General features: G+C 29.5%; 59 protein-coding genes, 2 pseudogenes and 2 riboswitches (2 of these 63 only partly in view). Of the genes and pseudogenes, 47 read left to right on the forward strand and 14 right to left on the reverse strand.

Annotation, left to right across the window (positions count from 1 at the left end; genetic code table 11):
- The 27 genes and pseudogenes from C661_RS0114295 to C661_RS0114445 form a co-directional block, all read left to right on the forward strand.
- Window positions 1–92, forward strand: partial view of a tetratricopeptide repeat protein gene (locus C661_RS0114295; protein ID WP_017416024.1) — the end only. Its footprint begins 1,981 nt before the window's first position; only the last 92 of its 2,073 coding nucleotides appear in the window; the start codon falls outside the window, past its left edge; the stop codon is at window positions 90–92.
- A 715-nt stretch (window positions 93–807) separates the two neighbouring features.
- The gene (locus C661_RS0114300) at window positions 808–1,401 is read left to right on the forward strand and encodes a hypothetical protein (RefSeq protein WP_017416025.1); all 594 of its coding nucleotides are present in this window, start codon (window positions 808–810) and stop codon (window positions 1,399–1,401) included.
- Between the two features lie 450 nt (window positions 1,402–1,851).
- Window positions 1,852–2,544, forward strand: coding sequence for an iron-sulfur cluster assembly scaffold protein (locus C661_RS0114305; protein WP_017416026.1), 693 nt, complete (start codon window positions 1,852–1,854; stop codon window positions 2,542–2,544).
- 19 nt (window positions 2,545–2,563) lie between these two features.
- Window positions 2,564–3,562 carry a GGGtGRT protein gene (locus tag C661_RS0114310; RefSeq protein WP_017416027.1) on the forward strand — a complete coding sequence of 333 codons (999 nt, stop codon included), beginning with the start codon at window positions 2,564–2,566 and terminating at the stop codon, window positions 3,560–3,562.
- Between the two features lie 99 nt (window positions 3,563–3,661).
- Window positions 3,662–4,603 (forward strand): tyrosine-type recombinase/integrase, encoded by a 942-nt coding sequence (locus C661_RS0114315; protein ID WP_017416028.1) that lies wholly within the window; start codon window positions 3,662–3,664, stop codon window positions 4,601–4,603.
- A 1,567-nt stretch (window positions 4,604–6,170) separates the two neighbouring features.
- Complete coding sequence (locus C661_RS0114330; RefSeq protein WP_017416031.1) at window positions 6,171–6,737, forward strand: hypothetical protein; 567 nt, start codon at window positions 6,171–6,173, stop codon at window positions 6,735–6,737.
- A 41-nt stretch (window positions 6,738–6,778) separates the two neighbouring features.
- Window positions 6,779–7,315, forward strand: coding sequence for a DUF2441 domain-containing protein (locus C661_RS0114335; RefSeq protein ID WP_017416032.1), 537 nt, complete (start codon window positions 6,779–6,781; stop codon window positions 7,313–7,315).
- Window positions 7,316–7,397: 82 nt separating this feature from the next.
- Window positions 7,398–7,745, forward strand: coding sequence for a hypothetical protein (locus C661_RS0114340; RefSeq protein ID WP_157785698.1), 348 nt, complete (start codon window positions 7,398–7,400; stop codon window positions 7,743–7,745).
- A gap of 100 nt (window positions 7,746–7,845) precedes the next feature.
- Window positions 7,846–8,508: a hypothetical protein gene (locus C661_RS0114345; RefSeq protein WP_017416034.1), complete on the forward strand. Its 663-nt coding sequence runs from the start codon at window positions 7,846–7,848 to the stop codon at window positions 8,506–8,508.
- 50 nt (window positions 8,509–8,558) lie between these two features.
- Window positions 8,559–9,152 carry a hypothetical protein gene (locus tag C661_RS0114350; protein WP_017416035.1) on the forward strand — a complete coding sequence of 198 codons (594 nt, stop codon included), beginning with the start codon at window positions 8,559–8,561 and terminating at the stop codon, window positions 9,150–9,152.
- Between the two features lie 128 nt (window positions 9,153–9,280).
- Window positions 9,281–9,403, forward strand: a complete 123-nt coding sequence (locus C661_RS23190; protein WP_017416036.1) for a helix-turn-helix domain-containing protein — start codon at window positions 9,281–9,283, stop codon at window positions 9,401–9,403.
- Between the two features lie 647 nt (window positions 9,404–10,050).
- Window positions 10,051–10,296 (forward strand): recombinase family protein, encoded by a 246-nt coding sequence (locus tag C661_RS22020; protein WP_017416037.1) that lies wholly within the window; start codon window positions 10,051–10,053, stop codon window positions 10,294–10,296.
- A 392-nt stretch (window positions 10,297–10,688) separates the two neighbouring features.
- A complete protein-coding gene (locus tag C661_RS24290; RefSeq protein ID WP_017416038.1) occupies window positions 10,689–11,108 on the forward strand; it encodes a phage portal protein in 420 nt (139 codons plus the stop codon).
- Window positions 11,109–11,174: 66 nt separating this feature from the next.
- The gene (locus tag C661_RS0114370; protein WP_192812669.1) at window positions 11,175–11,363 is read left to right on the forward strand and encodes a hypothetical protein; all 189 of its coding nucleotides are present in this window, start codon (window positions 11,175–11,177) and stop codon (window positions 11,361–11,363) included.
- A gap of 64 nt (window positions 11,364–11,427) precedes the next feature.
- Window positions 11,428–11,625, forward strand: a complete 198-nt coding sequence (locus tag C661_RS0114375) for a hypothetical protein (RefSeq protein WP_017416040.1) — start codon at window positions 11,428–11,430, stop codon at window positions 11,623–11,625.
- A 234-nt stretch (window positions 11,626–11,859) separates the two neighbouring features.
- Complete coding sequence (locus C661_RS24295) at window positions 11,860–12,084, forward strand: P-loop NTPase fold protein (protein WP_278244016.1); 225 nt, start codon at window positions 11,860–11,862, stop codon at window positions 12,082–12,084.
- Between the two features lie 181 nt (window positions 12,085–12,265).
- On the forward strand, window positions 12,266–12,394 hold the full coding sequence (locus C661_RS24430; protein ID WP_278244009.1) for a hypothetical protein: 129 nt from the start codon (window positions 12,266–12,268) through the stop codon (window positions 12,392–12,394).
- 785 nt (window positions 12,395–13,179) lie between these two features.
- Window positions 13,180–13,401: pseudogene (locus C661_RS22030) on the forward strand (IS982 family transposase); the annotation flags it as partial.
- Window positions 13,402–13,725: 324 nt separating this feature from the next.
- Window positions 13,726–14,769: an alpha/beta hydrolase gene (locus tag C661_RS0114400; RefSeq protein WP_017416045.1), complete on the forward strand. Its 1,044-nt coding sequence runs from the start codon at window positions 13,726–13,728 to the stop codon at window positions 14,767–14,769.
- Window positions 14,770–15,437: 668 nt separating this feature from the next.
- Entirely contained in the window at window positions 15,438–15,560 is a 123-nt protein-coding gene (locus C661_RS24435) for a hypothetical protein (RefSeq protein WP_017416046.1), read from the forward strand.
- 31 nt (window positions 15,561–15,591) lie between these two features.
- The gene (locus tag C661_RS0114410; protein ID WP_017416047.1) at window positions 15,592–16,050 is read left to right on the forward strand and encodes a GNAT family N-acetyltransferase; all 459 of its coding nucleotides are present in this window, start codon (window positions 15,592–15,594) and stop codon (window positions 16,048–16,050) included.
- A gap of 126 nt (window positions 16,051–16,176) precedes the next feature.
- Entirely contained in the window at window positions 16,177–16,710 is a 534-nt protein-coding gene (locus tag C661_RS0114415; protein ID WP_017416048.1) for a GNAT family N-acetyltransferase, read from the forward strand.
- Window positions 16,711–17,000: 290 nt separating this feature from the next.
- On the forward strand, window positions 17,001–17,894 hold the full coding sequence (locus tag C661_RS0114420; RefSeq protein ID WP_017416049.1) for a M15 family metallopeptidase: 894 nt from the start codon (window positions 17,001–17,003) through the stop codon (window positions 17,892–17,894).
- 178 nt (window positions 17,895–18,072) lie between these two features.
- The gene (locus C661_RS0114425; protein ID WP_017416050.1) at window positions 18,073–18,798 is read left to right on the forward strand and encodes an EcsC family protein; all 726 of its coding nucleotides are present in this window, start codon (window positions 18,073–18,075) and stop codon (window positions 18,796–18,798) included.
- 216 nt (window positions 18,799–19,014) lie between these two features.
- Complete coding sequence (locus C661_RS0114430) at window positions 19,015–20,241, forward strand: NAD(P)-dependent malic enzyme (protein ID WP_017416051.1); 1,227 nt, start codon at window positions 19,015–19,017, stop codon at window positions 20,239–20,241.
- A gap of 235 nt (window positions 20,242–20,476) precedes the next feature.
- Window positions 20,477–21,316, forward strand: a complete 840-nt coding sequence (locus C661_RS0114435) for a hypothetical protein (RefSeq protein ID WP_017416052.1) — start codon at window positions 20,477–20,479, stop codon at window positions 21,314–21,316.
- Between the two features lie 138 nt (window positions 21,317–21,454).
- Window positions 21,455–21,898, forward strand: coding sequence for a hypothetical protein (locus tag C661_RS0114445; RefSeq protein WP_017416054.1), 444 nt, complete (start codon window positions 21,455–21,457; stop codon window positions 21,896–21,898).
- A gap of 143 nt (window positions 21,899–22,041) precedes the next feature.
- Here the strand turns inward: C661_RS0114445 and C661_RS22035 are convergent, their stop codons facing one another.
- Both C661_RS22035 and C661_RS0114455 read right to left on the reverse strand, forming a co-directional pair.
- A complete protein-coding gene (locus tag C661_RS22035; RefSeq protein WP_017416055.1) occupies window positions 22,042–22,665 on the reverse strand; it encodes a cell wall hydrolase in 624 nt (207 codons plus the stop codon).
- A riboswitch (cyclic di-AMP (ydaO/yuaA leader) is annotated at window positions 22,666–22,791 on the reverse strand.
- Window positions 22,792–22,983: 192 nt separating this feature from the next.
- Window positions 22,984–23,223, reverse strand: coding sequence for a hypothetical protein (locus tag C661_RS0114455; protein ID WP_017416056.1), 240 nt, complete (start codon window positions 23,221–23,223; stop codon window positions 22,984–22,986).
- A gap of 289 nt (window positions 23,224–23,512) precedes the next feature.
- Between C661_RS0114455 and C661_RS0114460 the strand changes: the two genes are divergently transcribed.
- From C661_RS0114460 to C661_RS0114485, 6 genes are all read left to right on the forward strand, one after another.
- On the forward strand, window positions 23,513–23,941 hold the full coding sequence (locus tag C661_RS0114460) for a GNAT family N-acetyltransferase (protein WP_017416057.1): 429 nt from the start codon (window positions 23,513–23,515) through the stop codon (window positions 23,939–23,941).
- A 174-nt stretch (window positions 23,942–24,115) separates the two neighbouring features.
- The gene (locus tag C661_RS0114465; RefSeq protein WP_017416058.1) at window positions 24,116–25,141 is read left to right on the forward strand and encodes a homoserine dehydrogenase; all 1,026 of its coding nucleotides are present in this window, start codon (window positions 24,116–24,118) and stop codon (window positions 25,139–25,141) included.
- A 208-nt stretch (window positions 25,142–25,349) separates the two neighbouring features.
- Window positions 25,350–25,431, forward strand: a riboswitch (NiCo riboswitch).
- A 49-nt stretch (window positions 25,432–25,480) separates the two neighbouring features.
- Window positions 25,481–26,383, forward strand: coding sequence for a cation diffusion facilitator family transporter (locus tag C661_RS0114470; protein WP_017416059.1), 903 nt, complete (start codon window positions 25,481–25,483; stop codon window positions 26,381–26,383).
- A 320-nt stretch (window positions 26,384–26,703) separates the two neighbouring features.
- Window positions 26,704–27,189: a PIN domain-containing protein gene (locus C661_RS22040; protein WP_017416060.1), complete on the forward strand. Its 486-nt coding sequence runs from the start codon at window positions 26,704–26,706 to the stop codon at window positions 27,187–27,189.
- Window positions 27,186–27,890, forward strand: a complete 705-nt coding sequence (locus C661_RS0114480; protein ID WP_017416061.1) for a DUF2971 domain-containing protein — start codon at window positions 27,186–27,188, stop codon at window positions 27,888–27,890. Before C661_RS22040 ends, C661_RS0114480 begins: the two co-directional genes overlap by 4 nt.
- A 142-nt stretch (window positions 27,891–28,032) precedes the next feature.
- Window positions 28,033–28,755 carry a creatininase family protein gene (locus C661_RS0114485; protein ID WP_017416062.1) on the forward strand — a complete coding sequence of 241 codons (723 nt, stop codon included), beginning with the start codon at window positions 28,033–28,035 and terminating at the stop codon, window positions 28,753–28,755.
- A 71-nt stretch (window positions 28,756–28,826) separates the two neighbouring features.
- Here C661_RS0114485 and C661_RS0114490 read toward each other — a convergent pair whose 3' ends face one another.
- The gene (locus C661_RS0114490) at window positions 28,827–29,192 is read right to left on the reverse strand and encodes a zinc ribbon domain-containing protein (protein ID WP_017416063.1); all 366 of its coding nucleotides are present in this window, start codon (window positions 29,190–29,192) and stop codon (window positions 28,827–28,829) included.
- Between the two features lie 147 nt (window positions 29,193–29,339).
- Here C661_RS0114490 and amrA point away from each other — a divergent pair, with 147 nt between their 5' ends.
- From amrA to C661_RS0114520, 7 genes and pseudogenes are all read left to right on the forward strand, one after another.
- Entirely contained in the window at window positions 29,340–30,740 is a 1,401-nt protein-coding gene (gene amrA / locus C661_RS0114495) for an AmmeMemoRadiSam system protein A (RefSeq protein WP_017416064.1), read from the forward strand.
- Between the two features lie 19 nt (window positions 30,741–30,759).
- Window positions 30,760–31,614: an AmmeMemoRadiSam system radical SAM enzyme gene (amrS, locus tag C661_RS0114500; protein WP_017416065.1), complete on the forward strand. Its 855-nt coding sequence runs from the start codon at window positions 30,760–30,762 to the stop codon at window positions 31,612–31,614.
- Between the two features lie 548 nt (window positions 31,615–32,162).
- Complete coding sequence (locus C661_RS0114505) at window positions 32,163–32,651, forward strand: hypothetical protein (protein ID WP_017416066.1); 489 nt, start codon at window positions 32,163–32,165, stop codon at window positions 32,649–32,651.
- A gap of 178 nt (window positions 32,652–32,829) precedes the next feature.
- Complete coding sequence (locus tag C661_RS24005; protein WP_017416067.1) at window positions 32,830–32,973, forward strand: hypothetical protein; 144 nt, start codon at window positions 32,830–32,832, stop codon at window positions 32,971–32,973.
- Window positions 32,939–33,044, forward strand: a pseudogene (locus C661_RS24565) (methyl-accepting chemotaxis protein); the annotation flags it as partial. The gene C661_RS24005 and the pseudogene C661_RS24565, both read left to right, overlap by 35 nt.
- Window positions 33,045–33,165: 121 nt before the next feature.
- On the forward strand, window positions 33,166–33,525 hold the full coding sequence (locus tag C661_RS0114515; RefSeq protein ID WP_017416068.1) for an ArsR/SmtB family transcription factor: 360 nt from the start codon (window positions 33,166–33,168) through the stop codon (window positions 33,523–33,525).
- Between the two features lie 21 nt (window positions 33,526–33,546).
- Entirely contained in the window at window positions 33,547–35,745 is a 2,199-nt protein-coding gene (locus C661_RS0114520) for a heavy metal translocating P-type ATPase (RefSeq protein ID WP_017416069.1), read from the forward strand.
- Window positions 35,746–35,774: 29 nt separating this feature from the next.
- Here the strand turns inward: C661_RS0114520 and C661_RS0114525 are convergent, their stop codons facing one another.
- Entirely contained in the window at window positions 35,775–36,542 is a 768-nt protein-coding gene (locus C661_RS0114525; protein WP_017416070.1) for a YdcF family protein, read from the reverse strand.
- Between the two features lie 135 nt (window positions 36,543–36,677).
- Between C661_RS0114525 and C661_RS0114530 the strand changes: the two genes are divergently transcribed.
- The 3 genes from C661_RS0114530 (at window position 36,678) to thiI (ending at window position 39,412) form a co-directional block, all read left to right on the forward strand.
- The gene (locus C661_RS0114530; protein ID WP_017416071.1) at window positions 36,678–36,986 is read left to right on the forward strand and encodes an HNH endonuclease; all 309 of its coding nucleotides are present in this window, start codon (window positions 36,678–36,680) and stop codon (window positions 36,984–36,986) included.
- 147 nt (window positions 36,987–37,133) lie between these two features.
- Window positions 37,134–38,273 carry a cysteine desulfurase family protein gene (locus C661_RS0114535; RefSeq protein ID WP_017416072.1) on the forward strand — a complete coding sequence of 380 codons (1,140 nt, stop codon included), beginning with the start codon at window positions 37,134–37,136 and terminating at the stop codon, window positions 38,271–38,273.
- On the forward strand, window positions 38,270–39,412 hold the full coding sequence (gene thiI, locus C661_RS0114540; protein WP_017416073.1) for a tRNA uracil 4-sulfurtransferase ThiI: 1,143 nt from the start codon (window positions 38,270–38,272) through the stop codon (window positions 39,410–39,412). The genes C661_RS0114535 and thiI overlap by 4 nt, the downstream gene beginning before the upstream one ends.
- 87 nt (window positions 39,413–39,499) lie before the next feature.
- Here thiI and C661_RS0114545 read toward each other — a convergent pair whose 3' ends face one another.
- The 3 genes from C661_RS0114545 to C661_RS22835 all read right to left on the reverse strand — a co-directional run bounded on the left by C661_RS0114545 (window position 39,500) and on the right by C661_RS22835 (window position 42,538).
- Complete coding sequence (locus C661_RS0114545; protein ID WP_017416074.1) at window positions 39,500–40,414, reverse strand: DMT family transporter; 915 nt, start codon at window positions 40,412–40,414, stop codon at window positions 39,500–39,502.
- A 225-nt stretch (window positions 40,415–40,639) separates the two neighbouring features.
- The gene (locus tag C661_RS0114550) at window positions 40,640–41,098 is read right to left on the reverse strand and encodes a CBS domain-containing protein (protein WP_017416075.1); all 459 of its coding nucleotides are present in this window, start codon (window positions 41,096–41,098) and stop codon (window positions 40,640–40,642) included.
- Window positions 41,099–41,272: 174 nt separating this feature from the next.
- Window positions 41,273–42,538, reverse strand: a complete 1,266-nt coding sequence (locus tag C661_RS22835) for a patatin-like phospholipase family protein (protein ID WP_017416076.1) — start codon at window positions 42,536–42,538, stop codon at window positions 41,273–41,275.
- Window positions 42,539–42,717: 179 nt separating this feature from the next.
- On the opposite strand from C661_RS22835, the gene C661_RS0114560 reads away from it, so the two are divergent.
- Together C661_RS0114560 and C661_RS0114565 are read left to right on the forward strand one after the other, a co-directional pair.
- A complete protein-coding gene (locus C661_RS0114560) occupies window positions 42,718–43,167 on the forward strand; it encodes a hypothetical protein (RefSeq protein WP_017416077.1) in 450 nt (149 codons plus the stop codon).
- A 472-nt stretch (window positions 43,168–43,639) separates the two neighbouring features.
- Entirely contained in the window at window positions 43,640–45,001 is a 1,362-nt protein-coding gene (locus tag C661_RS0114565) for a TIGR00366 family protein (RefSeq protein ID WP_017416078.1), read from the forward strand.
- A gap of 99 nt (window positions 45,002–45,100) precedes the next feature.
- On the opposite strand, the gene nhaC (C661_RS0114570) is transcribed toward C661_RS0114565, so the two are convergent.
- Entirely contained in the window at window positions 45,101–46,510 is a 1,410-nt protein-coding gene (gene nhaC, locus C661_RS0114570) for a Na+/H+ antiporter NhaC (RefSeq protein WP_017416079.1), read from the reverse strand.
- 373 nt (window positions 46,511–46,883) lie between these two features.
- The gene (gene nhaC, locus C661_RS0114575) at window positions 46,884–48,323 is read right to left on the reverse strand and encodes a Na+/H+ antiporter NhaC (RefSeq protein WP_017416080.1); all 1,440 of its coding nucleotides are present in this window, start codon (window positions 48,321–48,323) and stop codon (window positions 46,884–46,886) included.
- A gap of 533 nt (window positions 48,324–48,856) precedes the next feature.
- Here nhaC (C661_RS0114575) and C661_RS22050 point away from each other — a divergent pair.
- The gene (locus C661_RS22050; RefSeq protein ID WP_017416081.1) at window positions 48,857–49,531 is read left to right on the forward strand and encodes a TIGR01906 family membrane protein; all 675 of its coding nucleotides are present in this window, start codon (window positions 48,857–48,859) and stop codon (window positions 49,529–49,531) included.
- A 227-nt stretch (window positions 49,532–49,758) separates the two neighbouring features.
- On the forward strand, window positions 49,759–51,300 hold the full coding sequence (gene murJ / locus C661_RS0114585; protein WP_017416082.1) for a murein biosynthesis integral membrane protein MurJ: 1,542 nt from the start codon (window positions 49,759–49,761) through the stop codon (window positions 51,298–51,300).
- A gap of 49 nt (window positions 51,301–51,349) precedes the next feature.
- Here murJ and C661_RS0114590 read toward each other — a convergent pair whose 3' ends face one another.
- The 5 genes from C661_RS0114590 to C661_RS0114610 all read right to left on the reverse strand — a co-directional run.
- Entirely contained in the window at window positions 51,350–52,525 is a 1,176-nt protein-coding gene (locus C661_RS0114590) for a SpoIIE family protein phosphatase (RefSeq protein WP_017416083.1), read from the reverse strand.
- Window positions 52,522–54,228: a [Fe-Fe] hydrogenase large subunit C-terminal domain-containing protein gene (locus C661_RS0114595; RefSeq protein ID WP_017416084.1), complete on the reverse strand. Its 1,707-nt coding sequence runs from the start codon at window positions 54,226–54,228 to the stop codon at window positions 52,522–52,524. The genes C661_RS0114590 and C661_RS0114595 overlap by 4 nt, the downstream gene beginning before the upstream one ends.
- Entirely contained in the window at window positions 54,228–54,473 is a 246-nt protein-coding gene (locus C661_RS0114600) for a (2Fe-2S) ferredoxin domain-containing protein (RefSeq protein WP_017416085.1), read from the reverse strand. The genes C661_RS0114595 and C661_RS0114600 overlap by 1 nt, the downstream gene beginning before the upstream one ends.
- A gap of 149 nt (window positions 54,474–54,622) precedes the next feature.
- Window positions 54,623–56,410: an ABC transporter ATP-binding protein gene (locus C661_RS0114605; RefSeq protein WP_017416086.1), complete on the reverse strand. Its 1,788-nt coding sequence runs from the start codon at window positions 56,408–56,410 to the stop codon at window positions 54,623–54,625.
- Window positions 56,411–57,671, reverse strand: the 3' portion of a protein-coding gene (locus C661_RS0114610) for an ABC transporter ATP-binding protein (protein ID WP_017416087.1). It continues 479 nt past the right edge of the window; the window shows 1,261 of its 1,740 coding nt (coding positions 480–1,740); the start codon falls outside the window, past its right edge; it ends in the stop codon at window positions 56,411–56,413. It abuts the gene before it with no gap.

Here is a 57,671-nt window from a genome sequence, read left to right on the forward strand (position 1 = left end):
CTATAAAAGCTTGCGATGAGGCATTAAATATTGATGATCATTATGATGAAGCTTATGCTTTAAAGGAAGAAGTTACAAGATGTAAAATTTAGTAAAAGTACAAGGACTTCTCCCTTAAATTCAACCACTTTGCCTAGGGACAAAATTTTTAGTACATATATAAGGTGAATTCATTTTAACTTATATATGTACTTTTTATTTTATATAGCAAAATAAAGGTCTAGGCTGAACGGTAATTGAGACAATACAAAAAACTTTTTTAATTTTCATTATATAAAAATACAATTTCATGCAAGTTAATCTCAAATAAGATATTAACTTGTTTTAAGGTTTTCAAACTAAAATCTTCGTGGTTAAAAATAAAGGTGTATATAAAATTGAAGCAATAGGTGGTATAGATAGTTTACTATTATTGATAATTATTTATCTATATGAAGGAATATTAGTTAACCAATGTAAGGTTTTAACTTTAAAACAAACTACTGTTTTATGTTTTGAAGCTTGTGTTTTAATTCTAACAAAAGAATGTTACCTAATAGGACACTGATATTACAAAATTATAATTACAAGTCTAAAGAAATAAGAATTCTGTTATAGTGCAGATTTTGTTATTATAATACAGTATTGCATTAATCTTGTTGTTAATATAACAACTAATGAAAGATGAAAATAAAAAATTGCAAGAAAATAATTATTAAAATCTTCAATTGTTGGTATACAAGGGTGTGAGAAGTAGCATATAATATTATATGAATAAACATAATATGTAAATTGCAATATTGAAAATAAATATATAGGGGTGGAATAATGAAAACTATTAGTGCAATGAAACGCGATGCTAAGGATTTATTAGAGTGTTTACAGTACGAAGAAGCCTTGAAAATTTACAATATCATTTATGATAAAGAAAAGGATGAATTTACTAGAGATGATTATATTAACTATATTATATGCTTAAGAATGTGCAATAAAAATGAAAGGGCACTAAGTATATGTAAAGACTTTTATATGCATAGAGAATTATACGAAAATGATAAAACCTTTAATCATCATAACCAACTTTTTGCAGCTATACTTTATGATTGCTATATAGTAAATTTTGAAAGTTGGGCAATTAAAGATGAGGATAGATTTTTTAATGCAGTTGATACTATTTTAAGCGTAGTAAGTCAAGAGGAAAGCTATTCTTATGAAAGTGCTGTATTTAGGGCTTTAGAGTATTTATCCAAAAAAGTTATAAGAGATGTAAAAAAGATGTATAATTATTTAAGCAAAGTTAATCCAGAAAAATTAAGTGAGATAACCCCTACTTACTTAGATCAAAAGGGGAGAGTAATTGAAGTTGGTGGAAGTAAAGAAAAGTGGAATATGTATTATGCTATAATCACTGGAGATATTTAAAATATCTCTTTATACAATTAGTGTATAAATCTTATTTTTAGGCTTAAATATATAGAACTATGATTATAAAATAATTAAAAAGCTCACAGTTTAATCCTATAAAATACTTCTTAGACCTTTACTTTATGTGAGGAATAAGAAGTATTTTCTGCTTAAGTTAATAAGCTTTCTCATGTGAATAACTCAGTATAGATATTTAATATTTAAATTTATATAGCCACTATTACATAAATTCAGTGCAATAACATGAACCCTATATAAAATTTATGTGTAGCTATTGTTAAAACTAAATATATTTGGTAAAATGAGTGAGTCGATTTGCTAAATTTACCCACTGTGGGATAATTTTAGTCCCATGTAGTGGTGTTAAATATCATAAGCTTTATAGGATATTAAATATACCCTAAAGATTTATGTATAAGTATTTTGGTAAGAGGAAGGAGACTAATTATGATTTATTCACATGAAGTTCAACAAATGGTATGTGTTGCAAAAGGACCGAACCATGGAGCAGCACCAATACCACAAGAAGGAAAATGGGTACAAGCTAAAGAAGTTAAAGATATCTCAGGATTAACCCATGGAGTAGGTTGGTGTGCACCACAACAAGGAGCTTGCAAACTAACTTTAAATGTAAAAGACGGAATTATTGAAGAAGCATTAGTTGAAACATTAGGATGTTCTGGTATGACTCACTCAGCTGCTATGGCTTCTGAAATATTACCAGGAAAAACAATACTTGAAGCACTTAACACAGACTTAGTTTGTGATGCTATAAATACTGCAATGAGAGAATTATTCTTACAAATAGTTTATGGAAGAACTCAAACTGCGTTCTCAGAAGGTGGACTGCCTATTGGAGCTTCTTTAGAAGACTTAGGTAAAGGATTAAGAAGCCAAGTTGGAACAATGTTTGGAACTAAGGATAAGGGAACTAGATACTTAGAAATGGCTGAGGGTTATGTTAATAAAGTAGCCCTTGATGAAGAGGATCAAGTAATTGGATATGAATTCATTCACCTTGGAAAAATGATGGATATGATTAAAAAGGGAATGGATGCTAATGAAGCAATGAAAAAAGCAACTGGAAGTTACGGAAGATTTTCTGAAGCACATAAAGTAATAGATCCAAGACACGAATAGGAAATGGAGGAAGCTAAACATGGCATTATTTGAAAGTTTTGAAAGAAGAATAAATCAAATTCTACCAGTACTTAATCAGTATGGAATAGAATCTTTAGAAGAGGCAAAAGCAATTTGCGATGAAAAAGGCATAGATGTTTATAATATAGTAAAAGAAATTCAACCTATTGCATTTGAAAATGCTTGCTGGGCATACATAGTTGGCGCTGCAATTGCTATTAAAAAAGGATGTACAAGCGCTGCTGAAGCTGCTGAAGTTTTAGGAGAAGGAATACAAGCATTCTGCATTCCAGGTTCTGTTGCAGATGATAGAAAAGTTGGAATAGGACATGGAAGACTTGCAGCAATGCTTCTTAGAGAAGAAACTAAATGTTTTGCATTCTTAGCAGGACACGAATCTTTTGCAGCTGCAGAAGGTGCTATAGGTCTTGCAAAATCAGCTAACAAAGTAAGAAAAGAGCCATTAAGAGTAATATTAAATGGTCTTGGAAAAGATGCTGCAATGATTATCTCAAGAATTAATGGTTTCACATATGTTCAAACTAAATTTGACTATTACACTGGAAACTTAGAAATAGTTAAAGAAACTGCTTATTCAAAAGGCGAAAGAGCAAAAGTAAGATGCTTTGGTGCTGATGATGTTAGAGAAGGGGTTGCTATAATGCATCATGAAGGCGTTGATGTATCCATAACTGGAAACTCAACTAACCCAACAAGATTCCAACATCCAGTAGCAGGAACGTACAAAAAAGAATGTATTGAAATGGGTAAAAAATACTTCTCAGTAGCATCTGGTGGTGGTACTGGAAGAACACTTCACCCAGATAACATGGCAGCAGGTCCAGCTTCTTATGGTATGACTGATACAATGGGAAGAATGCACTCTGATGCACAATTTGCAGGTTCATCTTCTGTACCAGCTCACGTAGAAATGATGGGACTAATCGGAATGGGTAACAACCCAATGGTTGGTGCATCAGTTGCTGTAGCTGTTGCTATTGAAGAGGCAATGAGATAATAAGGCATTTATAAAATTAGAGGTACACGTCATTATTAGTATAAAGCTAATAGATGTGTATCTCTTTTTTTATTATTTCAAGGTGGTGTATAAGTTAAAATGGCAAGAAAATTAAAGATTAAATCTAATAATAATCTAACATTTAAAGAAGGGTTTGAAGAATTTTTAGATAGCTGTAAAGCTAGAAATTTAAGACCTGCAACTATTAAACATTATGAAGAGTCTTATAAATCCATTATTAGATTTGTAGATGAAGAAATGTTTATAAAAGATATTAGTCATAAAACAATAGACAAATTTGATAGAGATAGCAAAGAAAACTTAGATATTAAATCTCAAACATTGTTCACATACACAAGAGATTTAAAAACGATAATCAATTACTTTATAAAGTTAGATTATTTAAATCAATTCAAAATCAAGTTGCCAGAGGTAGATAAAGCACCAATAGAAACTTATTCAGATGCAGAGTTAAAAGTTTTACTAAAGAAACCTGATTTAAATAAGGTTAGTTTTGCACAGTACAGAGATTGGGTAATCATAAATTTTCTGCTAAGTACAGGTGTAAGACTTAATAGCTTCATAAATATAAAAATTAAAGATTTGGACTTTGAAAATGAAGTTGTATATGTAAATGTAACTAAAAATAGAAAACCATTAATTATTCCTTTGAATTCTACAATCATAAAAATACTTAAAGATTATTTAAAAATCAGACAACACCAAAGTGATGATGAATTTCTATTCTGCACAGTCTTTGGAACTCAGTTATCAAAAAGAACTATAAGCACAAGTCTTTATCAGTACAACAGAGAAAGAGGCATTTTTAAAACAGGTATACACAGATATAGGCATACATTTGCAAAAAAGTTTATTACTATCGGAGGGAATCTAGCTATTCTCCAAAAGATTTTAGGACATAGCAGCCTTCTTATTACTCAGAACTACTTGAATATGCTCATAAGTGATTTAAAGAAAGAAATGAATGAATTTAACATATTAAATGAGTTTAGAAATGAACATATAAAAATAAAAAAATAGAAAAGGTAGGTAGATTAATACGACAACTAAACAAAAAAACTATTCAATTATTACTACAACTTAATGTCAACAGAATTCAGGCAAGAAATATTAAGCTACGAAGATTTTAAAATGGACAATGTGAATTATAGTATAAGAGTAAATTTTAAAAATGGAGACTGGATAAGATTATATCAAAAACTGAACGCACAGGTAGAGTGGTATTAGAATTACTTTAAATGAGGTTAATGGAGGGATAAGAATGAATAAACATGAGGGGATATACAACGTGCTGAATTATATTGAGTTACATGTAAAGTAAGCAAAAAGATTAATTGAAATTGAAGAAATGACAACTAATGAAGAAACGCAATTAAAGTATCACTTAGAGCAGATTCAAAAATTTAAATCAACAACGAAAAAAGGTCAGTAACGGCAATTACTAACCTTTTTACAACTTAATATCGATTATTGAACTCTTAAAATAAGAAAATTCATCAACCAAACACTCTAATTATATTATATTTTAAAAAGTTTCTTATTTCAAGGTTTATTTCTTATACCCTTTTTTAGTGGTTTAGGTTAGTTGTATAAGCACTAGAGCAACTATAAATAAATCTTGTAGGATTAGCCTTGCCGCTGCAAAACAATAGGCTAGGACATGTATTATTACTGTTATCGTAATATTTGTCCTTAAAACGAATGTATCTAGTCGTTTAATAAATTAGATAGGCAGGTATGCTGGTATGCAAATACGGGATTATAGCAGACTTTTAGAGCAGTTTATAAAAGGATGAAGCATAATACAATAGCAGTACAAATAAGAAACTTCAACATTAAACCCAACTTTTTATTTTTCCCCTGTTTTAGGGGGAAACTACGTCTAATTGCTTAACATTTCCCCAACTTTAGAAGTTCCTAACCGAAGTGTCAACTAAAATTAAGAAAATATTTATTATTTTAATAGTGTTTTATAGATAGTATAAAATAGCATTAAAATAATAAGAGAGGAATAGGGATGTTAGACTGGATGAATTTCTAGCCTTTTTTATAACACAAATTATCTTGGATTAAAATATAAAAATACCGCAAAGTTCATTTCTGAATACCGCAGTATTTTATTTGTAAAACTTATTTAATTAATTCAACTGATTACTATAACTTTTATCTTATTACAAAATCATAAAAGCGTCTCAAAGCGTTAATTACTGCATTATGAGATAATTTTCCTAGATTCTCTTTTTCACCACCAATATCATATTGATACAAAATATTTTGTATACTATCAGCCAACTCTTCCCAAGTCATACATTCCCATTCACAAATCTTATCAATTCTTTTGATATAATCATAGACTGTACTAGGGTTGCCAGATGGAGTTTTTTGCTTATACCCTTTATCGATTAAGAAAGAGTTGATAAGAATCAATGATGAGAGTACTCAAAAGATTGTTGCAAAATGTGATGAGATTATAAAGATATGCGATGAAGCAAGAAAAATATGTGGTGAAGTTTTGGAAAAATAGAAGGAATTTATTACCTTTTGTAGAATAATGGAAGTATAGATATTTTTGAGAGGGTGTAAAATAATGAAGTGTAAAAATCTAATTAAGAAAGATTGTACCGTCTTTTTAGAAGACCAAAATGGTAATTTGCTTGATATTGGAAATGATTCTTTAATTCAAAAATATGAAAGAGCCAATAATGTTATTGTTAAGGATATGGTAAATGAATTTTTAACTAAAGAAGATGATGGTTTTGCTGGTATTTTTGAAGATATAGAAAAAATGGTGGAAAAATATCATATTGATTACTTCATGTATGGTGATGGTAAAGAGGTATGCGAAGGAAGTTTAGCCTTAGTATATAATTTAAAAAATAGACATGCATATATGGATTGTAGGTTAAAAATTTTCTATAACTATACATATAGTGCATTAGATAAATTATCTTATATGATAGAGTTTTCTAGTGGTTCAAGTGGTGATATTTATGGCTTTACATTCTATAAACATTTTAATTCAAGTAAATTCTTCTCAATTAAAAATATGTTAGAAGAATACTTTGCGTGTAAAGATAATTTTTCAGATGAAACTAAATTAATTGAAATATGTTCCTCAAATGTTATAAATAGGATTAAGCAATATTACTCTTGATTTTAAATTCATTGATATTTGAAAATAGAGGTAGTAATATAATGAAATTTTATCATTTAGATCGAGGAAATTCACTTAAAGAAGGTCAAGTAGTTGAACTTAAACAAATAGATGATATAGAGTGTACAAATGTTCCTAAATTATCGTCAGAATTACAAAATCATTTTAATGAATTATTTTCTGACGGTGTTACTAGACATGGAGAAATGTATTTCGCATTTGGAGGTCATAATAATAGTAATCCAATAATTGAATTAATATTAGAATATATTAGAAAAGCTAACTTTAATAACAAACCATCAAGAAATAAGTGTTTGTTTGCAGTTGAAAACATTAATGATATTTTTAGATTAGCGACTTTATTAAATGCTAAAAACTTTACTGTATGGGAAGTGGAGTGTGAAAGTTATTTTAAGGCAAATATGAATTTGCTTGGGATAAACACACCTTCTATACTTATTAATTCTTATATTTTTAATGACTACTGGAAAGGAAATCAAGGAATTGATGATAATCCACTTTGGGAATATTTGTTAGTACCACCAGTGAAAATAATTAGAAAAATAGAATTAGATTAGAAAGTACTATTAATTTAAGTACTCTTTTATTATTTATCATTAACCTTCTAAATTTTGAATATATATAATTTGAGAGGTGATAATGATGATTAATAATAATAATGATAAATTTCTATGGGAAAAATTAATAACTCTTTTGGTAGAAACTAATGGTGGATACACAAGTGCGACAGGTCATCATTTTGATTATATACCAAGTACACACTTAGTTACTTGTTATGAGAATAAGCATGGTAGAAAATACTACTTATTTGACTATCTGGACTGTGCTAATAATGGGAAATTTGTTATGGGTTACAATAAAGCTGATTATGATTTATTAAAACAACATATAGAAGTTAGAGATGATATAGAAATATATGCAAAAGATTTATCTGAACCTGATGAAAATTATATGATTATTTCTAATTCTTATAGATATGTAGAATAATTATTGTTAGTAAACACATCTTTACAGGTGTGTTTTTTATTATGTAAAGTTTGACAAAATATTACACTCCTATGTAGAATGTATGTGGGGGTGTTTTTGTTTGAATTTATTTCATAGAAAAAGCAAAAAAGAAAAAAATAACTTTATAAGTGATAAGCAAATTATTAAAGAGTTCGATAGTTATTTTAAATTATATCATGAAGATGATTATAAAAATATTCTTAACTCGTATAACCATATAAAAACTGAATATAAAAGCAAAATGGAAAATAAAGAAATTGATATTACAATTGAAAAAATTAGATTAGAAAAAAATATTGGCAAATTTCAGGGAACATCGACAAAGAATGGAAATACAATAATTACAGCTATGTTTTGCGTATTTGCTCAATTTACTGTAATTGATGGAATTAAGCTAGTTAGTATAAAAAACAGCATAATTATATATTTATTAACTTATTTAGCCCTATTTTTGTTTTTATATTATATGTCTAAAGATATAAATAAAACTAAGCCAAATGACTTAATGATATACATTTCTTTAAAGGCTTTAGAGGATTTAGAAAAAGAATATGATGATGAAAATACTAAAAAGCAAGATATAAAGAACCAACAAGCTATGGTAGAACAGTTAAAAAGTGAAAATATTGATTCTAAAAAAGATGTTTTTATGGATATTGTAGCACCAGCAATATTAGAGGTTGCAGCAAGCGTAGTTCAAAAAAATAGTTTAGTTAAGAAAATATTTAAAAAGAAAAAGTAATTTATTTTAGTATAGGATTAGTTAATAATGATACATCTAAAGGTGATAAAATGAGTAAACAAGTAAAAAAGTGGTATAAACTAGTAAATAAAAAATTTGAAATAAATGCCATGTATAATAAACAAAAAACAAAGCAAGACTTTATTTCAGATTTTAAGGAACATTTAAATAATAGTATTAAAGATAATAAGGTAATTTACGAGGGCAAAGAAAGAGATATTTCTGATATAAAATTAGAATGGGAAAGTAATATTAAAGAGCAGAGCAATTCATCAAAGATTAATAATTACTCTATTATAATTTCAGCAATGACAGTTATGGCGAGTATGTCGAGTGTAGTATTTTTAAGTAATCAGCAAGTGGGTTTTGATGATAGATATTTAACGCTATTAAGCCTTATTGGAGTTTTTTACTCCATATTTTATCTATTTAGTGAAGCAGAAAGATATACTAACACTATGATATTTCATGAATACTCTTTTTATGAGATTTGTTTACTAGTTTTAAATAAGGTTGAGAGCAAACCAAGTACATTATCTACAGCTTTAAGTGAAGTAGTTGCTACAGAAGATGACAGTGGAAAGCTAGATGAAATACTTAAAAATACAGAGGAAATCAAAAGCTTTTTAGGAATTAAAAATTAATATTAGTTATGAACTAGGGAGGAATCTCTAGTTTTTTATTATGTTAAAATAACTTATCAAGGTAAAATACTTGATACAAGTGTTACTTTGTTTAAGTGTAATTTTAAGAAGTGGAGGTGATTGATTTAATGTTATATGAAAGAAAATTAAAAGCTATTGAATGTATTATAAAGTGTGAAAACATAACGGATACAGCTAAGTTAGTTGGTGTGAATAGAAAGAGTATTTATGCTTGGATTGATGATAAATAGTTTAAGGCAGAACTGGACAGACAGATACAATAGATAAAAAAGCAGGGAGAACAAAGAATATTATCTAAATCGCATCAGTTCTTAGAAGAATTAGAAAAGATAGCGTTAACTGGTAAGAGTGAGAAGAATAAATTAGATGCTCTAGAATACTTAATAAATAGAATCTATGGTACTCCAACATCAAAGGTTGCAGATGTAACGAACAAAGAAGATAAAGATAATATAAATACTGAGGACTTAACACAAGAGTTTAATAAGTTTAAAGTGTTAAAGAAAGCAGAATAAAATAGTTGCTTTATAATAGTCTTGAAAAGTATACCTAGTGATACTAATAAAATTTAAACGATATTATGAACTTTATAAAGTATATAAAGCTGTAGTTTGTGTATCAAAAATGTATGTTTATATTTTGATACCATAGGAGCATAATAATATTATGGAAATGAGTTTATGCAAGTAAACTTTAAAGATGAAGGGGGATACCTTCTAAAATTGAAGTGGTCAGAACCACGTTGACCAGTTAGGCGATTTTTATATTACTCCCAGAAAATCAAAGGGTACTTAACTCTAATTGCTATAGTATTAAAAACTAGAGGTATTAATATGTTATATTTTGCTTACCACAGAACGTCTACGAAAAGCAACATTTGGATAGAGGAATATCTGAAATCAATGAATTTATTGCTAAAGAGAAACTTGAATTAGTTAATGATATTTATACCGATCAACAAACAGGAAAAAATTTTAATAGGCCTTCTTATGTTAAAATGCTTCAGGATATAGAGTTAGTAAGGAAAGTTAATCCAAATGAAAAAATAGCTTTAATATTAACAGAGTTAAATAGACTTGGAAGAAATAAGCAACTCATCAATAATCTTAGATGTTATACATGATGTAAAAATGAAAAGTAGTCATAGCGATATATATCCCTATTTAAAACCAGAACTAAAGATTCAGCCTGAAAATATTATTCAGTATATTAATGATAGAATGATTTTGAGACTAACAGTTACTACATCGATGTTTACACTGAAAATTATATTTATCATCTTGATAATGAATTCAATAAGGTAGCTACACCAACTATTAATATTTTTGGTGTAGTTCCAGTAACTGTTGGGGAGCTCACAGAGAAAAAGATAGATGATAGCCTATATAAGGATACTAAAGGGGTATAGGATGCTTTTGAAACAAATCTATCTGATGTTGGTAATGAAATAAGTGATTTTAGGAATGTTTATTTGTTATTTAAAATGCTCAAGTAGATGATAAATATATTCCTAATATGAAGAAGTTAAGGGTTATCCAATTTTCCCAAGCTGGTGGAGATGCTTCCTGGTTAATAAAAAACATTAATGATACATTTATTCAAAATACTTTAGATAGATATGAGGATATCATGTATCAGATTGCTTGCCATATTAACCATAATGAAAAGTTACAGCCTAATTTATCAGGTATAACCTTAAGATCCAGATTAATTCTACTGGAGAATAAGTGTAACCTAGAGATTAAAGCTCGTAAAAATATGGTTAAGAATAGAATTAGATTCTTATTTATTTATCTTAATCTTAAAAAGAATAAAAACTATGACTTTAAAGATGTTAAAGCCATTTATACTCGCAACATACCTAGTGACGATTTGGCAACAGCTCAAATGCTTAGTCAAGTTCCAGAAGGAACTATTTCTATGGTGCGCTTATAATTAGAGGAACTGAAGAGGTTGAAAAACACCTTAATGACTTTGGAGCTGTTGCTGCAAATATTGGGGATGTACTGTTATTTAGAAAAGATGTGTATAAGTGAAGTGTTAGAAGAAACATATCATTTTGAGCAAAACTTAAGGAAGCAAAATGACGATAAGGGTGAGCCATTAAGAAGTATTTTAAATGAAATAGATGCTAAAGAATATCTAATCAATAACTCGAAAAAATATAAAATTCCTAGAAACGAAATATAAATAACAATGAAACAATTAGAGTATTATAAAAATGCATTAAAAGAAGTTATGGAGGGTGAATAGCATGTGTAAAGTAATTTCTGAGTTTAGAGTAAAAAATTATGCTGTGTTAAAGCTAGATGAAGATAAACCATTAAAAAAATATTCCAAGTATTTAATAGATGGATTGGAGTATGAGATTGTGCCAGTATATGATTCTCCAAGATGTATAGCAATAGAATCAAATGACAGTTTCTTAAATAAGGAAATTAAGTTTATTTAGGAAGCACTTACTAAGTAAAAATAGTAGTTGCTTTTATTATGTCTAAAATTAGTATTTTGCTCTCATAAATGTATGAAATGAGAATTAGATCCTGAGTTTAATAATATATTGAAGTGATAATATAATAATCCTTATATAATACTAATTAATTAAAAGTTATTATGGGGGATTATTAATGATGAGCAGGGAAAAAATTTAAATACATTTGAAGAAGATGTATTTAATAGAAAATTTATAGCGAAAAATTTAACTAAAATAATTGAGCCACAGGATGCGTCAATGGTAATGTCATTAGATTCAGAATGGAGAACAGGGAAAACAACATTTGTGAGAATGTGGAAGAATATGCTGGACTCTAATGAATATAATGAAAGGTTTAAAACAGTTTATTTTAATGCTTTGGAAAATGATTTCATTAAAGAGCCATTAGTTCCATTATTTTCAGAATTTATGCTATGATACATTATGTAAAGTAGAAGAAAATTTATTATAATATCTATTAACATTAGAATACTGATATTTTAAAGATTTGTTAGTATACTTTTAAAAGTAAATACAAGTGTATTGTACATAAAAATACTTAGATTACTATAAAAATAGGGTGGTTCATAGAGCTACTTTATTTTTTTATTTTTGTTCTATGAAATTTGTGAAGGATATTTTTAAAACAGTTTGGAGCACTTCCAGCTGTTATGATAGAAGAAAAAAAGAAAAGGAAAAAAGAGGGAAACAGAGAAATAAAATGCAAGATAGTAAGAGTAGATTATAGTTATAATGATTTATCAGTTATATTATAACTTCACAAGAATTATTATAGAATTAAAGCTAGTAAAATAAAGGTTAAAACATGATTTTATTAGTCCTATGTTAAAGGATAGGGAATAGGATAAAGAATGGGATTGAATAAGAACATTTAACAAAGTATAGGCAGTTTAATATAGTACACGCATAATACACAAACAACTATTAAAGCCTTGCAAATATGCTACTCCTGTTGCAATTAAAAAAGCCTTTAGAAAATAAAAAAACTATATACTTAAAATAAGCATCGCCATCTAATAAAAAACTTCCTCAAACTCATAAAAAAGTTCGGGAAGAAATAAATAGATAAATTAGCTCCACGTTTAGCAAATGGCTTTATGCTGGGCTTTTATGTGGGACTTTATTATGATTTTACTTTTGAACCTTAATTCTACTCTGTGTATAAGTCGGTAAAAAGCGTGATTTTTTCGTGGTAGACTTTTTTATGAGGGAAAAATAGGGATATGTCGTGAAGGTAGGCGGTAGAAGGCGTGAGAGGGTGTGGGAGAGTTGGGGAGATTTATTCACAGGGAAGAGCCTTCTGAATTTTTGAATACAGATTAGATTATATAAGGTTTTAATAGTGAAAGAGAAACATTTAGATTATTGAATGTATATTATAAATAGATTGCTCAAAGATATGATTTGGGGCTATATTGCACACTAATTCGGCAAATTTGAAAATAGTTATAGTATTTTATATACACAATATGTATAATATGATCATAATTAGTAAATTTTGGAGATAACGATATATTTGAAATAGAAGATATAATTACTGTGATTTTTATTTTAATTGATGATATTTACCTGGAGATTACTCCAACACACATTAAAGAACGAAAAAATATTAAGGATACTATATTAAGGGCTAGTGAAAAAATAACCATAAGTATAGTTGGTGAATTATTGACTATAGACTTTGAAAAAGCTTGGGTAGACTTTTGTGAAAAAAACTTAAAGGATTTATTTCCATGATTGTGTGATAGAAAACATCTCCTTAGTATTCTCAAGTTCAGGATCGATGACAGGTGTACGATTCTCAATTTTAAAGGCTATGGACATTAGTATTGTAACTAAATAATGTAGATAAATAATATGTTCAATTAGGTGATTTATAATCATGGTTTAAACTTGATCCTCATTTGTTAATTTGTAATTTTTTATTCACAAATTTAAATATACCTTTCAAAACAAGGTGGTTCAAGTTTAGCGTAGATAGAATATAAAAAATAAAGGTCTTTGCCAAAGTTTCTTAACATAAACTTTGACACTACGAAAATAGTGGGGGGATTGTATATGAAATACAATAGTTTTAAAGAATTAGAGAATGAGTACTCTGTACCTTTTTCTCAAGGAAAGTATATGGAAGCTTTAACTTTGTTAAAAAATGGAATGAAAAGTCTTCCAGAAGAAGAGTTGGAAAAATATTTATTTAATATTATACTAGATAAAGCTCAACTCAATAGCAAATCAAAATTATATGATGAGTGTCTAAAAGATTTAACATACTTAGTTGACAGAAGTTATGTATGTCCTTTATATTGGAGCAGATTCTCTGATCCATTTACTAAAAGTAAGGACTACATAAAATTAAGAGAGAAAAATGATTTTCAAAGAAGTCGTCAACAAGAAAATTTAAGTCTAGTATGGGAGGTTTTATTGCCTCAAAACTATACTAAAGGAAAAAGGTACCCTTTATTTATAAATTTACATGGTGATGGAGATAATATAGCATATCACAAAGAGTTTTGGAAAGCTGAAGAGTTATTAAATAAAGGTTTCATTGTTGTTTATATTCAATCAAGTCAATTAATCAGCCACAATGGTTATTCATGGACAAAAACAGTTTTTTATAGTCCTGATCAGAAAAATTGGCCAGATTCAGAACAGATACGTCCAATATCACAAAGTAGTTATGAAATTAGTGAATGTTATGATTCAGCATATGATGAGATTAAGAGATGTTATGATGCTATAAGCAATGAGTATTCAATTAATGAGAATAGTATCATAATTGGGGGATTCTCAGGCGGAGCTAAAGCAGCTATAGATATTGCAATGACTAATACTGTTCCAGTAAAGGGATTTATTGCTCTATGCTCATCCAAGCCAAATTCATTTACAAAAGACAATATTGAAGAGCTGTTACATCGAGGTGTAAAAGGTGTGTTTATGGAAGGCGAGAAGGATGTGCCGGTGCCAAAAGTGGATGAGATGATGAAAGACTTTAAGGATATTGGCGTTCCATACCAATATTACATTAATGATGGAATAGGTCATTGTTACCCTAATGATTTAAGTGATAAATTAGTACAAGCTGTAGATTTTATATTAAAGTAAAGTTAGATTATGAACTAAGTTAATATATTACGTATGAGAAGTGTTGAGTTTTAGCACTTTTATGGAAGAATTTGCACCTCTGGGGTGCTTGTGATACATGGTGAATGCCATGTTCTTCACTTGCTAGTGCAAATAGCAAGAAGAAACTGTTTATAGTTTATTCTAGAGAGCAGGTCAAAAGCAAATAATTGTAAATTCAATAAGTATTCAGAGATAATTTTATTTTAGACAAGAGGTTACCAAAAAGCTATTTTTCTTTGTTTATTATTATTCTTGTATCCAGTTGCTATTGAAGAGGCAATGAGATAATAATACTTTATTGTATCAAATAACAAAAAAGTCATGTCACACACAATAAAGTTGTGCTACTGATAATAAAGTTATGTTAAAGGCTTAGCAGCCAGTGAAGGTTTAACCCCTCACTAACTGTTCAGCCTTTTTATTTACATTGCGTTACACCTCAGAATAGGGCCATAAAAAATAGAATCTAATCTAATTTTTATATAGAAACCTAAATAGCTTACCTGACTCACTCTTCATAAAATAATGCTTTAGAAGAGAATAGAAAAAAATAGGTAAGTTTATATTTTACTTTACTGGAAAATTATATTATGATACCATAAAAGTAAAATATTGTATTTGATGATATTATATATTGGAGTGGTATTATGGTTTATGATTATGATGAAATCTGCAAGATATATGATGATGTTAGAGAAACAGATTTTGGAATAGTAAACTTTATGATTGATAAGGCTGGTATAACAGAAGAAAGTAATATATCTTTGTAAAATTATTCGATAAAGTCATGGAGGGATAAAGGTGGATATACATTTTGAGATTATTACTCCTGATAATTGGCGGACTTTTAATAAGTTAAAAGTTAAAGAAAAACAAAAAGAATTTGTTGCTCCAAATATAACAATTCTTGCAAAAGCATATGCTTTTAGAGACTCCAATAGCCAAGTGTATGCTATATACAATGAGGACATGCCTATTGGGCTGTTAATGGAACGTGAATATGTAGAGGATAATAAATTATTTTGCGTATTAGATCAATTTATGATTACCGAAAAATATCAAAGAATGGGTTATGGCAAAGCAGCTATGAACCTATGGATAGATTTGATAAAGAGAAAAAATAGGTACACTTCTATTGTTCTCTGTTATATTGAAGGAGATGAGGAAGCTAAAAATCTGTATCTTAATATAGGCTTTTATCATACTGGTGAAGTGGATGAGGATGAAATAATTATGAAATACAACTTAGAGAATAACTGATAAATTTCTTGAAAATATATTAATCTTACACATGGTGAAGAAAATCTTATCTGAATTAATAGCTTGTCAGTAAAAAGTTGTGGAAGACTTAAATTGTATATTAAATTTATTGAGGTGGGGGATTAAATGATTTACTATAAGGATAATGAAATTATAATAAGGGATGTCTTAACCAGTGATGTGATAACTTTGTTTTCTTGGTCAATTGACCAAGAAATAAATAAGCATGATCCAAAACCATTGCCTAAGGATACTAAATCTTTAATGAAAGAATGTGAAAATTACTGTAGAAGATTCGAAGATGAAATAATAAGTAGCCCTATAGAGAATCGAAAATATAAGTACTTCATAATTGAAGATGCAGCAAGGCATTCTATTGGTTTCGTTAACTTTTTCAGCATAGATAAAGAGAAAAAGCAAGGAGAGATGGGAGTTTTAATTGGAGATAAAAGATACTGGCAAAAGGGAATAGGCTATGCTTCAGTTAAGGCTGTAATAGATTATATATTTAATCATATGGATATTGAAAGAATTTATATAGAAACTGGTGAAAATAATATACCAGCAATTAACCTATTTAGTAAGCTTCACTTTAATAAGTGTGGAGAATATCTAGAGGATGAGGATTTTAAATTTATAGTTATGGAAAAGAAAAAGTAATTTGCTATAGTAACCTACTTAAGAAAAGGTTTTAGATAAGGCATAAATTCTAAAAACTTTTCTTTTTATTTATATTTTAAAGAATAAATGTCACATAATTTTATATAGTTAGTTTAAAAAACAATCAGGTTTTTTAAATAAAAAAAGATGGTTCGATTCATTAAAATTTATTTGTCAAGAAACTAAATAAAATGAGTTTAGTTGATTTTTAAAATAAGAGATTCAGCAAAATAAATCATGTACATTAGGGTAAAATAAAATAATAAATCAATAGAAAGGTAGGGTTTAAAATGAAAAAGTTATTGATTTTTACTTTATCCTATTTATTATGCACTGTTTTTCCTTGTAGGGAAGTAAGAGCTTTGGAAGATTATAATACTGTAATGAAAAGAGATATATTAAGTTTATTTCTTGCTTATCCGGAGCATGTAACTGGAGTGGAAAAGTCAGCTGAAGGAAATGTTTATGTAATTCTAAAGTCTGGTAAAAGAATATTATACGATGATAAAAAACAAAAAACTCATGATGAGAAGTTAAATAATCCAGATATTCAAGATATGTTGGAGCAACCTTATCCGCTAGATAGCATTGATGAGTTACCTGATGTAAATTTTGATCCAGGAAGAGGAAGAATATATAACTTGCTTCATGAAGTCTATGGTAGTAATCAAGGGACAATTGAAAGAAATTTAACTAATTGCAATGGTTGGCAATTTAATAAACAAAATGGAGCGGCAGAAGCATTAAAGGCAGTTTTAAAGGATGTAAATGAAGCTTCAAAAACCAATGGCAAAATTGGTGGATTTGTATATCCTATAAATGGAACATATAATTATAGATATGTGTCTGGCACAGGAAGGTTAAGCCCTCATGCCTTTGCTATAGCCATAGATATAAAGAGTCATCCTCACGATTATTGGAAGTGGAATACTAGAAGTAATGGAGAAAAAAGAATGCAGGCTTACCCAAAGGAATTAGTTAAGATTTTTGAAAACCACAATTTTGTTTGGGGAGGAAAATGGGGACATTTTGATATACTTCACTTTGAATATAGACCAGAAGTAATATTAAAGGCCAGATATTTTTCTACTCCTATACAGGAGAGTTCCTACTGGTACTATGGTGTTCCTGAGAATGAACAGGTTAAAGAATATATAAATTTAATTGATAATAAGTTAAACTAGTAATAAGAAGTTATTAAAATAATTTATGAGAAAGCTTTATATATACGTAAGCTTAAAAGGAATAAGATAATATTTTATTCATTAGCTTTATTTGACTTACTTTAAGCTTTCAGATATGAGCAAATTAACCTATTTCATTAAAGTCTATATACTAATTTCAATATATAGGGAGGAATCCATGATTAGTTACGAAGAACAAGCATTTTATGAACTTAAAAAATGGCAGAAAAAAATGAGTAAGAAACCGTCCTTTACAAGTAAGATTACTAAGGGGGTTCAAAAGAAATTTAACAATTTAATTCCTGAAAAAGCTCAAAATATTATTACCGAAGCTATTAAAAATATGACTAAGGCTGTGCTTACAGGCTCAGGATTTATTACGAAAGCGCCACTACTATATGCTGTTTTAGAAGAACGGGAAAAGTTAGTTGAAGAGAAGCTAAATTTTTATAGAAAAGCTGCAACAGTAAGTGGAGCTGGAACTGGTGCTGGAGGTCTTTTATTAGGACTTGCGGATTTTCCTATACTTTTGAGCATAAAAATGAAGTTTTTGTTTGATACTGCTAGTATATTTGGTTTTGATGTAAAGAACTATACTGAAAGACTATATATCTTGCATATATTTCTTCTAGCTTTTTCTAGTGATGAGAAAAGATATGAGGTATATCATAATCTATTAAATTGGCAAACTTATATAGACACACTTCCCGAAAATATAAATGATTATGATTGGAAAACCTTTCAGGTTGAGTATAGGGACTATATAGATTTGGCTAAAATGTTACAATTAGTTCCAGGAATTGGTGCAGTGGTTGGAGCTTATGCTAATTATCAACTTATGGATAAGCTTGGAGAGACTGCTATAAATGCCTACAGGCTTAGAATTTTAGGAGTGAAAAACTAAAATTATATTATATATAAAATACATTTCAAATTATAGTTCTCTTTTAAATTTATCTTAAATATATTTTTATTAAGAGGTTATGACACAAGAGCCATTTATTAAAAATACCACTATATATTATGAAGTATGAGTTAGGATTACTACAGACTATATAGTGGTAATTTATTTGCAGTTTATTGTGATTAATCCTAAATTAATAGTTATAAGGAGATAAAAATGAATTTAAGAGAAAGAGCTTTGGAATTTCATAAGATTAACAAAGGCAAAATAGCACTGCATTGTAAAGTACCTGTTGAAAATAGAGAACAGATGACCTTAGCTTATACTCCAGGAGTAGCAGAACCTTGCTTAGAAATTAATAAAGATAGTGATACAATTTATGATTTTACATCAAAAGGTAATTGGGTTGCAATAGTAACAAATGGTACAGCTGTGCTTGGACTTGGGGACATTGGTCCTGGAGCTAGTTTGCCAGTTATGGAAGGAAAAGCAGTTTTATTTAAGGCATTTGGGGGTATCGATGCTTTTCCAATTTGTTTAGAAACTAAAGATCCCAGTGAGATAATTAACACTGTAAAGCTTCTTCAAAGTTCTTTTGGGGGAATTAATCTAGAGGACATCAAAGCTCCAGAGTGTTTTGAAATCGAAGAGCAACTAAAGAAAATTTGTAGCATACCAATTTTTCATGATGATCAACATGGAACCGCTGTAGTGTCTTTAGCTTGTCTATTTAATTCACTGAAAATAGTTAAAAAAAATCTACAAGATATAAGAGTTGTAATAAATGGAGCTGGTGCAGCTGGTATTGCCATAGCTAAACTTTTAATAAAATTAAAGGTAAATGATGTGATTTTATGTGATACAAAAGGTGCTATTTATTCTGGAAGACAAGAAAAAATGAACAAATACAAAAGTGAAATTGCTATGATTAGTAATAAGAATAAAGAAAAAGGTAGTCTAAGAGAGGTGCTAAAAGATAAGGATGTGTTTATAGGGGTTTCAATTGGTAATTGTGTAGATAGTGATATGGTAAAGTCAATGAATGAGAATGCTATCATCATGGCCATGGCAAATCCTAATCCAGAAATTGACCCTAGAGTTGCGAAAGAAGCTGGTGCTAGAGTGGTTTGTACTGGCAGGTCCGACTATCCTAATCAAGTAAATAATGTATTGGCTTTCCCAGGTATTTTTAGAGGTGCTTTAGATGTAAGAGCAACTGATATAAATGATGAAATGAAAATTGCTGCAGCTACTGCTATAGCAGAGTTAATTAGCCCTGAAGAATTAAGGGAAGATTTTGTAATACCTGCACCTTTCGATTTAAGGATTGCTCCAAAGGTAGCAGAATATGTTTCAAGAGCAGCTATAGAAACTAAGGTTAATAGATTAATAATTAGTCCTGAAAAGATTAAGGAAAATACAGAAAAACTATTAACTAAGTAAAGCGCTCTCCATATATACTAATTATTTATATGATTTTTATGTGGATAGGCTATTTCAATGAATAGGTTTGAAATAGCCTATTAAAAATTTATAAAATAAATTATATGAGAAATGTAATATAATGCACCAAAGTAGAATAAATATTTGTTTTAATGATAACTTTTTAATAATAAATATGATATAACATTTATGTGGACAAACTATTAACCTTATTTTCTTGGAGGAGATGGTAATAATGAAAAAGTTTCTAGTAAACACCACCATAGCATTTGTAATAGGATGTTCTTTAACTTTAACGGGATGTAGTGTTACTAAGAATGTAGCTAGTAGAAATATAAATGTTTCTGAAAAAGAAAACATCTTTACAAATAAGGAAGCTGAAAAAGTCATAGATGGCATCTATAAGGCTTTAATCAATAAAAACTCAAGTGATTATATCAAATATATTAACAGTGAAAGTCTTAAGCATTTAAATTCAAGTGAGGAAGACATAAAAAAAACCATAGATGATTACCTCCTAAATAATAAGGTTAAAGAATATAAAATCTTATCTACTGAGGATTTTAATGAAAATACTAAAATAATCAATACAAAATATGTAGAAATCTCTAAGGATGGTCATAGTTCAGAGCATGAGGATATGTTATTTTTGCAAAAAAATCTTGATAATAATAAGATTGAAATAATTTATAATGGAGCTGTTTCCTCACAGAGTTTTGCATTAGCAGAAGTTCTCCCTGGGGAATTTAAGATTCAATTAGATAAAACAATCACATTGTTTGATGGTATTGGAGCCTCACTGTATATTGAGAATAAAACAAATAGTAAAATTTCAATTGGATATGGTTCAATATTTGGCAGTGTAATACTGACTACAGAAGATGGAGAAACATATAACTTACCTTTCAATGAAGTTAAACTATACGAGCCTAATAGCAAAGACAGAATTTCTTCGTTTACCTATGAAACCACTGGTAAAATTTCAAAGGTTGAAATTCAAGGTGTTTTTGAACTTAATGAAAATAGTGCACCTAAGGAAGGTTCCCCCAAAAGCTTTATAGTTTATGAAAAATAAACAGTTTAATTTGAAAGTTTTTATTGTAAAATATGCACCAAATATAGTAAAAGTAAGTATAAATATAATATCAAACTTAGGTACTATTTAAATATAGAAGTATACTGGGTAATATTATTATTTATGGAGGTTAGCTATATGGCATATTCAAGCAATTTATATATGGTTACTACAAGAGAAGGATATGAGGCAATTTACGACTTAGTCAGAGATTTAAACCAATTAACAAAATTAATGAAATACAAAGGTAACGAATTTGTTTTTATGGAAGTTCCTCATGTTGCAGAAGAATTAATAGAGGAAATTGTTGAAATTATGGACGAAAACACAGATATTATCCCTTGTAGTATTAGGATGACCACAGATTCACAATTTGGTTTTCATGCTAATGATAACTTTGATTACGACAATAAGGTAGAAGATATAATTTTGCCAAAACTTATTGAATATGAATGCAAGGATGAGTGGGATGAGGATAATGATGTGTTTGACGAAGAATACTATGATGATACTTCAAGAATAGCTTTTAGGGTACCAAGAAATTGTAAGATTGTATATGAGCACTTTAATGAAATGGTTTAAAAGGCACTTTTTAGTACATGATTAGGAACAAGAAAAAATCAATATACTATATGAGTCTCTTTATTGCAGAAAACAATTAAAGCCAAAATTAACTAGCTTATAGTTAATTTTGGCTTTTAAATTTTAATAGAATATCAACTAAATTAAAATGCAAACACCATTTTATCTACTTTTAAAGCTTGTGGCTTTGAACGTAACCAAGAACTAGTTGCACTGGTATCGAAAAAGAACAAGGCACCATTGGTTGGATCATTTCCACCTAAGGCCTCTTTAGCCGCCTTAAGAGTTTCCTCTGTAGCAGGTTTATTAATCATACCATTGCTTACTGGTGTAAATTGTCTTTTTTCATATATAACCGAAGTAATATTATTAGGAAATTTGTCACTCTTAACTCTATTAACAACCACTGCACCAACAGCTATCTTAGCGGTATAAGGCTGATTTTCTGCTTCAGCTCTAATCAACCTACCTAATAATTGAAGTTCTTCCTCGGTATATGGAATCACACCTGAAGCTTCACTTTTATGAACATCAGTGCTTGAGGTTTCTCCAGGTATTTCTAAGACTTCACCAGGTATAATTAGATTATCCCATTTATTGTTTGTTTCTCTCAAGCTATCAAGGGTTACTCCATAGCTTTTCGAAATTTTATATAAGGTATCACCTTTTTGTACCTCATGAGTGGCAGCTTTTGCTGAACCTGATGCTGTAAATAAAATTATTGTAGCACCAATTAGTATTTTTCTAAAATTATTCATTTTAAACATAGTTTGTCCCTCCTTTGCCTCCGAGGTTAGTTGTCGGGTTAGGGGGGAGTTCCCCAGCTACAAAGTAGCTTCACCCCAAAATGTATTCCCCCGTACTCTTTAAAAGAGATTCGGCATAACTTGTTTAACTGTTAGTACATTATATACTGAATAACATATAATTTCATTATAAAATTTAAGGATATTATTGTTTTATTTTCCTGTATTCCAATTATTTTAAACATATACCATTATTAATTAAATAAATTAATTTGTGATTTTAACAAATAAAAAATCAGGGGCTATTAAAGCTACCTGATTTTTAGTTTGCTGTTAAAGCTATTTATTTGTTGGAAAAGACTCAGAATCTACATAGTCCATACTAACCATACTGCTTATATTATTTAAGCTATTCACTTCATTAATATCCTCTTCGGCACTAAAGTTTGCTGTATTAGCAACTTCATTTTTCATAGATGAATTGATGTGTTGTGTGCTATGCTTGTTGCTATTAACTTGTGCATTTTTCCTTGATTTAGCGTTTAGTTCCCTGACCGTTTGTAGGTATTTTTCATCCATAATTAATACTCCTCTCAGTATATAAATTTTATTTGTAAATATAACAACTAATAATAGTTTCTCCAACTTTAATTAACCTATGATAAAATGTATTGGTTTAGTTGGAATAAAATACATAGCTAAATCAATACGGGTGAAGAATTACATGAAATTAAAAATAATTTTTCTATCCTGAAAAAAATGTAAAATTATGCTATAATAAATTAAGAAGTAAAAGGTATTCTATATTAAAAATCATTTTTTTAATATTTATTTCCTTATATATAAGGTTTTTTATGGAGGAATTTAAATGAGTAAAATAATAAATTATACAAAGGGTGGTTTTACTGTAACAACAGATAAAGGCAAAATAAATATTGATACGTTATATAATTCTCTTCATAGGTTATACTGGGCCACCAATAGATCTAAAGAAACAATTGTAAAATCTATAGAGAACTCTCTTTGCTTTTCAATGTTTAAAGGGGATAAACAAATTGGATTTGCTAGAGTTATTACTGATTATGCAACTTTCGCTTATTTGTGTGATGTTTACATTGATGAAGATTATAGGGGAAATGGGTTAGGAATTTGGCTCCTAGAATGCATCTTAAATTACCCTGATTTATTAGAGTTGAGAAAATGGTTGCTTGCTACCAAGGATGCACATGAACTCTACCGAAAGTTTGGATTTAGTGAACTTGCTACACCTGAAAGATATATGGAAATAGTAAATTAATTTTAACAGTTTAGATAGAGTATTAAAATTACTACATCTACATACCAATATTTTTATTTATACTTACGTCAGTAATATAAATTTATAATATAAAAATACTAGTAAGCCTTATATAAAGAAGTGAGTTGTAGGCTACTCACTTCAAAGGTTTAAGTGAAATTTTAGGGGGATACTATGGATAAAACTTTAAAACTATGTATATTGGGATTTGGAAACTCTGGTCAAGAATTCTGCAGATTATTACTTAACAAGAATTTAGATGTGAAAATCACAGCCATAGCTACAAAATCAAAAGGAAATTTATTGTGTGATCAGGGAATTAATATAAAAGCTGCTTTAGATGAAGTAGAGGCAAAAGGGAGGTTCTCAAATGACAATCCTAATCTCGTTCATCTTTCAACTATTGATATGATTATAAAATCTCATGCAGATGTTATGATAGAATTAAGCACTCTATCCATTTGGGATGGGCAACCAGCCATTAGTCATATTGAAACAGCCTTTAGTAATAATATGGATGTTATAACAGCAAATAAAGGTCCAATTGCTTGGGATTTTAAAAGGTTAAAAACCATGGCTGAAGAAAAAAACAGAAAGTTTTTATACGAAACTACTGTGATGGATGGCACTCCAATATTTAACCTTGTAAAGTATACACTCCCAGGTTGTAAGGTTGAATCCTTTAAGGGAATTTTAAATTCAACTGCCAACTTTATACTTGAGGAAATGGAAAAAGGTAATGAGTATGAGGATGCTGTTAAAGAAGCTCAAAGGAGAGGTTTTGCAGAGGCAGACCCATCAATGGATGTTGACGGATGGGATGCAGCAGCAAAAACCTCTGCCTTAGCAAATGTTTTACTTAATGGAGACCTTAATCCATTAAAAGTAGATAGGATAGGTATTAAGAACATCTCAAAAGAAGATATTATTGCTGCTGAAAAAGCAGGTGAAAAATTTAAGCTTATTTGTGAAGGTTACAGAAGTGGAGATAAAATCATAGGGAAAGTTTACCCCAAATTAGTCCCTAATACAGATATGTTAAGTACAATAGATGCTACCTCTTCAATATTATGTGTAACAACAGATTTAATGGGAGAAATATGTATTGTTGAGAAAAACCCAGAGATTCAACAAACTGCTTATGGAATATACAGCGATTTATTGAATTTAATTAATGAATCTGCTGATAGAGTAAAATAAACTATTAAATAAAAGGTTATTGGGATTTAAACCATTTCCTATAAGGTTATTTATCTATGGAAAAGATAGAAGTCTAGTAATATGTTATTAGGCTTCTATCTTTTCTATTTTAAGGGTAGCCCACCATCATTAGAATCTTTGAATTAATCATATATTCTTTGCACAACAAAATTAGTTCTGAATATAATAAAAATAAGCAAATAAGATAAAGTTTATAAATGAACAGGCGGTAAGTTTTATTTATGCAGCCGGGCTTATTTAAAAGCAGTGGAAAAATCCATGGGACAATTAATATAGTGTTCCATGGATTTTTTATCTTCAAAGGGAGGAAAATTGGGTATGAATAGGTATAATTTCAAAGTAATCAAAAAAGTGTTATGGGTAATATTATTTGCAAACCTTATGGTAGCTATATTGAAAATTATTATAGGTAACCTTATAAACAGCACTAGCATGACTGCTGATGGATTTCATTCTTTAACAGATGGCTCATCAAATATAGTAGGTATAATAGGTATAAATCTTGCTTCAAAACCTGTAGATGTAGAACATCCTTATGGACATAAAAAATTTGAAATGCTAGCAGGGCTATTTATTGCAGGAATGCTTCTTGTTATAGGAGGAAAAGTAATCATAAATGCTGTTTATCGTTTAATAAATCCAATTGAACTTCAAATTACAGTAGAAAGTATTGTAACTTTGGTGTTTACAATTATAGTAAATGTATTAGTATGCAGATTTGAATTTAGGCAAGGTAAAAAAATGAATAGCTACATTCTTACCTCAGATTCCTTGCATACTAAAAGCGATATCTTTGTTTCTGCTGGTGTGCTTTTTACTTTAATATCAGTTAAGTTAGGTTTTCCACCAATTATAGATTCAATAGCATCCTTTATTGTTTCTATATTTATTCTACATTCGTCCTATGAAATTTTTAAATCAGCAAGTGAAATATTAGTAGATAAAGCTGCAGTAGAAACAGATTCAGTAAAAGAAATAATTTTGAGTTTCAATGAGGTAAAGGATGTTCATAAAATTAGAAGTAGAGGCATCCATAGCGAAATTTACTTAGATATGCATATGAAACTTGCAGCAAATATGAATGTTGCTCAATGTCACAAACTAATTAAGCAAATTGAAAATAAGATAAGAGAAGAAGTTAATGGTAATATTCAAATGATTGTTCATATAGAGCCTTTTTATGATAGTGGAGGTGTTACTTTTAGTAGTGAACTAATCTGAAGTTGATAAAAGTGTAGAATAAATAAAGGTACCATGAATATGAAGAATATTCCATGGTGCTTTTTGTGTATGTAGGGCTTATTATAAAAGTTAATCTAGTAGCACTTGCTGCGATGGAGAGTTTATATAGTTCATTAACTTTGAGAAACATAGATTATTAGTAAGTGAATAATTTTCTATTTAATTATATTATGATTACAACCTGTATATTTATTGTGCATGGTACAATTATATAGTTTATTTTTGTAATAAAGAACGTCTTATTGGTCATATTAAAAATGTATGCTTTAACAAAAAAATACATAGAAGGAGTTTCTTCAATGGATAATGTGAAGTATTTATTAGACTCTAATATAATTATAAATATATGGAATCAGTTTCCCAAATTACTTGAGGAATTTGACAAAAATCCTCATTTGGATTATAGAATTTCAAAAGGTGTAGCAACGGAGTTATCACATAAAGAATTCAAAATCTATAACGGAATTCAAGTATTAACAGAGAAATTTATTAAACTTTTAGATAACATAATTGAAGACGAAGTGATTAATATTGAGGAGATACTAAGGGAAAACAAAAATATTACAATTAAATACAATGATAAAACTAATATTTATTTTATCAATGATAATAAATTATCAGATAATGATTTTAAGCTTATTTCTTTATGCTATAACCATAAGGAGCTTATATTAGTAACAGAGGATAAAAAAATTGTTAACTGCGGAAAACTTATCCTCCCAACGCATAGAATTTTAAACTTTAAAGGCTTTCTGGAAACTTTAAAGGAGGAGAGAAGTAAATGAGTATTGATGGAATTATAATTGATAAATCCTTACGTAAGGATACTAAACTATATAGATATATGTGTCTTAGTCAATTTATGAGTTTTGCAGAAACACATAAAACTTATCTCACAAAGCTTTTATTTTGGGAAGATAAATGGGAGATACCAACAAGAAAATTCTTATCCGAGATAGATAATTGTTTTAATTATAATACGGAGAGAGAATATTTAAATGGACTATATGGCCAATGTTGGAGTTTAGAAGGAGTTTCAGATGCTTTATGGAGAATTTATTCAAGAGAAGATGAAGGGATTTTAATTCAAACTACAGTAGAAAAATTTAGCCTCATAAAAGAAATAAATTTTGGTATGTTATCTCCAGTAATATACTATGAAAATTTAAATCAAGTTTCTAAAAAATTGACTGATGGAGACGTAAAAAAGAATGACCTAATTCAAGGTTTATTTAAACGCAAAGCCTTTGAACATGAGAAAGAAGTCAGGTTGATAACCTTAAGAGATTATGTAACTTGTAATAGCAATAATCAACGTTGTTCACGTATTGAGGTTAACTTAAATCCTTTAGAATTTATAGAAAAAATTATCATTGATCCTCGTGCCAAGGAGTGGTATGTAGAAACAATTAAAGAATACTGTAAACGATTAGGATTTAAAATAATCCCTGAAAAATCAGATTTATATTGTTCAAATGAAGAATAGTTAATTAAGAACAAAGGACAGAAATAAATTTTAGATTTAATAATATAATAAAGCTAACACATGAACTCACTATGAAATTAAATTTGGATTATTATGGTATAATAGATATAAACATTATTATTGAAAATAGGGGGAACTACTTATGTATATGGTAAACTTAACTTCAGATGATTTTCTAGAAAAGGTTCAGACTATAAAAACTGTAATTATACCTATTGGCTCAGTTGAGGCCCATGGACATCATTTACCCTTAGGAACAGATATTTTTTCTCCAAGGTTATTTTGTGAAATTATAGATAAAAAAATAGGAGAGCAGATATTTATAGCGCCTGAAGTTCCTTTTGGGCAAAGTTATGATTTATCTGTATACCCTGGTACTATTCATGTACCATCAGAAGTTTTAGCTCAATACATTTTTGAAGTGGGAAGAAGCCTATATAAAAACGGAGTTAAAAATCTTATATTTTTAAATGGCCATGGTGGAAATGTCAATGCCTTAAATTTAGCAAGTGAAAAACTTATGGAGCTTGGATTAGCTGCATTAACTATAAATTGGTGGATGGATTATTCCAAGGATATATTAACCATAACTGAAGGACAAGGTCATGGTGGAGAAGACGAGACTTCTGCTATATTATTTTATAATGATAATTTAGTTCAGATGAATAAAGCTATATGTAATAATAGAAAACCTACAATGAGATTGTATTTTAAGGATAGAGGAAAAGTTATTTATAATGATGCTTTATCAGGTAATGCAACCCTTGCTACAAAAGAGAAAGGTAAAAAAATGTTTCATTTAGTAAGTGAAAAGATAATTAATACAATTAAAATGGTTGTAAATGAAGATTACTATACTGAGTAAATTTAAAAATAAAACTATATAAAATAAAACCCTATAGAAAACTTTATTATTATTCTATAGGGTTTACTTTATTAGAAAGTAGTTTGTTTATGACCACAATAGGGACAATACTCGTACTGTCCATTCAAAGATTTTTTACAGCTTTCACATAGTTTTTCTACATGAATAGGTGATAAGTCCCAATAAGTAAATTTAACATGATTTTTTATACTTGCTTCATATCCCTTATCCTTATTAATACCATATAGGGAATCACAATTTTTGCAGAGTAAGTAGTAATTATGTTCCCATTTGAACACAGGTAAAAAGAAAAAATGGAATCTGTTATAACTATGTAAAAGGAATAAATGATTTACATTACAGTTAGGACATTGAACTTCTACTTCCCTTAAGATCTCCTCTTTATTATCTAATCCCATTACACCAATGAAAAACATGGGTCAACCTCCTTATATAATAGTCAGCCATTTAATTTGATTTTTATAGAATATATTATAATTCATAGGCAAAACATATTAAATAGATTAATAACTAGTATATGAAAATTTCTATATCAATATAATTATTTTATTTGAGGTGATTTTATGAGTATAAACGGTTTCTATTTAATGCCTCATCCTCCTGTTGTGATTCCTAACATTGGAAAGGGTGAAGAAGAAAAGATAAAAAAAACAAAAGATTCATTAAACTTAGTAGCATTAGATATCAAAGAAAAAAGCCCCGAAGTAATTATAGTAATTACTCCTCATGGAACTATGTTTGGAGATGCTGTAGCACTAGTTTATGAAGATACAATTAAAGGTGATCTGAAAAAGTTTGGTGAGCATAGTATTTCAATGGAGCTAGAAATTCATAAAAAGCTTACAAGTAAAATATATGAACTGGCTATAGAAGAAGATATTCCTTCTATCATGGCTACAGATGATTTTTTAAGAAAGTTTAATTCTAAGGTTGAAATAGACCATGGGGTTTTTGTACCATTATACTTTGTAAATCAAGCTTTGGAAAACTATAAAATTGTACATATCACTTATGCACCCCTTAGCGATCTAGAACTTTATAAGTTTGGAATATGTATAAATAAAGCTGTAGAACTTATTGATGTAAATGCAGTTCTAATAGCTAGTGGGGACTTATCTCATAGGCTTAAAAAAGGTGGCCCTTATGATTATAACCCTTATGGTGAAGTATTTGATAAAGAATTCTTATTGAATCTGCAAGAGGGAAATCTTATGGGAATTATAAGTATGGATAAAAAAACTATGGAAGGTGCTGGTGAGTGTGGAAGAAGGTCTGTACTAATGTTGTTAGGTGCATTAGATAAAAATAAGTTCAAAGGTGAATTACTAAGTTATGAAGGAACTTTTGGAGTAGGTTATGGTGTAATGAATTTCATTCCAACTAGTATTGAAGATTCTAAGACTGAAAAAATTGAAGAACTAAAAAAATCCTTATATGAGAAAAAGCTCAGAGCAAAAGATTTATATGTAAGGCTAGCCTGGGAAAGTTTGGCCTATTACTTGACTTCTGGAAGAGAACTTGAGTATATTCCTGATTACGTAACCAATGAAATGAGAGAAATAAAAAGGGGTGTGTTTGTATCTCTAAAAAAAGGTGGAGAGTTAAGAGGGTGCATTGGAACAATACTTCCTGTAACCAATTCAGTGGCTGAGGAAATAATTAGAAACGCCATCGAAGCAGGTGTCAACGACCCAAGATTTTATAGAGTGGAAGAACATGAGTTAATGGATATAGATATTTCTGTTGATGTACTTACCGAGCCAGAAGAGGCTGATAAAGAAGATTTAGACCCTAGGAAATATGGGGTTATTGTTAAAGATAATGGGAAAACAGGCCTTCTCCTCCCAGATTTACAAGGAGTTAATACTATAGAAGAGCAATTATCAATTGCCTTACAAAAGGCAGGCATAACTTCAGGGGAATATACTATAGAAAAATTCGAAGTTATAAGGCACCTTGAGTAATAGGAGAGGAAGTCATAAGATGAAGAAAAATGCAATGTTTTATGAAAAACTTGGGGAGAAGATTCATTGTTTCTTGTGTCCCCACAATTGTATTATTGATAAAAATAATTTTGGTAAATGTAGAGTTAGAATTAATGAAGATGATAAATTATATACAATTAACTATGGAGAAGTTACATCTATCTCCATGGATCCTATCGAAAAGAAGCCTCTTCATTACTTTAAACCTTCTACAAATATATTATCCATTGGTTCCTTTGGGTGTAATTTTACTTGTGGCTTTTGTCAAAACCACAGTATTTCTCATGTTGAGGCCCCTAGTGAATTCTTTTCAAAAGAAAAGTTAGTTCAGTTAATATTGACCTTAGAAGATAATATTGGGATAGCATTTACATACAATGAGCCCTCTATATGGTATGAGTATGTGTATGAAGTTTCAAAACTTTTGAAAGAAACTAGTGAAGATAAATCTGTTGTCCTTGTAACTAATGGCTATATTAGTGAAGAACCTCTTAAGGAGCTTTTACCTTATGTAGATGCAATGAATATTGATCTTAAGAGCTATAACAATGACTATTATAATAAGGTGTGTGGTGGTAATTTAACTCCTGTTCTTAAAACCATAGAACAAGCTGCTAAAAACTGTCATGTAGAAGTAACAAATTTGCTAGTAAGCAATGAACATCATTCAATTGAGGATATTGAGAGTATTTCTAAGTTTTTAAGCAATATTGATAAAAATATTCCTCTCCATTTATCTAGATATTTTCCAAGGTATAAAATGAACAATCCTGCAACCACCATTGAAACTATGGTAGCTGCTGAAGAAATTGCAAAGAAATACCTTAATAGGGTATCATTAGGGAATATATAGTTTTACTATCCATGCTGACACAAACCATTGGTTATGCGTTTCGAAATTGCATTTGCTGATGGGCTGATTTTTTCATAGATTTTATAAGTTATATTCTAAGAAATAAAATGCTATATTTAATTAGCTATGACCTATTAAAATTCTGAAATAAGGAAACAAGTTATTATCCTGTGAATATACTTATAATAGACAAACTTTTGGGGGAGGTCTATTATGGGTGAATTTATAACAATTTCTTTTATACTTATAGCTATGATTTTATGCGGCTTGAGTCAAGAGGAAAAAAATTAATTTTAATATGAGTACTTAAAATTAATTTTAAAATTATCCTTAACTTATATTTTAATTAACTTTTAACCATGCACCCTTGGGTTTAATATGTGAGTGTATGGTTTTTATTTTTTAGAAGACATTTTAATATTCTTTAAGGTATTACTTAAAGAATTGTAAACTTACTGTAAAGAATACCTTAAAAACTACGATGTTAGTTTTGTTATGTTAAAATGAAGAAGAAAAGTATTTTCAAATATAATATAGGGGGATAAGCAATGATACCTAAATATGAAACCTTATACTTATATCAAATATGCGACATAAACTTGTCTTCTAGAGTAAATAATTTACCTATAGAAGCAACGCAAACGTATACACTAATTGATAATGAGTGTATAGATGATAAACAATGCAAAATAATTAAAACTAAAACTATTGAAAATAACTTAGAAAGTTCAAGTGAATATTTTAAAGCCTATAGAGGTGATTTTATCCTTTGCTTGAAGCAAAACTTTATTAAAGGCGACTTAACTGCTGCTTTTATTGAAGATGAAGAGGTATTAGTAACAAATAACTTTGCTATACTAACTCCAAAAGAATATATACACAGTGATTTGATAATGTGGGCTTTCCACCAAGATTATGTTATTTCTCAAATTAAGCCTCTTAACATTGGGAGAAACTTTTTTCAGGTAACAGCAGATGAATTATCAAAAATTTTAATTCCTGTTGAAATATATGCAGATAATAATAGTAACAGCTAATAGTATAAAAAGGTTTGCACATCATAATGCAAACCTTTTTATTATTGTTAATAAACATTTGATAATGATAAAAATTATTACTAACTTTCTAAGAAACCAGTAAAGTCATTGGAAAAATATACGAAATTTGTAGAAAGGGAGGAAATAAGTAGATCCCATTAATTATCTTGTTTACATATTGAATAAAGAAAAAAATGAAAAGTTAAATGAGAAAGTAGACTTATATATGTTTGAAGACTATGAATTACTGTTAGTTATTAAAGCTACAGATGGCATGAGTGCTATTTACAGAATCAATAAAATCTATAGCCACACAGACTAAGTTTTTAGCCTTGAACTCTTCTATTGAAGCTGCAAAACAGGGGAGCAGCCACCGGTTTTGCAGTAATAGCTTAATTGGCCTAATAAATTATTAAATACTAGATAATATTGACATTCTTAATGCATAGTTTTACTATTTAAACATAAACAGGGTTCACCTTTAAACAGAATTTAAATCATTAGGGAGGAAAGCATGGAGAATTTAATTAATGATGTTTGCAGTTGTAATTTTATTCATGAGGATGTAGTAAATAGGGTGAAAGATAATATTTTAGATGAAAATACTATAAATAGCTTATCTGAGCTTTTTAAAGCTATAGCTGATCCTACTAGAATTAAAATCATTAATATTCTAATAAATACCGAAGCTTGTGTATGCGATATTGCGGCCTTGCTAAATATGACACAATCCGCTATTTCACACCAACTAAGAGTTTTAAAATCAGCTAGGTTAGTAAAATACAGAAAAGAAGGAAAGGTAGTATATTACTCTCTAGATGATTATCATGTTAATGATATTTTTGAAAAAGGTCTAAATCACGTAAGAGAGTAACAAGCTTTAGGAGGAAATTTTATGAGTAAGAGTCTAAGAAAACTTTATGAACTCTCTGGTTTAGATTCAGAAAGTTTTAGTATTAAAATAGAAAATGAAATAGGTAAATTGCCTTATGTAAAAAGTGTATTAGTTAACTCTCTTACATCTAGGGCAATAGTTGAGCATGATAGTGAAATTCATAAGGAAAAAGTTTTCAAGGACATTTGCGCTATTATCAATACTTTGAACATAGATATAATACTTAAGGAAATAGAACGAAATGATGATATAGATGAACATCCTTTAGATTCAAATGAGGCTATTACACAGGAGGAAATTCACGTAAGTGAAAATCAATATTTAAAGGCAAACCACAAAAATAAATTTGCTAAACTAAAGGTTTTTATATTTTTTGTTGGTTTGGTAATAGCATTTATGGGAACTCTGATAAATAATGCAATAGGAACAGTTCTACTCATCATTACATATTTAATCGTCAGTAGTGATGTTTTATTAAAGACTATTAAAAATACTATTAAGCGAAAATTTTTTAATGAGGAATTCTTAATAGCTTTTGTATCTATTGCATTACTTTTAGTTGGGAGATTTTCAGAAGCAGTATTAGTTATATTATTTTATGAAGGAGTAACATTTCTAAAAGAGCTTATTTTAAATAAATCAAAAAAACAAATCAATGAATTAATGAATATCAAACAAGATTCTGTAAGTATAAGAGGTATTAATGGAGAAATTGTATTTGTCAAAGTAGAGGAAATAAAAACCAATGATATTGTAATTGTTAGGCCTGGTGAGAAAATTCCTGTTGATGGTATTGTTTATAAGGGCACATCTCTCATTGATAATTCCATAATAAATGATGAAGTCAATATAATTAAAGTGAAGGAGAGAGATGAGGTAATCTCTGGAACCACTAACCAAACTGAACTAATAGAAATTAGAGCTACAAAAAAGTTTAAACAATCTACAGCATACAAGATTATTGATATTATTGAGAATGTAACTTTCAATAATACTTTTACGGAAGAATTTATAACTAAATTTATTAAAGTTTTTATCCTTATTATAATTTTTAGTGCAATATTATTAGGTATTCTAGCTCCAATTTTAACAGAAGGTTCAATTAATCAGTGGACATATAGGGCATTGATATTTTTAAGTCTCTCATTTCCATGGGCATTGATAGTTTCCATTCCTTTAATTTTCACAGGTGGTATTGAAACTACATTTAAAAATGGCATTATAATTAAGTCAAGAAATTACTTAGAGTCAATAAAGAAAACAAATACCGTAGTTTTTGATAAAGCAGGAACTCTTACTGATGGATACTACCATGTGAGGAAGATTGTGCCTAAAGGTTACATTGCTGAGGATATGCTGTTAGAATATGCCGCTTATGCGGAACTATACTCTAATCACCCAATAGCAAAATCCATAATAAAAGCTTTTAAGGAATTAAGTAGCAGCAAGGTAATTGATAAATCAAGAATTAAATCCTTTGAAGAAATACCCGGAAAAGGGGTTAAAATTTATTTTGGTGATAGATACATTTATGCTGGTAATCACAAATTAATGGAGGAGTATGATATCAGCTATGAAAAACCTAGTGAAGTTGGAACAATAATATATATTGCAATAAATCAGAATTTTGTTGGATATTTAGTAATATCTGATAAAATTAAAGAAACTTCGCCTAAGGCTATTGACGATTTAAAAAAAGTTGGTATTAAACGAATAATTATGATTACAGGTGACAATAAAAAAACTTCCGATTACGTTGGAGAAATTCTGAAAATTGATGAGGTGTATTCTGAATTATCTATACAAGAAAAAGTTGCTTTAATGGAAAATTTGGAAAATGGTAAGGCTGATAGGGGAGAAATTGTATTTGTTAGTGATGGAATTGTAAGTGATTTATCCGTAGAAAAAAATTATACAGCAGTTGGACTAGATGGATTTAAGTCTGATTTAGCTAAAGACACATATGATATATTAATTATGACTGATAATCCTCTTAAAATAGCAACTGCTATAAAAATATCCAAAAAAGTTCAAAACATTGCATCTCAAAACATAATTTTAGCAATAGCTATGAAAATCATGATACTAACATTTGTGGCTTTAGGACTGGCTTCAATGTGGATGGCAGTATTAGTAGAAATAATTGTTACTGTAATCTCTATATTTAATAGTTTTAGAGTTAAAAAATTTAAAGAATAACTTTTTAAAAAGAGGGATAACCCCTCTTTTTATCTTTTTAACATTATGGTTTTTACTGAAGCAAAAGCCTCTCTTACATAAAAATTAGGTGCACTTATTAATTTACTAGATGCAGGATATCTATAAATTTTAAATCCAACTTTTTCTCCAATATATTTAGCTCTAAACATATGAAAATTATTAGTGACTACAGCTATGTTTATTGGATTACTAATTTTGTGATCTCTATCTAATATTTCTTTGGTAAAAAGAAAGTTTTCATAAGTTGTGGTTGATTTATCTTCCATGATTATTAGATTATCAGGCACTTCATTAGATAATAGGAATTTTTTCATAGCAAGAGCTTCAGTTATATTTTCTCCTGGTCCTTGACCACCACTAACTACTATTTTAATATTTGGATATTTTTTATGCAGCTTAATGCTAGACTCAAGTCTAAGACGTAGAGAAGCAGAAAGCTTATCACCATTTAGCCCAGCGCCTAGAACTAAGATATAGTCAGGCTTATAATCATCTTTAACACATCCGTTGTAAACTATTAGCACTTCCAGAGCCAAAAACAAGAATATACCCATAACCATTGAAAAATTGATTATTTTTTTTAATAATGGGGGAAGATAACTTAATAAATCAATGCTGTAATAATTTAATAAAAAGACTACTATTAATGTACAACCTAATACTAGCCAAAATTCAGCAAAGGCCATTGACCAAAGTGATAATTTAAGAACGATAAAATAGAGAATTGATATAATACCTACTAGTAAAAATAATTTGTGAAACTTAAAGAAATACAAACAATCACCCCTGAATAATTTTATTATTAGTATATCATTACCTAGTAATTTTTTCCACAGGGTTTAAATTTAAAAGTTTTGTGCTATAATGTTGAAAGTAATGAATTTTATCTTTTTAAATGAGAGGTGAATTTATTGAGTACAGAGTGTTTAACAACTTGTGAACTGTGTAAAAGAAGAGGAGTTAACCTCACTGAGCATCATCTTACCCCCAGGGAGGCTGGTGGTAGAAATTTACCAACTGCATTACTTTGTACCACCTGTCATAAACAAATACATGCACTATTTACTAATAGGGATTTAGCACTTAATTTAAATACTTTGGAGAAGCTAGAAAGTAACGATAAAATTAAGCGATATTTAAGCTGGGTAGAGAGGCAACCTCCTAGTGCAGAATTTACTATAAAAAAGTCTAGACATGTTAGAAAGAAAAATCGTAGATAAATATAGATATACCGATGAAAACTCATCGGTATTTTTGCTTGTAACGGTAGTTGAGTATTTTTAAAAAATTTGGACAAATTAAGAATAATAAAAGAAGTATTTATTATTTAAAATTTATGGTATAATGTTCCTTTGTGAGGTGATAAAATGGAAGTTTATTTTGATAACAGTGCTACAACAAGACCTTATGAAGAAGTTATCGAGGAAGTAGCAAATACAATGAGATTATTTTATGCAAATCCATCCTCTGCTCACTCTTTAGGTTTTAAAGCAGAGCAAAAACTCAGAAAAAGTAGAGAGTGCCTTAGCAAAACAATAAAAGCTCAAACTGATGAGATAATATTTACTTCAGGTGGAAGTGAAGGAAATAACTTTTTAATTAGAGGTTTTTGTAAACCAGGTAATCATGTTATAACTTCAAATATTGAGCATTCTAGTGTAAGAAATACATTCAAAGACCTGGAGAATCAAGGAGTAAGAGTTACATATATTGGACTAAAATCAGATGGTAAAATAGATTTAGAGCAACTACTTAGTGCTATAGAAAAAGATACTGTTCTAGTGAGTATTATGCATGTTAATAATGAAGTTGGTGTAATTCAAGATATTGAAAATATCGGAGCAGCAATAAAAGGAAAATCCTCAAGAGTTAAATTTCATGTTGATGCTGTACAAAGTTATGGAAAAATCCCTATAGATGTTAATAAGTGTCATATAGACTTAATGAGCACAAGTGCTCATAAGCTACACGGTCCAAGGGGTATTGGATTTTGTTACATCAAAAGAGGACTTGTTCCTACCATTTTAATAACTGGTGGTGGGCAGGAACATAACTTTAGATCGGGTACAGAAAATCTTCCTGCTATTGTTGGATTTTGCACTGCATCAGAAATCATGCATAGAAATTTGGAAAAAAATTATGCTACTGTTTTTGAATTGAAAAATTATTTCATAGAAAAATTAAAAGTTATAGATGACATAAAAATAAATAGTAGTGATTCTAACTATTATATGCCGCACATATTAAATGTAAGCTTTCTTGGTGTTAGAGGAGAAGTACTACTACATGCACTTGAAGAACATAATGTATATGTGTCAACAGGCTCTGCCTGTTCTTCTAAAGCTGCTAAAACCTCAGAAGTTTTGAATGCCTTTGGTCTTACTTTAAAGGAACAGCAAGGAGCTATTAGATTTAGTTTTTGTGAGACTAATACAAAAGAAGAAATTGATTATGTAATTGAAAAGCTTAATTTAGTCTTGTCATTTTTAAGGAGGATAAGAAGATGAGAGAATTACTACTTATAAAATATGCCCCTGAAATATTTTTAAAGGGGTTAAATAGAGGAAAATTTGAGAGAAAACTGAAAGATAATATTAAATTTGTTTTAAAAGATATAGAATATGAGTTTGTAGAAGATAGTGGAAGATGGTTTATAGAGTCTTCAAACCTTCCAGAAGTAATAGGCCGAGTTAAAAATATTTTTGGTGTTATGGAAGTTTGTATAGTCCATGAAATTGAAAACTCTATGGATGCAATTGGAGATGAAGCATTAAGAGTTTTAAAGGAAACTGGAGCAAAAACCTTTAAAGTTGAAACAAATAGAGCAAATAAGCAATTCCCATTAAATTCAATGGAAGTATCTAGGGAAATCGGTGCTTATATTTTAAAAAGATTAGATAGTGTATCAGTAAATGTGAAAAACCCAGAATTTCTTGTGCATATAGAAATAAGAAATAAAAGTTATGTAATAGCCAAAAAAATTAAAGCAGTTGGTGGTCTTCCTTATGGAATGAATGGATCAACAATGTTAATGTTATCAGGAGGGATTGATTCACCCGTAGCTGGTTACCTTATGGCCAGAAGAGGAGTAGAGCTTAATGCGGTCTACTATCATTCACCACCATATACAAGCGAAAGAGCTAAAGAAAAAGTCAAGATGTTAGCTGATATTTTAAAAGGCTATACTGGAAACTACAACCTTTATATAGTACCTTTTACAGATATTCAACTTCAAATTATTGAGAAGTGTAGAGAAGACGAATTAACTATAATAATGAGAAGGTTTATGATGAGAATAGCTTGTAAATTAGCAGAGAAATTTAATGTTAACTCAGTTACCACTGGTGAAAGTGTAGGTCAGGTGGCTTCTCAAACCATGGAAGCTTTAGTAGTGAGTGATGATTGTAGCGATAGACCTGTTTTTAGGCCTTTAGTTGCTATGGACAAAGTAGATATTATGGATATTTCTAGGGATATAAACACCTATGAAACTTCTATTTTGCCTTATGAGGATTGTTGTACTATATTTGTTCCAAAGCATCCAAAAACTAAGCCAAGACTTAGTGAAATAGTGAAATCTGAATCAGTTCTGGATATTGATAAGCTGGTGGATGAGGCTATAGAAAAAATGGAAGTATATAGATAGATACTGAAATACTTAGATTTAGAAAAAAATAAACTTTATAAGAGTTAACATTATGTTTTACTCTTATAAAGTTTATTTTTATATGATTTATATCACATTTTCCTTAACTTCATCTTCACTTTTATTTTTCCTAAGAAATTCAAGTTTTGTTTCAGTAGTAACAATTGCTATAAATATTAGGACACATCCTAATACCATAGCCAAAGTAAATATTTCTTTAAAGAATAAAACAGAAAATACTGCACCAAAAAATGATTCGAGAGAAAGAATAATTGCAGCATGGGTTGAAGTTGTATATTTCTGTGCTATATTCTGAATTAAAAAGGCTAGGGTAGTACTAAAAATTGCAAGATATAATATAGAACCCATGGCTCTTAAATTCATACCTATAGGAATAGGTTCGAAAAAAAGTGCAACTAGTAAAGAGAGCACTGCTGCGATTCCTAGTTGGACCACTGTAAGGATTAATGGATCATCCATTTCTACATATTTCCCAATTGCTAAGATTTGTCCTGCAAATGCGAAAGCACATATTAGAGTCAACGAATCACCATAGCCTAATGAAAATCCTCCTTGTAAAGTCAATAATGATATACCTACTAAACAAATTAGCGCACCAATTAAAGAATAATTATCTGGTCTTCTTTTCATTATTACCCATTGCAAAAATGGAACTAATACTACATACACAGCAGTTAAAAATGCACTTTTCCCAGCTGAAGTATAATTTATCCCTACAGTTTGAAAAGCAAACCCTAGAAATAGAAAAACACCTATTATTGTACCATTCTTAAATTGAGTCTTATTTATTCTTTTCACTCTTTTATAAAATACTAAATACATAAGTATAGTTGATATACCAAATCTTAAAGCCATTTGATAAAATGGTGTAACTACATTTAAGGAATCCTTAACAGCAATAAAACCTCCACCCCAAATAATAGCAACTAAAAGCAAGCTAATATCCGCAAATAGGCTATTTTTTTTAAAAAGCTTCTCCAATACAAGTCCCCCTTCTTGTAAATATTTAAAAATTCATCATACTAAATATTATAATAGAATTATTAATTTGTGTAAATTAAAAACACTATAATTTTACAAATGAAAACACCACAAATATATAAATCTATGGTGTTTAAAACTTAATATAAAATTTTGCGTGGATTTATTAACTCAAAAGTTGTTACGGCTAGGCTGATTTGATATTTCTAAGTATTTGGCTAATATTTAATTTGCAATTTGAGCTAATTCTTCTAGTTCATGTAGCTTTGAGTAATTGTCATCATTAAACATTTTATTGTAGCAATAAGAGATAATATCAGATCTTTTTATGATACCAATAAAAGTATTTGAATCATCAACTACAGGAACAAAGTTCTGGGATTTCGCCGCTAATATTAAACTTTCAATGTCAGAGTTTATTGAAACTGCTTTATTACATACATGCCTTGGAATCTCTTTAATAAGAATTTTTTCAGTATCCTTAAGACTAAAATCAGGAGTATTTTTAAGCTTCCAGAGAATATCACCTTCAGTTAAGGTACCAACATATCTTCCACGATCATCTAATAAAGGTATAGAAGTATATCTATGATATTCCATTCTCTCCATTGCTCTACGCATAGTTGAGCTCACCTTTTCAAAGACTACTTCACTTTTAGGAGTAAGAAAAAAGGCAACATTCATATATAATCATCCTCCGATTAAATTTTATGTTTTTACAATAAAGTAAATCCTAATGATTCTTTATTGCAAACAAGTACTTATTAAACTAATACATATCTATTATACCATGTATTTTGCTAAAATTAAGAAGATAATTTTAACAAAATAGCAAGTTTATAAAAAGGTAACATTATGTTAATAATTTTTAGTATTCATTCTATATTTAATTAGCACTAAAAATAAGTTACCAATTAAATATTTTGGAGATAGTAAACCTAATACTTTTCTCATATTAGTAATTTTTTTCATGCTCCTTAAAGCATGAAAGTCCAAAGTTACTAAATCAATATATTTTTTAATTACAAAAGTTTCTTTAAAAATATCTTTATCAGAATGCATGTCTAAAGCTTTTTCTATTACTAAATTAAGTAATTCCTCATAAGTATAAATTTTGCATCTTTCAATATTAAGAAGTTCTGCTGTGATTTCAAGTGCAGTTAAAATAGAGGTGTTTCCATCTGGAATCTTTCTAGTGGACTTTGATAATAATCTAATCACTCTCATTATTAAAATTTTATCTTTTTTTAAATTTTTATAGTCAATAAAATCTAATATAAACTCCATTTCACTTTCTGATAAAGGAGCTAAAAGTGATGTTAATGCTATTTTTTCATCGTGGAAGTAATAGGAATTACCCTTAATTTTTTCAAACCTCCGTAAAGTGTCTAAGTAACCTAATTTAATACTACGAAGTATTGTGTCACAATTAAAAGTAAATATTGGACCAAGTTCTTCAGAACATTCTATTTCTATAATATTTTTTGTATTCTTAGGAAACTTCTTAACATTACCTGGTCCATGAATATTTACAGTTATTATTGTAGAAATATCTTTGTTTAATAGCATATCTGCGGGGATATTATTGTAAACTCCACCATCAATAAATTTTTCACCATCTATTTCTACCTGTTTAAAACCGGGAAAGCAACAGCTTGCTAATAAGTAGTCTATAAGTTTTCCATCAGGAATATGTTCTTTAAATACTTCTACTGGTTTAAGGCTTGATGTAGAATAAGTAACTAATCCGAAATCTACATTTGAGTTTCTAATCTTTTTTTCATCTATGCACTCTTTTAATAGTTGATGAAATGGTTCAAAATTTATTCCGTTTCCACTTACCATTTCCTTTACTAATGAGGGAACATAGCTAATAGATAGTTTTAAATCACTATTATTACTATCCTTAGCAAAGCTAAAGCATTTATAAATATCTAATCCTAACCAAATTTTTTTTATTGTCTCCAAGTCACTTTGTATAAAAAGAGCTCCATTTACTGCTCCAATAGAGGTTCCTACAATAACTGAAATATTAATACATAATTCCTTTAAAGCCTCCCATACCCCTACTTCATAAGCCCCCCTAGTTCCTCCACCTCCTAGCACTAAACCATACTTATCCATATAATCCTCCTTATTTAATTAGTCTTACTATATATTACTCAAATGTAAACTAAATGTTGCTTTATATATTAATTCTAAGCAATATCACATATTTTTAATCTACTTACTTTTTTTGTTGACTATAGCAAATTTAAACTATATACTTTATTAATAGTAAAGTTTACAGGAGGTATTTAATCATGGAATTTAAGGCAGAAGCAAGCTTAGTGGAAGCTATTTCTTCAGATAATATAAATGGTGTTAGGGAAGCTTTAATAGAATACATAATCAGATATTCAGGAAATACTCAAGAAATTATGTATGCAGTAACTTACGCTAAAGAGCTAATAGATGGAATATTTGAAGAACATAATGAAAACCCCTTTCAAGATATTTCTCATTGGAATAAAGAATACTTTTTCAATGAAGTAGATGAACTTCGTAATAATTTTTCAGAAATAAGATTTCAGCATCTTTGCTTAGTTGGAGCACATCTCATTCCTAAGGATGATAATAAGGACACAATAATAATTAATAATACTGAGCCAGTAACTGATATGGAGATTCAAGTTGAAAAACTTAAAACTGGAGTAGCTCTTGGTATTGGGTTACTAGTGGGGTTCCTAATTGGAAGAAAACGTAATAGATAGCAGTAGCCATAGTCTCATTACTCATCATATGAAATTAATATAATTATATAAACCTTATACAATTATAAAATGTCCTTTACAAAAGGTGATCATTATTAATTGTATAAGGTTTTTTGAATATATACTGTAGATTTCATCTTATCTTATTTATTACAAGGTATTTTAAGAAAATAGAAGTGGTTTCATTTACGAATTAAGTCTTGGTTTAGTTACTTCAAATATATATAAACTTAATTGAAAATATTAAAAATATTAATTATTTTATCTTAGTAAGATTTTAACTTTATACGAAATATTATGATTTTTAATGGAGTTATTTGAATTACTAAGATAATCTAAGTATATCACTTAATACAGTATTATAATCCTGTTTATTATATTGATTCTATTAACTGTATCTGTGTTATAATTATATTAGCTAACATAATTTAGCAATTAAATAAAATAAAGTAAAAAATCAAGGGGGGATACTATGTTTAAAAAGTTTACCAATTGGTGCGTTAAGATTATGCAAAAATATTTACCTGATCCGTTTATTTTTGCCGCAATTTTAACATTTCTTGTATTCATTCTAGGACTTCTTTTAACTGGTCAAGGTCCAGTAGCAATGGTAAAACATTGGGGAAGTGGAGTATGGTCACTACTCGGATTTTCAATGCAAATGGCACTAGTCCTTGTTTTAGGTCATGCATTAGCTAATGCACCATCTTTCAAAAAAATTCTTGTAGCACTAGCTAAAAAACCCAAGTCACCAGCTTCAGCTATTATTTTAGTTTCTGTTGTTTCTCTTATTGCTTGCTGGATTAACTGGGGATTCGGATTAGTCATTGGAGCAATTTTTGCTAAAGAAATAGCAAAAATAAGAAAAGATGTAGATTACAGATTATTAATCGCATCGGCTTATTCAGGTTTCTTAATTTGGCATTCTGGATTATCAGGTTCAATTCCATTAACTATATCTTCTGGTGGCGAAGCAGTTAAAAAAGCTACTGCTGGAATTATTACTTCTCCAATACCAACTTCACAGACTATATTTAGTCTTGTAAATTTAGGAATTGTAATAGTATTGTTGATAACGTTACCATTAGTCAACAAAGCAATGATGCCTTCAAAGGAAAGTACAGTTGTAATAGATCCAAAACTTTTAGAAGAGTCTTTACAAGTAGCTACTTTAGAACCTAAGATTTTAACACCAGCTGATAGGTTAGAGAATAGCAGAATAATATCCTTGCTATTATCAGCTATTGGCCTAGGATATGTAGTATATTATTTCTCTACTTCAGGATTTAACTTAACATTAGATATTGTTAATACAATCTTCCTATTTGTTGGAATAATTCTATATAAAACTCCTCGAAGATATGTAGATGCAATTACTGATGCCGCTAAAAGCTCTGCTGGTATATTACTACAATTTCCATTCTATGGTGGTATCATGGGTATGATGACTGGTGCTAGTGTTGCTGGTGTATCTTTAGCTGCGGTAGTATCAAATGCCTTTGTTTCTATTTCAAATGAGATAACTTTCCCATTATTTACTTTCCTAAGTGCTGGGATTGTTAACTTTTTTGTTCCATCTGGTGGTGGACAATGGGCTGTTCAAGCTCCAATTATGATGCCAGCTGGTCATGCCTTAGGAGTTGATCCAGCAATTACAGCAATGGCCATCGCTTGGGGTGATGCGTGGACAAATATGATTCAACCTTTCTGGGCTTTACCAGCCTTAGGTATTGCTGGACTTGGTGCAAAGGATATAATGGGTTTTTGCTTAATTGATTTATTATACTCTGGAGTAATAATTTGTTTAGGCTTTGTTCTGGCAGGTATCATTTAATTCAAATCAATTACATTATTTCAATAAAAAGATAAAAGAGTTCAAAATCGAACTCTTTTATCTTTTTATTTTTATTTTAAAGAAGTTAATATCAGCTCATTAAGCTTTTACTGTAGCAGAAGTTGTTGTTGGTTTTTCTAGCTTTTCCATGGTAATTCCTGTGTATCCATATAAAATAGATACTACTGGATTTATTAGATTAAGAAAGCAGAAGGGAAGATATGCAATTGTAGCTACTCCGAGAGTTGTGCTCATAAATGCACCACAAGTATTCCATGGAACTAGAGCAGAGGTTAATGTTCCAGAATCTTCAAGACATCTTGATAAGTTTTTAGGTGCCAAACCTCTTCGAGCAAATTCATCTTTATACATTCTACCTGGAATAACTATAGATAGGTACTGATCACCAGCAAGAATATTGCAGGCTATACAAGATACTATTGTTACTAACACTAAAGATCCAGTGCTTACAGCAAATTTTAAAAGTTTTTCTGCGATTAATTGTAGGAAACCAGCCTTTTCCATTACTCCACCAAAGGTCATAGCACAGATGATAAGTGATACAGTGCTCATCATACTTTGAAGACCACCACGATTTAATAGTTCATCAACCATTTTAACTCCACTATCACCTACGTATCCACTATTTAAAGCTGAAAGTATTCCACCAAAATCAGTTTTTTGTACTAGCATTGCAAGGATTGCTCCAAGTATAACGCCAATGAGTAATCCGGGAATTGCAGGAAATTTTTTTACAACTAATATTATTACTACCACAGGAGGTAATAATAAAATTGGGTTAATTACAAAGGACTTTTGCAAACCATCAAAAATTACTTGTAACTCAGATGAGTTAATTGCTTTTCCTGAATATCCAAATCCAATTACTGCAAATATAATTAGAGAAATAATTAGGCTTGGTCCAGTAGTGTATATCATATGTTTTACATGATCGAATAGGGTGGCACCCGCCATAGCCGGTGCTAGATTAGTAGTATCTGATAATGGCGACATTTTATCACCAAAATATGCTCCTGAAATTATAGCACCAGCAATCATTTCTTTTGGAATGCCAAGACCTATACCAACTCCTAGAAGAGCTATACCAACTGTACCAGCTGTGGTCCAAGAGCTACCTGTAGCTAAAGAAACAATGGCACAAATTATGCAGGTTGCAACAAGGAAAATACCAGGTGATAGAATTTTAAGTCCATAGTAAATCATTGTCGGTACTGTACCACTTAATATCCACGAGCCAATAACCATACCTATTATCATGAGTATAAGAATTGCTTGCATTGACATTTGAATAGTATTAATTATACCTTCTTCTAAATCAGACCATTTATATCCAATTTTCATTGCCATTAAAACAGCAATAACACTAGCTAATACTAGTGGAATATGTGGACTAGCATCATAAATCATAATTCCAATGGAAAGTATAGTTATAAGTGCGAAGATTGGTATTAATGCCTCCCAGAGTTTTGGTTTGCGAAGTTCTTTCATAAATAAATACGCCCCCTTAATAATTAATGAATAAATTGTTAATACAAGTTTACAGTATTTTGAAGGTAATAGCAATAATATTCTGAATAATTAAATAATTAACAAGAGCTTTTCTGCGTTTTTCATAATAAAACAATATATTAGCAAAATAAAAGGAGAATCAACATAATTCGCCATAATTTTAATGATACAAATTGATTAATAAATTGTAAACATGTTAACTTGAGCTTTGCTAGGTTATTATTTTAACAATATTGTTTTTACTTGAAATCCAACATATTTCGGAACTAAAAAAAGAAAGAAGTTTAAGCAACTTCTCTCTTTTTAGTTAGATTATAAATTTGTAGTTATTAACCATTTACTTAAGGAGTATTTATTTGTTTATTTGGTTATTTGCTAAATTAAATGATTCTAAATTTACTTCTAAACTTTCAGAGCTATTAATTGATTCTATAGAAAATCCAGTATATCCATAAACTATTGAAATGATTGGGTTTAGTAAATTTAAAAAGCAAAATGGCAAATATGCTAATGTGGGTACCCCAAGTGTTGTGCTAATAAATGCCCCACAAGTATTCCATGGAATTAAAACAGAAGTCAATGTACCAGAATCTTCAAGAGCTCTTGAAAGGTTTTTAGCTGAGAGTCCTCTGCTTTTGTATTCATTTTTATACATTCTTCCAGTAATTACAATAGATAAGTATTGCTCAGCAGCTAAAATATTGACTACAATGCATGAAATGATAGTTAAAAATACTAAAGAACCTGTACTAACTGCAAACTTCAACATTTTTTCAGAAATAACTTCTAAAAACTTTGCCTTTTCTAAAATCCCACCAAAAATCATAGCACATATAATTAGTGAAACAGTAGACATCATGCTTTGCATCCCACCGCGATTTATAAGGTCATCAACAACTTTCACACCGCTTTCTCCTACATAACCTTGGTTTAAAGTAGAGAGCAATTCACCAAAAGTCACGTGTTGAATTGTTATTGCAATTATTCCAGCAGCAAATATTCCTATAATCAGTCCTGGTATAGCAGGAACTTTTTTCACTACTAATATGATAACTATCAAAGGAGGTAATAGAAGAATAGGACTGATAACAAATGAATTTTCTATACCACCTATAATTGAATTAATTTGAGATGTATCTAATGCTTGACCACTATACTTTAATCCAAGCAATCCATAAATAATTAATGTAATCACTAAACTAGGTACTGTAGTATAAAACATATGCCTAATATGTTCAAAAAGTGTTGTTCCTGCCATTGCTGGTGCTAGGTTCGTTGTGTCAGACAAGGGTGACATCTTATCACCAAAGTATGCCCCTGAAATAATAGCACCTGCTATCAATGGCGCTGGAATATTTAACCCTACACCAACTCCAAGCAGAGCGATACCAACAGTACCAACGGTAGTCCATGAACTTCCAGTAGCTAGAGCAACAATAGAGCTAATTATGCATGTAGCAAGTAAGAATATACTTGGCGAAAGAATTCTAAGTCCATAGTAAATCATTGTTGGTACTGTACCACTTAAAATCCAAGATCCTATAACCATACCTATAATCATAAGGATAATAATTGATTGCATGGACATTTGAATAGCATCAATAAATCCTCTTTCGAGCTCATCCCAAGAGAATCCAATACTTAAGGCCATAATTGCAGCTATACATGAGGCTATAACTAAAGGAATATGTGGAGTAGCATCATAAACTATGATTCCAACTGATAAAGAAATAATAAGTGCAATTATAGGAATTAATGCTTCCCATAACTTAGGTTTTCGTATTTTTTTCATGATAATGCCTCCCATATAATAAACTTAATATTTAAAATTTAAAATTGCATAAAAACATAAATATAAAATAACTTTATATAGATCAACTAAAGTGCTTGACCTATAAATATATAACAAAAGTATTCAACAGCAAATTATTTTGCATAATTATATACATTTATAAGTTATATATATACATATAGTGACTTTCCTTTAAAACTAGAATAGCTATTATAACGTAGCAATACTAACACTTATATCTATATGCATAAACTTTTTATATGCATTTTATTAATTTAAACTGCATAAAAATAACTACCTATATAGATATAATACTTTTTAATACATTAGTCAATAGCTTTTAAAAATTATAAAATTTTTAGCAGTAGTATTGATTACTAGTAGGCAATTTTTATAGGTTAACTAACAAATTATTTTTATAGATTAAATTCAACTATTGAATATACGGGATTATAAAAGTAAAATTATAATAGTTAAAATATTAATCTGAAAGATAATAAAAAAAAGCACTCAGCAGGGGGTTGAACAATATTATGAATAGAAAATTTAAAAATTTACTTATAATTTTATTGAGCATCATAACTATTTATTGTATACTGATGACTTCTACATTAATAGTAACTAAATCAAAGATAATTTATTATTTCGACATTGATTATTTAAATATTACCCAAAGTTCTTTGCTCTCTAAAGAAGAAATAAAAAAGAATTATGATTATACCATTGAATACCTTTTTAACAGGGATATAATTGAGTTTAAACCACCTACGCTTCCATCATCCACAGATGGGTCACAACACTTCTTAGATGTTAGAAATTTATTTAATCTTGGAAAAGGAATACTACTTATAGGGTTAATTACAGGATGTGTTATACTATATATATTGCGTGGTGAAAAGTTTGTATATAAGTTTTTGAAGTATAGCGGCATAACTTTAGTGTGCATACCAGTATTTTCACTTGCGTTTATAAATGTAGATTTTACTAGCGCATTTACGTTGTTTCATGAGTTAATGTTTAAAAATGATAAATGGTTATTAGATCCGGCTACAGATCCAATAATTAATATGATGCCTGAGGAATTTTTTGCTCACTGTGGGGTAGCTATTATAATAATTTCTGCTGTATTTGGTATTTTGCTACTTGTTGCCTACAAATGGTTTCATGGTAAAAATAATAAAAATGATTATAAAGGCTTTATAAAATAAGCTTTTATCAAAAAAATTTCTAAAAAGGTTTTTGAACTATAATTTGGTTGAAATATACCCAAATTATATTAATGTAAATTACTTTAATATTAAATCTTTTCTTCTACATTTTATAGGCTTTGTAGAAGAAAACTAAAAAGCCTAATCAACAAAAGTAGGTTATCACTTAATTTAAATACTAACTTTAGTTGGATTTGCACAAATATATTTTCATAAAGGAGACTAATATGCCAAATAAACGATTAGCAAAGGCAGCTAGTATAATTATGATAATGACTCTAGTAAATAAGGCTGTAGGCTTTTTAAGAGATTCATTAGTTGCTAGTACCTTTGGAACTACATATCAAACTGATGCCTATAATATGGCAATGCAAATATGTGATGTTTTGTTTATTATGATTGCACTTGCAATAAGCACTACATTTATACCTATACTTAGTGAAGTTAAAGCAAAAAAGGGTAAAGAAGAAATGTTTATTTTTGCAAATAACATAATCAATATACTTTTTTCCATATCAATAATTCTGATAGTTTTTAGTTATATTTTTGCCCCTCAAATCGTAAAAGTAATCGCACCTTTATTTAAAGGTGAAACTTATGTTTTAGCAGTTCAGTTGACAAAAATTAGTGTGGTAAGTTTAGTTTTTTTAATAATCAATGCTGCTTATACTGCAATTTTACAAACCTTAGATGATTTCTTAGGTCCAGCTATTGTAGGCATACTATTAAACTTACCAATAATTATCTATATTATATTCGGTGCGAAGGGGGGAGTAGTAGGACTTACTGTAGTGACCGTTATCGGTATGGCATTAAGAACCTTAGCACAAATACCTTTCTTAATAAAACATGGTTTTAAGTTTAAAATAATTTTTGACATTAAGGATAAAAGGGTAAGTAAAATGATTGCTCTAGTATTACCAGTATTAATTGGAGCAAGTGCAAATCAAATAAACAGGTTAGTTAATAATGCTCTTGGTTCAGGATTGCCTGCAGGAAGCATTGCAGCTCTCGGTTTTGGAGATAGAGTTTCTGACGTGTTTTACTCAACCTTTGCCGTTGCAATTGTTACAGTGGTTTTTCCAGTACTAGCAAGAAGTATTAATGAAGACAATATGAAAGAATTCAAAAAATACATTATTTCATCAATTAATAATATATTTTTAATAATGATTCCTTGTACCATTGGTATTTTAATATTAAGTGTTCCAATTATAACCATACTTTTTAAAAGAGGAGTTTTTGATGATAGGTCAGTTGCTATGACCTCAAGTGTATTAATTTTCTACGCTTTGGGATTACCTTTTTATAGTGTAAGAGATATATTTAATAGGGCACTTTATGCAATGCAAGATACCAAAACATCCACTTATAATGGATTAATATCAGTTGCTTTGAATATTATTTTAAATTTAATTTTAGTAAGATATATAGGTCTTATTGGACTTGCCTTATCCTCCTCAGTTGCAGCGGCTCTTTGCGCCTTACTATTATTTAGAAGCTTAGATAAGAAAATAGGTGGTGTTGATAAAAAAGCTATCTTAGTAACTGTTAGTAAAATTATATTAGCTTCTATCCTCATGGGGGTTGTTGTTAGTATTACCTACAACGCTACATATGAAATTTTAAGTGGTAATATTGGAATATTACTAGGGTTAGCAATCTCCGGGAGTGCTGGAGTGGTTGTGTATGCAGTTGCAATAAGCCTATTGAAAGTGGATGAATTCACAATTATTTATAACTCAATAAAGCGAAAATTTATTAGATAAAAGAAAGCAGTTAAAATTTACATTTTAACTGCTTTTTACAAAGTTGTAACTACAGGTAAGTTATCTCAACGATTTTTCCTAAAGCTTTTAAAATTTCAACTAATTCTTTAACAACCTTCATTTTTAGGTTGAAATCACTTGGAAACAATGGGTTTTGATGAGCTGGATTCACTGCTTGACCAACCCAAATGTGAATATGACTTCCATCTTCGATAATCATCTTACTTAATTTCGAAGCTCCATCCTGTCCATCAATAGGGGAGGGGAGTCTTTTTTGTTTTTTTTCATTTAAGTAGTTTAACAAAATATCTTTAGTTTTGTTTAAAGTTAATAATCCCTCAGTTACTAAATCAATTCCCTCCATATATCCCATAGGAGGAACTTCACTACTATAATTATCTAAATCTATAGTAATTGCCTTACCAAGAGCAGAAGAAACAATATTAGCTGTAGTACCTCCACACAATATTTTTTTTCCATTACATTTTTCTATAGCCTGAATCAATAATTTATCATCTGCTTTCCTTTTGGGAGGCCCAGTAAAAATGTCCATATATTCAGCTTTTTTTAATTTTACCGTAACCACTGTAGTATCATCTCCTGGTTTATCATCATATAAGTTTTTGCATACCTCGAGTAAATGTCTACAAATACTTTCTGAGGTTTTCTCTTTCATCACTAAGTTTTTTAAGAAATTATTGATATGTTCCCACTGCCAGCCTAAGTTTAATAATTGACCAACACCTGCGTGAACAGCACCATCACTTACTATGGTAAGCATATCACCTTGTCCCATTAAGAAACTAGTTTCATAAATAATCTTATTGTTAACTTCTCTTTCTTTCTTTAGGAGTTCACCTTCTCTAGCATTTTTAAAGAAAAATACTGGAGGATTATCATACTCAACCATGTAAACTTCACCATTATTTTTGATTTTTAAGATGGTGAAAGTAGAGTAGGCAAGTTTTCTTACTTGACATTCTGGTAAGGTATTAGCTATTGTGTCTATAGTTTCTTCAATAGTAGCGCCTTCTTTAAGCATGGTAATTGCTATTTTAGAAGTTAATGTTGCTAAAATATTAGCTTTTACTCCGCTTCCAAGACCATCTGACATTACAACTATCAGTCCATCTTCTGTGGTAACTATTTCTACATTGTCTCCACAGAGCTCTTCACCATATTTATTTAGGCTAAAGTTTGCTACATCTATATAATAATTCTTCATACTTCTTTTTCCTCTTGTAATACTTTTTTTAGCTTCATAAGAGCTACCTTGGTTTCTGCAGTGGTTTCTCCAAGAAGACTAGCAATTTCTTGAGCTACACGCATTTGCTTATCAATAATACTTTGAGTTACATCTAAAGCATTATGCTTTAATTGGGAAAGCTCAAGCTTCCTCTTTTCCTCCTCAGTAATGTCAGTATAAATAACAAGTAAACTCGAGTGTTTTTCCATATATATAATACTTCTATAAGCATGATAATTATACTCGCTATAGAATACCTTCTCTTTTATCATGCTTTGTTTTGTATTCGCCACCCACTGAAAATCAGGATCTTGAACTACACAGCTAATATGTTTATCTCTCAATTTTTCTTTAGTCATTGAAAATAGTTTTTCACCAATTGGATTTATTTCTTTAACAGTCAATGTCTTGTCCAAAAATAATATTACATTTGGTGAATGAGTAAATATTTCATTAGTGGTCCGCTCTGCCATACTTCTCATATAAGGAACACACATTTCTATTTGAGACATCCCCTGTGAAACAGCTATAGCTTTTTCATAACAAGTATTATAGCCACAAGCACCACAATTTAGCTCATCTTCCTTATCATATTTCCCCATTTTATTTAAAATTTGATTTATTTCTTCTTCTTTAGGAATATGCAAATCCATCATCTTATTTTTAAAAGTTCTACTTAGAGGAATACTAATTTTTGAGATATCTAAATATTTTTCATTGTTTAGTTTTTTTACTTGCCTTTGAATTCTTTGAATTCTAGTATAAACACTCTCATTAGAAGTTGAACCTCCAGGTCCTCCAAGACAGCTTTCATTACAGGCGCTTAATTCTACACAAACTTTATTTAAATTACCTCTTTTTACTTCCTCTAAAAGATTTTTGCAATTTTCGATACCGTGAACTCTAATAGAGTCTAAATTTTTAGCTTTGAGAGTAGGGGATATAGCTCGTAAAATTCCACCAACTACTGGATAACAATCACCCCTAGTAGTACCTGTAAAATCCATACTCCCATCTTCGCAGGAGTTATAATCTATACCTTCTATCTTTAGCCATTTTACAATTTCATCAAAAGTAAGTACCGCATCAACAACTCCTGTATTTTCCTCAGATAAAGCTTCACATTTTTTTGAGATACAAGGCCCAATAAATACTATATAGGGATCTTCATACCTTTCTCTAATGCTCATTGCATGCGCAATCATTGGGGACACTACGGGAATTACATTAGGAATTAGTTCGGGATAATATTTTTCAATAAGCATCATAACAGAAGGGCAGCAACTTGTTAGAAACTCTGTACTTTTACTATTGTTAATTATATTTTCATATTCTAACGACACTAATTCAGCACCTATAGAAACTTCTTCTACTGTAGAAAATCCTAATTTATAAAGAGCAGTTATAACCTTAGCAGAATACTGAAAAAACCCTCTAAAGGCAGGCGCAATTTGAGCAATAACTTTTTTCTTCTTCTTAAGAGCTATTTTCACATTCTCGATATCTGATAATACATCTCTTGCATTTTGAGGACAAACTACAAGACATTGACCACAAGCTACGCATCTATTCTCTATGATTTGAGCTTGATCATTCTTCACTTCAATTGCTTTCACATTACAAATCCTTACGCACTTATAGCAATTCTTACAATTAGCTGAAGAAAAATTCATTACCTGCATTATTCCACCTTCTTCTTTATATAAGTATTAAAAAACTCATCTACATAATTATAATCAACTCCAAAAGTTTCACTTTCATCTATTTCTACTGAAACAGCATTAGTGCAGTGTCCTAAGCAAAAAGCAGCTTTAAGTTCAACTTTATCTACTAAATTATTTAATTCTATTAATCTTTTTATGCGGCTTATAACTTTATGCGATCCTTTTACATAGCAAGCACTACCAACGCAAACCTTTACTATCATACCTAACCACCCCTTTATTTACCTATAAATAAATTATAGAACTTTGTGAAAGTTTCGTCAATTATATGTAGTATTAAATTATACACCTAAGTAAAATAGACTACAAAAGGATAGTCCCTTATGCAGTCCATTTACACTTATGATTTAGTTTAAGCTCCTTCATTTAAAAATCTATATTGGGCCATATAGAGATTATAATAAAATCCTTTTCTCCTAATTAATTCGTCATGAGTACCAGCCTCAATAATTGTTCCGTCATCAATTACCATTATTTTATCACAATCTCTTATTGTAGAAAGCCTATGAGCAATTACAAAAGAGGTTCTTCCATGTAACAGTTTATTAATGCCTTTTTGAACCAAAATTTCAGTGGCAGTATCGATATTTGATGTAGCTTCATCTAAAATTAAAATTCTAGGATTTGCAAGTAATGCTCTTGCAAAAGAGATAAGTTGACGTTGCCCAACAGATAGCCTAGAACCTCTTTCATTAACTTGAGTATCATAACCATCTTCTAGTTTCATAATAAAATCATGTGCATTTACCGCCTTAGCTGCTATTATGATTTCTTCATCAGTTGCATCTAATTTTCCGTATCGTATATTTTCCTTAATAGTGTCTGAGAATAAAAAGGTGTCCTGAAGCATAATCCCCATTTGACTTCTTAGGGAATTAAGGTTAACCTCCTTAACATTCTTGCCATCGATTAGCACTTCACCCTTGTTAGTATCATAGAACCTGCTTACTAAACTTGTTATAGTAGTTTTTCCTGCACCTGTAGGTCCAACTAAAGCTATAGTTTCTCCAGGTTTAACTTTAAAACTAACATTGTGAAGTACTGGGATATGTTTCTCATATCCAAAGGTAACGTTTTTAAATTCGACAGTACCTTTAATTAATGGCATTATTTCGTTAGCTTCTAATTCATTAATGTCTGGAACTATATCCATGATTTCAAAGATTCTTTCAGCAGCTGCAAAATTTGTTATTAAGGTATTATAAAAAGAAGCTATGTTTAAAATAGGTCTCCAAAACATCCCTGCATAAGAAGTAAATGCAGCAATAGTTCCTATCGTTACGTTTCCAGATTGAGAAAGTTTAGTTCCATACCAAAAGATTAGTATATAACTAACTCCCCAAAAAAAATCTATAATAGGCCATAGAAAATCATTGTATAATACAGCATTAACAAAGGAGTCCATTAAGTTATTTACGGCATTATTAAAATTCTTAGAACTTTCTTTTTCATAGGTAAAGTTTTGAATGATTCTAATCCCTGAAAACGACTCGTGGGTAAACCCATTTAAGTTAGAACGCTTTTGTCTGTAAACTTGCCATTTGGATCTAATAAAAACTTGTAATCCAAACAAGCTAATAAAAAGCAAGGGGAGAACAGTTATAGAAACAAGAGCAAGTGTTGCATTTAAATAGAACATTATTGCAGCAACAGAAATAATTGTTAGTATTTGCGGTATTAGAGTGGTAACCGCACTTGAGAATAATTCTGAAAGAGAGTTTACATCCCCAACAACCCTTGCTAGAATTTTACCTACAGGTCTATCATCAAAAAATGAGAAGGATAGCTTTTGTATATGAATATATAGTTCTTGTCTTATATTTAATAGAATTTTATTTGTTATTTTGTTCATTTGTAATATAGATGCTCTATTAGAATACATACTTATTATATTTAAACATAATAATACACCACTAATAATCAGCATACCACTTACATTTTTTGATTTGATAAAATTATCAATAGCAATTCTTAGAATCATTGGACTAAGCAAACCGCTAATCATAATAATTATCATTAGTATTAAGATTAAGGTAATTTTTATTTTGAAAGGCTTCAAATAATCCAACAGCCTCAAAAATATTTCTTTGTTTTTTAGTGAGATAACCTTCTCATCTTGTTTTACAGTATTCTTTGCCAATTATGACACCTCCTCATCTCCAAGTGATAAAAAGTCTTTAAACTGAGTTCTATATATATCATAATATTTTCCTTGTTTCTCAAGCAAAGTATTATGATTACCTATTTCTACAATTCGGCCATCTTCCATATATATAATAACATCAGCATTTTTAACTGCAGAAATTCTATGAGCAATTATGAAGGTAGTAACTTTTTTATCACTGTGATATAAATTATTTAGTAGTTCGTATTCTGTTTCCATATCTAGAGCAGAAGTTGAATCATCTAGTATTAAGATTGAACAATCCCGAATTAGCGCTCTAGCAATACACAACCTTTGTTTTTGCCCCCCTGAAAGCCCAACACCTCTTTCGCCAATTAAAGTATCATAACCTTCTTCAAGTTCGTTAATAAACTCACTAGCACAAGCAGTAGCACAAGCTTTTTTTATTTCTTCTAAAGTTGCATCTGGCCTACCATATCTAATGTTGTTTTCAATAGTATCTGAGAATAAAAATGAGTCTTGTGGAACAATAGATACTGATCTTCTAAGGGTATTTAAATCAATGTGTTTTATATCAACTCCATCAACTTTTAATGTACCTTTAAAAATATCGTAGTTTCTGTTTAGAAGGCTAATTAATGAGGATTTACCAGAGCCTGTAGTACCCATAATGGCAACAGTACTACCTGCCTTAATATCTAAGTCAACATTCTTAAGCACTGGTTTTTCCTTATATCTAAAAAATACATCTTCAAAGGTAATTTCCCCTTGAATTTCACTAATTTTAGAAGGATTAGCACTATTTTTAACACTTGGCTTAACTTGAAGAATTTTTTCAATTTTTTTAGCAGAAGCGCTACTTTGAGATAGTAAACTTATGAGCCAACCAAGCATTCTCATTGGCCATATCAATAACCATAAATAATTAATAAATGCAAGAAGTGTACCCACAGTCATTGATCCTTTAATAACTAAAATTCCTCCAAAGCAAGTAACAAGAACAATGGATACGTTGCCTAAAAACTCTTCAATAGGGTAGAATTTTCCCCATACTTTAGCACGTTCCATGTTTAAATCAAAATTTTTATTATTAAACTTTAAAAATTTTAGGATTTCATGTTTTTCTCTTGCAAAAGCTTTAACTAGCTTAACTCCTGCAATATTTTCCTGAGCTGTGGTATTAAGTTTCGCAGTATGATCACTAATTTTTTCGAAAACATTATCTAGTTGTTTTTCAAGTTTAATTGTTACTAATGCAATTACAGGCATTGTTATA

The organism is Clostridium tunisiense TJ (genome assembly GCF_000300195.1).
Classification (GTDB): Bacteria; Bacillota; Clostridia; order Clostridiales; family Clostridiaceae; genus Clostridium_J; species Clostridium_J tunisiense.

Bases quoted from the DNA above. Each gene is read 5' to 3' on its own strand.
- C661_RS0114300 (WP_017416025.1), top strand. From the start codon at position 808: ATGAAAACTATTAGTGCAATGAAACGCGATGCTAAGGATTTATTAGAG.
- C661_RS0114305 (WP_017416026.1), top strand. From the start codon at position 1,852: ATGATTTATTCACATGAAGTTCAACAAATGGTATGTGTTGCAAAAGGA.
- C661_RS0114310 (WP_017416027.1), top strand. From the start codon at position 2,564: ATGGCATTATTTGAAAGTTTTGAAAGAAGAATAAATCAAATTCTACCA.
- C661_RS0114315 (WP_017416028.1), top strand. From the start codon at position 3,662: ATGGCAAGAAAATTAAAGATTAAATCTAATAATAATCTAACATTTAAA.
- C661_RS0114330 (WP_017416031.1), top strand. From the start codon at position 6,171: ATGAAGTGTAAAAATCTAATTAAGAAAGATTGTACCGTCTTTTTAGAA.
- C661_RS0114335 (WP_017416032.1), top strand. From the start codon at position 6,779: ATGAAATTTTATCATTTAGATCGAGGAAATTCACTTAAAGAAGGTCAA.
- C661_RS0114340 (WP_157785698.1), top strand. From the start codon at position 7,398: ATGATGATTAATAATAATAATGATAAATTTCTATGGGAAAAATTAATA.
- C661_RS0114350 (WP_017416035.1), top strand. From the start codon at position 8,559: ATGAGTAAACAAGTAAAAAAGTGGTATAAACTAGTAAATAAAAAATTT.
- C661_RS23190 (WP_017416036.1), top strand. From the start codon at position 9,281: ATGTTATATGAAAGAAAATTAAAAGCTATTGAATGTATTATAAAGTGT.
- C661_RS24290 (WP_017416038.1), top strand. From the start codon at position 10,689: ATGAAGAAGTTAAGGGTTATCCAATTTTCCCAAGCTGGTGGAGATGCT.
- C661_RS0114370 (WP_192812669.1), top strand. From the start codon at position 11,175: ATGTACTGTTATTTAGAAAAGATGTGTATAAGTGAAGTGTTAGAAGAA.
- C661_RS0114375 (WP_017416040.1), top strand. From the start codon at position 11,428: ATGTGTAAAGTAATTTCTGAGTTTAGAGTAAAAAATTATGCTGTGTTA.
- C661_RS24430 (WP_278244009.1), top strand. From the start codon at position 12,266: ATGAAATTTGTGAAGGATATTTTTAAAACAGTTTGGAGCACTTCCAGC.
- C661_RS0114400 (WP_017416045.1), top strand. From the start codon at position 13,726: ATGAAATACAATAGTTTTAAAGAATTAGAGAATGAGTACTCTGTACCT.
- C661_RS24435 (WP_017416046.1), top strand. From the start codon at position 15,438: ATGGTTTATGATTATGATGAAATCTGCAAGATATATGATGATGTTAGA.
- C661_RS0114415 (WP_017416048.1), top strand. From the start codon at position 16,177: ATGATTTACTATAAGGATAATGAAATTATAATAAGGGATGTCTTAACC.
- C661_RS0114420 (WP_017416049.1), top strand. From the start codon at position 17,001: ATGAAAAAGTTATTGATTTTTACTTTATCCTATTTATTATGCACTGTT.
- C661_RS0114425 (WP_017416050.1), top strand. From the start codon at position 18,073: ATGATTAGTTACGAAGAACAAGCATTTTATGAACTTAAAAAATGGCAG.
- C661_RS0114430 (WP_017416051.1), top strand. From the start codon at position 19,015: ATGAATTTAAGAGAAAGAGCTTTGGAATTTCATAAGATTAACAAAGGC.
- C661_RS0114435 (WP_017416052.1), top strand. From the start codon at position 20,477: ATGAAAAAGTTTCTAGTAAACACCACCATAGCATTTGTAATAGGATGT.
- C661_RS0114445 (WP_017416054.1), top strand. From the start codon at position 21,455: ATGGCATATTCAAGCAATTTATATATGGTTACTACAAGAGAAGGATAT.
- C661_RS22035 (WP_017416055.1), bottom strand. From the start codon at position 22,665: ATGTTTAAAATGAATAATTTTAGAAAAATACTAATTGGTGCTACAATA.
- C661_RS0114455 (WP_017416056.1), bottom strand. From the start codon at position 23,223: ATGGATGAAAAATACCTACAAACGGTCAGGGAACTAAACGCTAAATCA.
- C661_RS0114460 (WP_017416057.1), top strand. From the start codon at position 23,513: ATGAGTAAAATAATAAATTATACAAAGGGTGGTTTTACTGTAACAACA.
- C661_RS0114465 (WP_017416058.1), top strand. From the start codon at position 24,116: ATGGATAAAACTTTAAAACTATGTATATTGGGATTTGGAAACTCTGGT.
- C661_RS0114470 (WP_017416059.1), top strand. From the start codon at position 25,481: ATGAATAGGTATAATTTCAAAGTAATCAAAAAAGTGTTATGGGTAATA.
- C661_RS22040 (WP_017416060.1), top strand. From the start codon at position 26,704: ATGGATAATGTGAAGTATTTATTAGACTCTAATATAATTATAAATATA.
- C661_RS0114480 (WP_017416061.1), top strand. From the start codon at position 27,186: ATGAGTATTGATGGAATTATAATTGATAAATCCTTACGTAAGGATACT.
- C661_RS0114485 (WP_017416062.1), top strand. From the start codon at position 28,033: ATGTATATGGTAAACTTAACTTCAGATGATTTTCTAGAAAAGGTTCAG.
- C661_RS0114490 (WP_017416063.1), bottom strand. From the start codon at position 29,192: ATGTTTTTCATTGGTGTAATGGGATTAGATAATAAAGAGGAGATCTTA.
- amrA (WP_017416064.1), top strand. From the start codon at position 29,340: ATGAGTATAAACGGTTTCTATTTAATGCCTCATCCTCCTGTTGTGATT.
- amrS (WP_017416065.1), top strand. From the start codon at position 30,760: ATGAAGAAAAATGCAATGTTTTATGAAAAACTTGGGGAGAAGATTCAT.
- C661_RS0114505 (WP_017416066.1), top strand. From the start codon at position 32,163: ATGATACCTAAATATGAAACCTTATACTTATATCAAATATGCGACATA.
- C661_RS0114515 (WP_017416068.1), top strand. From the start codon at position 33,166: ATGGAGAATTTAATTAATGATGTTTGCAGTTGTAATTTTATTCATGAG.
- C661_RS0114520 (WP_017416069.1), top strand. From the start codon at position 33,547: ATGAGTAAGAGTCTAAGAAAACTTTATGAACTCTCTGGTTTAGATTCA.
- C661_RS0114535 (WP_017416072.1), top strand. From the start codon at position 37,134: ATGGAAGTTTATTTTGATAACAGTGCTACAACAAGACCTTATGAAGAA.
- thiI (WP_017416073.1), top strand. From the start codon at position 38,270: ATGAGAGAATTACTACTTATAAAATATGCCCCTGAAATATTTTTAAAG.
- C661_RS0114550 (WP_017416075.1), bottom strand. From the start codon at position 41,098: ATGAATGTTGCCTTTTTTCTTACTCCTAAAAGTGAAGTAGTCTTTGAA.
- C661_RS22835 (WP_017416076.1), bottom strand. From the start codon at position 42,538: ATGGATAAGTATGGTTTAGTGCTAGGAGGTGGAGGAACTAGGGGGGCT.
- C661_RS0114560 (WP_017416077.1), top strand. From the start codon at position 42,718: ATGGAATTTAAGGCAGAAGCAAGCTTAGTGGAAGCTATTTCTTCAGAT.
- C661_RS0114565 (WP_017416078.1), top strand. From the start codon at position 43,640: ATGTTTAAAAAGTTTACCAATTGGTGCGTTAAGATTATGCAAAAATAT.
- nhaC (WP_017416079.1), bottom strand. From the start codon at position 46,510: ATGAAAGAACTTCGCAAACCAAAACTCTGGGAGGCATTAATACCAATC.
- nhaC (WP_017416080.1), bottom strand. From the start codon at position 48,323: ATGAAAAAAATACGAAAACCTAAGTTATGGGAAGCATTAATTCCTATA.
- C661_RS22050 (WP_017416081.1), top strand. From the start codon at position 48,857: ATGAATAGAAAATTTAAAAATTTACTTATAATTTTATTGAGCATCATA.
- murJ (WP_017416082.1), top strand. From the start codon at position 49,759: ATGCCAAATAAACGATTAGCAAAGGCAGCTAGTATAATTATGATAATG.
- C661_RS0114590 (WP_017416083.1), bottom strand. From the start codon at position 52,525: ATGAAGAATTATTATATAGATGTAGCAAACTTTAGCCTAAATAAATAT.
- C661_RS0114595 (WP_017416084.1), bottom strand. From the start codon at position 54,228: ATGCAGGTAATGAATTTTTCTTCAGCTAATTGTAAGAATTGCTATAAG.
- C661_RS0114600 (WP_017416085.1), bottom strand. From the start codon at position 54,473: ATGATAGTAAAGGTTTGCGTTGGTAGTGCTTGCTATGTAAAAGGATCG.